Below are 55,170 nucleotides of genomic sequence, written 5' to 3' on the forward strand. Positions count from 1 at the left end.
GCCCCGAGCAAAGCCCGCCCCAGCGGCGACCCCCAGTTGATCAACCCCCGCCCGGCATCCGCCTCGTCCTCGCCCACCAGCCTTACCACTTGCTCCTGGTCCTGCGCATCGACAAACCGCACCCGGCTACCAATCTGCACCTTGCTCCGCGACGTCGCCGTCGGCACCACCTGGGCACTCTGCGCCCGCGCGCTGAAGTAGCGCAGGTCCCGTTCGGTATCCGCCAGGCGCTGCTTGTCGCCACGTTCGCCCTGTGCCTGCAGTTCGCTGCGCAGGGCGTTCAGTTCGGCCACGCGCTCCTGCAGCTGGCGCAGGCCGCTGGCGGTCACGTAGTTGGGTTGTTCGCTGACCCGTCGCTCGACTGGCTGATCAGCCTGGGCGGCGGCCTGGTCTTCGTTGACGAATGCTCGGCTCATGCGTGGCCTCCTTGTGCAGGAGACCATCATCGCAGGCCGCCGGTTTCAAGGGATGTCCGTTTGCGACTCAGTTGTGGCGATAGGCGCGTGCGGCGTCGCGGTCCTTTTCCTGCTCCCAGTCGCGCTCGCGCTGGTCCCAGAAGCGCTCGTGGTACTGGCGCTGTTCTTCGCTGTCCTGCATGGCGTGGCACTGGCGAAAGCCGTCGTCCCAGCCGCTTTCGTACTGGCGCTCGTGCAGGTAGCGCGGCACGTCCTTGCGAAAGCCGCCGACCATCAGCCCTGCCGCCTGGCGGCCGCTGCTGCAGCCGTCCTGGAAGCCATCGGCATAGGCGGGGGGATAGCCCTGGTTGACCATCTGCTCGTGGGTGGTTTCGCAACCAGACAGCATCAACGCCATGCACACGCCAAACCAGTACCGCGACATAACCACAAAACCCTCCGGTTGATACTGGAAAGTCTAGGTGGCGGTTTGTCGGGGGGCCGTCAAAACAGTGTCAAAGACTCGGTTGGTTCACACTGCTCTGCTGACCTCACTGGCCCATTCGCGGGCACGCCCGCTCCCACAGGATCACCCCAGATTCGAGGCCAGTGCAGTACTTGTGGGAGCGGGCATGCCCGCGAAAGGCCGCAAGGCGGCCTCAGTAGTGATACCACTTCAACTCCAGCATCACCTCGTTCTGCGCCGTGGCCAGGTGGCTGAACTCCCGCGATGCACTCAACCGCAGGCCCAGATTCTGGCTGATCTCCCACTGCTGGTTCAGGCTCACACTGCGCCGCACCTCGCCATTGGTGAAGTAGTCGCCCTTGGCCTCCAGCGTCATGTTGCCCAGCCCGTTGCGCCACAGCAGCCCGCCATTGAAGCCCGCCGCCGGGGCGATGAACTGGGCAAAATCATTGTGGTGCTCGACTCGCACCGTGCCCAAGGCAAAGCCCAGCAACCCGTCGGCCAGTTGCCAGGTGCCGCCGGCCCCGCCATTCACATGGCTCACCAGCACTTCGTCATCATGCTTGCCCGGCACCCGCTCCAGCCCGCCGGCCACCTGCCACGACCAAGGCTTGAGCAGCTCGTTGCGCGGCGTCAGCGAGCGGATGGTGGCCAGGTCCAGGCGCTGCACCTGCCAGTCATTGCCTTCGTACTGGCGCAGCTTCAGCTGCAGGATCTCGATCTGCGCCCCCAGCGGGAAGCCATAGGCGTTGTCATTCAGGTCGTGGTAGGCCATGCGCAGGCCGTATTCGGCGTAGGCGCGGTCTTCGCGGGTGCCCACGCCCAACTGCCAGGTGCGCGAGTCGTGGCCGTCCTCGGGCAGGCCCGGGCGCTCGATCTGCAGGGGCGGTGGCGGGTTGCTGTTGATCGCCCGCAGCAGTTCGAAACTGCGCTTGGCCTGCCCAGGGTCGCGCTCCTGGCCATTGGCGCGGTAACGCTCCAGGCGGTACGCGGCATCCTGCACCAGCGCCTGGCGCTGGCGGGGCAGGGCCTTGAACTCGGGGCTCTGCAGGTGCGAGGTATCGGCGCTTGCAGCCAGCACCTGGCGCTTTTCGTCGTGATCGAGCGGCTCGGCCCGGGCCAGCAGTTCGCGTTCGCGAGAGGGGCGGTACGTCTCGCTGGCGACCAGGCCGGACTGCTTCACGGCCTTCACCGTGTCGGTCGGGATGGCGGTCAGCGGGAACTGCGAGGTCAGGTCCAGGCTTGGTCGGGCCACCTGCAGCAGTTCCAGCAGGCGGTACGAGCAGTTTTCGTCGAAGAAGAAATAGTCGAACTGGATCTGCTTCAACTCCCACACATGCTCGACCATGCGCCCGGTTTCTTCCGGGGTCAGGTCCAACTGGTACTCCCAGAGGTCGCGGTTTTCCAGGCTGCGGTATTCGGACAGTTTTTCCTGGTAGGGCATCAGCGCGAACAGGCCAGGGTAGCCGCCCATCAGGCCCTTCCAGGCGTACAGGATACTGTTGTCGCTGCCTTCGATATAGGCGCCGAAGTTGATCGCGTAGCTCAGCAGCGTGGTGTCGTCGCTGCGGGTGTTGGACTGGTCGATGCGCAGCAAGGTGTGGCCGAACATCGATGACGGGCTGTTCAGGTAGGCCGCCGGGAAGATCAGCGCCGCACTGTGCGGGTCGATCGATTGGTACCAGGTGGTGAATTCCTTACAGTCCGGTTGCGGCAGGTTCTGAAGGTCGAGCTGTTCGCGCAGCCAGCGGGTGCGTGCCGGGAACACGCACTGGGCATGCTTGTCGCCGAGGCTGGCCGGGGCGTACAGCGCTTCGACCGTGGCTTGCAGCTCCTGGTCGGGGTGGTGCGCGCCATCCTCGGCAAGGAAGAACGCATCATCGTCCACATAGCTGCGCCAGCCACCCAGCTTGGCGGTTTCGTAATGGCCCAGGGCAATCCAGTAAGGGGTGTTGGCCAGTTGCTGGACACGGCCTTGGTCCAGCACGGGCGCGGCATGAACAGGGGCGCAGGCACACAGCGCCAGGGATACGAAGCGTTTGAGCATGTCGGGCAACTACTTCTTAACGATGCCGAAAAAAGGCGAAACCCGCCCCGGGGTCGGGGCGGGAGCAGCTGCACTCAGGCCTCGGTTGCGTATTTGGCCAGGCGTGGGTCGTTCTTCAGAACAGCCAGGGTGTTGCTGTGGACGGTTTCGGCAGTGACGTCGGCGCTGCTGAAGATCTGGTTGAAGTGCTGGTGGGTGACCGATGCGAAGTAGCCACGGTCTTCCGGAGCCACGCCCAGAACCACGGCATAGGTGGTCAGCGCTTCGCCCTGGCCCATGGCCATGTCTTCGGACAGTTCGTTCATCATGCCGTTCATGGCGAACCAGGACTTGCCGCCGTAGGTCAGCGACGCTTTGGTCGAGCAGCCGTTGGTGCCGGAGGTCATGCCGAAGGTGGCGTTACCGGAGGTGCCGTTGGTGGTAGAAGCCAGGAAGTGTGCCGGAGTGCCGCGCTGGCCTTCGAACAGCATGTTGCCCCAGCCGCAGTTCGGGCCGCCTGGCGCTTCGGCCATGGCATTGATCGAGACCACGGTGAACAGAGTACCCAGAAGAATCCGTTTCATAGCATTTGTTCTCTATTTGACTTAACCAAGGGTCAGGGTTTCTGGCAACTCGGTTGCCAGGTCGGGAAAGCTTTTCACCCACCCGCGCAGCTTGGAGTTTAGGCACGATCTAAGAGTTGCGTTGTTGATTGCGAAAAATTTGCTGTTACATGACCCGCATCGGCTGCGACATAAAGTCCCGTGGAGCCTTGCAAGGCGCGCGCGGGCAGCGCCAGAATGCTGCGTATCTGCCCCGCCGAAGTAAGGAAACCCAATGCCCGATCCTGTCGCTGCGCGCCTGCGTCTCGCGCCTGAAGCCCTGACCCGGCGTTTCTCCCCCGAGCAGTTTGCCTTTACCAATACCGACGATCTGGAGCCGTTTCGCGGAGTCCTGGGCCAGGAGCGTGCTGTCGAGGCCCTGCAGTTCGGCGTGGCCATGCCGCGCCCTGGTTACAATGTGTACGTGATGGGCGAGCCTGGTACCGGCCGCTTCTCGTTCGTCAAGCGCTACCTCAAGGCCGAGGGCAAGCGCCAGCAGACCCCGGCCGACTGGGTTTACGTCAACCACTTCGATGACACCCGTGAGCCCCGCGCGCTGGAATTGCCGTCCGGCAGCGCCGGGGCGTTCATCGCGGACATGAACGGGCTGATCGACAACCTGTTGTCGACCTTCCCGGCGGTGTTCGAGCACCCGTCGTACCAGCAGAAGAAGGGCGCCATCGACCGCGCCTTCAACCAGCGTTACGACCGCGCCCTGGATGTGATCGAGCGCGCCTCGCTGGAAAAGGACGTGGCCCTGTACCGTGACGCCAGCAACGTCGCCTTCACGCCGATGGCCGACGGCAAGGCGTTGGACGAAGCCGAATTCGCCCAGTTGCCAGAGGAGGTGCGCGAGCAGTTCCACGAGGATATCGCCCTGCTCGAGGAACGCCTGAACGAAGAGCTGGCCAGCCTGCCGCAATGGAAACGCGAGTCGAACAACCAACTGCGCCAGCTCAACGAAGAAACCATCACCCTGGCCCTGCAACCGTTGCTGGCGCCGCTGTCGGAGAAGTACGCCGAGAACGCCGCGGTTTGCGCCTACCTGCAGTCGGTGCAGTTGAACCTGCTGCGTACCGTGGTCGAGCAACTGGTCGATGACAGCAAGACCGACGCGGCCGCGCGCAAGCTGCTGGAAGAGCAGTACGCCCCAAGCCTGGTGGTCGGCCACCACGCCGACGGCGGTGCGCCGGTGGTGTTCGAGCCGCACCCGACTTACGACAACCTGTTTGGCCGTATCGAATACAGCACCGACCAGGGAGCGCTGTACACCTCTTACCGCCAGCTGCGCCCGGGTGCGTTGCACCGCGCCAACGGCGGCTTCCTGATTCTGGAAGCCGAGAAGATGCTGGGCGAGCCGTTCGTCTGGGACGCGCTCAAGCGTGCGCTGCAGTCGCGCAAGTTGAAGATGGAGTCGCCACTGGGCGAGCTGGGCCGGGTGGCCACCGTCAGCCTGACGCCGCAGATGATCCCGCTGAACATCAAGCTGGTCATCATCGGCTCGCGTCAGCTGTATTACGCGCTGCAGGACCACGACCCGGACTTCCAGGAGATGTTCCGGGTGCTGGTGGACTTCGACGAAGACATGCCCATGGTCGACGAGAACCTGGAGCAGTTTGCCCAGTTGTTGCGTACCCGCACCAATGAAGAAGGCATGGCGCCACTGACCAGTGACGCGGTGGCGCGTCTGGCTACCTACAGCGCCCGCCTGGCGGAAAACCAGTCGCGCCTGTCGGCGCGTATCGGCGACCTGTTCCAGTTGGTCAGCGAAGCCGATTTCATCCGCCAGCTGGCCAGTGACGAAATGACCGACGCCGGGCACATCGAGCGTGCGCTCAAGGCCAAGGCCACCCGCACCGGGCGTGTTTCGCAGCGGGTGCTGGACGACATGCTCGCCGGCATCATCCTGATCGACACCGAAGGCGCGGCCATCGGCAAGTGCAACGGCCTGACCGTGCTCGAAGTGGGCGATTCGGCGTTCGGCATGCCGGCGCGTATCTCCGCCACCGTGTACCCGGGTGGCAGCGGTATCGTCGACATCGAGCGTGAGGTCAACCTAGGCCAGCCGATCCACTCCAAGGGGGTGATGATCCTCACCGGCTACCTGGGCAGCCGCTATGCCCAGGAGTTCCCGCTGGCGATCTCGGCGAGCATCGCCCTGGAACAGTCCTACGGCTATGTGGACGGTGACAGCGCCTCGCTGGGTGAAGCCTGCACGCTGATTTCGGCATTGTCGCGCACGCCGCTCAAGCAGTGCTTCGCCATCACTGGCTCGATCAACCAGTTTGGTGAAGTGCAGGCAGTGGGTGGGGTCAACGAGAAGATCGAGGGCTTCTTCCGCCTGTGCGAGGCGCGTGGCCTGACCGGTGAGCAGGGGGTGATCATCCCGCGTGCCAACGTTGCCACGCTGATGCTCGACGAGCGCGTGCTTCAGGCGGTGGAGAATGGCATGTTCCACGTGTACGCGGTCAGCCAGGCCGACGAGGCGTTGAGCCTGCTGGTGGGCGAGGAGGCCGGTGTGCTGGATGACAAGGGTCAGTTCACCGAAGGCAGCGTCAACGCCCGGGTGGTGGAGCGCCTGCGCGAGATCGCCGAGATGATTGGCGAGGAAGAAATCGAGAAGGCGGAGAAAGAACGCCTGGAAGAGGTGATTGCCCAGGCCAAGCCTGCCTGAGTCAATAAACCGGCGCTGGCGGCGATGTGCTACCGTTCAGCGCCGGTTTTCCATCTTTCTTTACCGTTCTTCTATGCTGGAACTTAAGGACGGTATCAGCGTTCAGGATGGAGACAGCCTGAATTTCAGGCTGAACAAGGCTTATTGGAGGGGGCGCGGCCATGCGCAATCTCAGCCTCACTCGCCAGTGCCTGGGCCTGGTGACCCGCATCGAATGCAGCATCCGTCCGCTGGCCGGGGACAACGGCATGTGGACGCTGCTGTTTGCCGCCGGCATGGCCGGTGAACAACCGTCCGCGATCAAGGCACAAGGGCCGTTCCATGGGCCGCTGGTGGCCGAATCGGTGCTCAATGCCATTGTCGACAGCCTGACCTTGCATGGTTACCAGGTGGCCGAGGATCCGCAGATCTGGTGTTTGCATTTGCAGGCGCAGTTGCGGCGGATCAATGGTGAGCGGTGTCGGAACCTGGGGGATTACCAGTTTCATCCTGAGACCTGAGTAACTTTTACTGGCCTCATCGCCGGCAAGCCAGCTCCCACAGGTAAAGCAATGGCCACAGGTCGGTGATCAACCTGTGGGAGCTGGCTTGCCGGCGATTGGGCTGCAAAGCAGCCCCGATTCACCGGGCTTTTGCTGTAACAGGTGGCTGGCTATACTCGCCGTCGCTTTTTTAGTCACCTGATGAGTCCCGACACTCCATGGAACGTATCCTCGAAAACGCGATGTATGCCTCGCGCTGGCTGCTCGCCCCCATCTACTTCGGCCTGTCCCTCGGCCTGCTGGCCCTGGCGCTGAAATTCTTCCAGGAAGTGGTCCACGTCCTGCCCAACGTCTTCGCCCTCAGCGAAGCCGACCTGATCCTGGTGATCCTGTCGCTGATCGACATGTCGCTGGTGGGTGGCCTGCTGGTGATGGTGATGATCTCCGGCTACGAGAACTTCGTTTCGCAACTGGACATCGACGAGAGCAAGGAAAAGCTCAACTGGCTGGGCAAGATGGACTCTTCGTCGCTGAAGATGAAGGTTGCCGCGTCGATCGTGGCCATTTCATCCATCCACCTGCTGCGGGTGTTCATGGACGCACAGAACATCTCCACCGATTACCTGATGTGGTACGTGATCATCCACATGACCTTCGTGGTCTCGGCATTCTGCATGGGCTACCTGGACAAGCTGACCAAGCACTGAGCCTTTCAGGCCTCTTCGCAATCCCTGTGGAAGCGGGCAAGCCCGCGAAGAGGCCGGCACGGTCCACCTGACGAGCGGCGTCGGTCATGCCTTGTGCATTCGCCCTTTCTGTACAAAAAATGAGCTCTCATGCGTGGTTCCCATCGCGAGGTGCTCTCATGAACCTGCATCAGCTCAACACCGAGGCCAGGGCTGGCCATGTCGACGAACTGAACCTGATCGCCATCGAAGGCGGGGACTACCTGCTAGAGGCCCGGATCAAAGGCCACCCCCACCCCCTGTCCGATGCCCGTGGTGAACGCTTGCGCGTGCATTCGGTGGAGGATGCGCGCAAGTTGCTGCAAACCATCCCCATGGTCTCGATGAACCTGGTGCACTGGTCGGTACAGGACGAAATGTGCGGCATGGGCACGCACCCGGAAGAAGACTTGAAGGTGCCGATTTCCCAGCGCTCGGCCTGGTAGCTGCTCGCAGCGCCCCAGTGTGCTAGGCTGCTCGCCCTTTTCATCAAGGGCGCGGCTTCACTGCGCCCTGCAGTGGAGCACGACAATGTCCGAACTCAACCTGTCCACCGACGAAACTCGCGTCAGCTACGGCATCGGCCGTCAGCTGGGCGGCCAACTGCGCGACAACCCGCCACCAGGCGTCAGCCTGGAAGCCATCCTGGCCGGCCTGACCGACGCCTTCAATGGCGCCGACAGCCGCGTCAGCGAAGCCGACCTGTCGGCCAGCTTCAAGGTCATCCGCGACGTGATGCAAGCCGAAGCAGCTGCCAAGGCTGAAGCCGCTGCTGCCGCTGGCAAGGCATTCCTGGTCGAGAACGCCAAGCGTGACGGCATTACCACCCTGGCTTCGGGCCTGCAGTTCGAAGTACTGACCGCAGGTGAAGGCGCCAAGCCGACCCGCGAAGACAACGTGCGCACCCACTACCACGGCACCCTGATCGACGGCACTGTGTTCGACAGCTCCTACGACCGTGGTCAGCCGGCTGAATTCCCGGTAGGTGGTGTGATCGCTGGCTGGACCGAAGCCCTGCAGCTGATGAACGCTGGCAGCAAATGGCGCCTGTACGTGCCGAGCGAGCTGGCCTACGGCGCCCAAGGCGTTGGCAGCATCCCGCCGCACAGCGTGCTGGTATTCGACGTCGAGCTGCTCGACGTTCTGTAATACCGCTGGGGCCGCTTTGCGGCCCATTCGCGACACAAGGCCGCTCCTGCAGGGGAACGCATGCACCTGTAGGAGCGGCCTTGTGTCGCGACCGAGGGCGAAGCCCTCGCCAGGTCCGTCAGTTCCAGTCTGTTCCCCCGGGGCGCAACGCCCGCGCATAGCAAAATAGAAACAGATTCCGCACCAGCTCCTTGAGCACCCCAGGTTCACTCGAATTCAGCCCGCTCATGTCCAGGTCGCCCTGGTCACGCAGCTCGTCGAGCGCTTCTTCTTCAAGCACCGCGCACACTTCGCCGGTTTCCCGATGAAGGATGCGCAGGTAAGGGTGAGGGCGGTCCAGCCAGGCGTCGATCAGATAAGTCATGGCTATTCTCCTTGGAAAGCAGTTCCAATGAGAATAATTCTTATTATCTTAATAGCAAGCGCCAATTGGCGGTTTTATGGAAAATCAGACCTTGCGCACGAACTCGGACTTCAGCTTCATGGCGCCGATGCCGTCGATCTTGCAGTCGATGTCGTGATCGCCGTCGCACAGGCGGATGTTCTTGACCTTGGTGCCGACCTTGACCACCAGGGACGAGCCCTTGACCTTGAGGTCCTTGATCACGGTGACGGTGTCGCCGTCCTGCAGGATGTTGCCGACCGAGTCCTTCTTCACCACCTCGTCGCTGGCCGCTTCGGCGTCGCCGCTGGCCGACCACTCGTGGGCACATTCAGGGCAGATCAGCTGAGTGCCATCCTCATAGGTGTATTCGGAGTTGCATTTCGGGCAGGGTGGCAGAGTGCTCACTTCGGTTCCTCAAACAAACAGACGGGCGGTTAAAAACCCGAATTGTATAAGGTATTTTTTCAGAAGTGATTATGTCCGGACAAAAGCATTCGCGGGCTTGCCCGCTCCCACAGGGTCTGCGCTACCTTTGAGGCTTGCGCGGTCCCTGTGGGAGCGGGCAAGCCCGCGAAGAATACGACTCGGTCTATCAGTGAGTACGCGCGACCGCAAACTCGCTCAGCTCGACCAGCGCATCACGATATTCGCTGGCCGGCAGCACTTCCAGGCACTGGATCGCACGCTTCACATAGTCACGCGCCAGCTCCGCCGTGTACTTCAGTGCACCCGACTCTTCTACCGCCACGCGAATCTGCTCCAGGTCTTCCAGGCCGCCCTTCTGGATCGCCTGGCGCACCAGCGCAGCCTGTTCGGCGGTGCCTTCGCGCATGGTGTAGATCAGCGGCAGGGTAGGCTTGCCTTCGGCCAGGTCGTCACCGACGTTCTTGCCCAGGGTCTGCGAATCGCCCTTGTAGTCCAGCAGGTCGTCGACCAGCTGGAACGCCACGCCCAGGTGGTCACCAAAGGTACGCAGGGCCTCACGCTGTTCGTCGGTGGCTTCGGCCAGCGCGGCGGCGCTGTGGGTCGAAGCTTCGAACAGCATTGCGGTCTTGCCGCGGATGACCTCCATGTAGACTTCCTCGGTGGTGCTGGCGTCGCGTACCCGCGACAGTTGCAGAACTTCACCTTCGGCAATCACGCGGGTGGCCTTGGACAGAATCTGCATGACCGGCATCGAGCCCAGTTCGACCATCATCTCGAACGAACGCGAATAGAGGAAGTCGCCCACCAGCACGCTTGGTGCGTTGCCCCACAGGGCATTGGCGGTGGAGCGGCCACGGCGCATGCCAGACATGTCGACCACGTCGTCGTGCAGCAGAGTAGCGGTGTGCAGGAATTCGATGGTGGCAGCCAGCAGGCGCAGGTCGTCGCCTTCGCGGCCCAGGGCCTTGCCACACAGCAGCACCAGCAAGGGGCGCAGGCGCTTGCCACCGGCGGACGTGATATAGTCGCCGATCTTCGATACCAGCGGCACGCGCGAGGTCAGCTGCTTCTTGATGATCTCGTCGACGGCGCTGAAATCATCAGCCACCGCGCGGTAGAAGGATTGGGGTTGCATCGGCTGCTCCAGTGAGGTTGCGCGGCATGCTAGGTCGCGGGTCCCGGTGTGTCAAGGCGCGGTGCCAGCGCCCCGGGGGCGGTACTTGCAAGCAAAACCGCGGTTGCGTACAATCGCGCACCCTAACTTCCTGGGCAGCACCTGCCTTACGCAATTGCGCCGGGCCGTTCCAGCCCTGTGCAGCCATGCCAGCCAATACTCATCATATAAAGCGCTGGGTGAGCAGGATTATCGGAGAAATACCATGTCTTACGCAGTAATCGTTACCGGCGGCAAGCAGTACAAAGTCGCTGAAGGTGAATTCCTCAAGATCGAAAAACTGGAAGTCGCCACTGGCGAATCCGTGACCTTCGATCGCGTCCTGCTGGTCGCCAACGGTGAAGAAGTCACCATCGGTGCTCCAGTTGTTGCTGGCGCTAAAGTAGTGGCCGAAGTCGTTTCGCAAGGCCGCCACGACAAGGTTCGCATCATCAAGTTCCGTCGTCGTAAGCACCACATGAAGCGTATGGGCCACCGCCAGTGGTTCACCGAGATCAAAATCACCGGTATCCAGGCTTAATCCCCTAGATCCCCTGAATTTATTTGGAGAATTGAACCATGGCTCACAAGAAGGCTGGTGGTAGTACTCGTAACGGTCGCGACTCAGAATCGAAACGCCTTGGCGTGAAGATGTATGGCGGCCAGGCTATCAAGCCAGGCAACATCATCGTCCGTCAGCGCGGCACCGAATTCCACGCTGGCTACGGCGTTGGCATGGGCAAGGATCACACCTTGTTCGCCAAGATCGAAGGCGTGATCAAGTTCGAGAAGAAAGGCGAGTTCATGCGCCGTTACGTGAGCATCGTCGCCGCTTAATCGCGACGTCGCTCCAGAAGCCCCGTCATGCGACGGGGCTTTTTCGTTTGTGGTGAGCCTCTTGCAAAGCTGTTTGTATGGGCTGCCGGCGTGGGTTTCTACGGTCGTACGGGGCCGCCGCGCTCATTTTTGCAAGAGCCTCAGGTTTTTCAGGTATTCAACTCGCCAACAGGCGAGAGGCGGTTTTGAATGAAGTTTGTTGACGAAGTATCCATTCGGGTCAAGGCCGGTGACGGTGGCAACGGTTGCATGAGCTTCCGTCGCGAGAAGTTCATCGAAAACGGTGGCCCCAACGGTGGTGACGGTGGCGACGGTGGTTCGGTGTACATGATCGCCGACGAAAACCTCAACACCCTGGTCGACTATCGCTACACCCGTCATCACGAGGCCCAGCGTGGCGCCAACGGCGGCAGCACCGACTGCACCGGCAAGAAAGGCGACGACCTGTTCCTGCGTGTGCCGGTCGGTACCACCGTGATCGACGCCTCCACACAGGAAGTGATCGGTGACCTGGTCACCCCGGGCCAGAAGCTGATGGTCGCCCAAGGTGGCTGGCACGGCCTGGGCAACACCCGTTTCAAGTCCAGCACCAACCGTGCGCCACGCCAGACCACCCCGGGCAAGCCGGGTGAGCAGCGCGACCTGAAGATGGAAATGAAAGTGCTGGCCGACGTCGGCCTGCTGGGCCTGCCGAATGCTGGCAAGAGCACCTTCATTCGTTCGGTTTCGGCCGCCAAGCCGAAAGTGGCCGACTACCCGTTCACCACCCTGGTGCCCAACCTGGGCGTGGTCAGCGTAGACCGCTGGAAGAGCTTCGTCATCGCCGACATTCCCGGCCTGATCGAAGGTGCTTCCGAAGGCGCTGGCCTGGGTATCCGCTTCCTCAAGCACCTGGCGCGTACCCGCGTGCTGCTGCATCTGGTGGACATGGCGCCGCTGGATGAAAGCAGCCCGGCCGATGCCGCCGAGGTCATCGTCAACGAGCTGACCCGCTTCAGCCCGTCGCTGGCCGAGCGTGAACGCTGGCTGGTGCTTAACAAGGCCGACATGGTCATGGACGACGAGCGCGACGAGCGGGTCAAGGAAGTGGTCGAGCGCCTGCAGTGGGAAGGCCCGGTCTACGTGATCTCGGCCATCTCCAAGCAGGGCACCGAAAAGCTCAGCCACGATCTGATGCGCTACCTCGAAGACCGCGCCGACCGCCTGGCCAACGACCCGGCCTACGCCGAAGAGTTGGCCGACCTCGACCAGCGCATCGAAGACGAAGCCCGTGCCCAGCTGCAGGCCCTGGACGATGCCCGTACCCTGCGCCGTACCGGCGTCAAGAGCGTGCACGACATCGGCGACGATGACGGTTGGGACGATGATTTCGAGGACGACGAAGACGGCCCGGAAATCATTTACGTGCGCGACTGACCGGTTGCAGTACACTAAACGCCGCTCTTTGGAGCGGCGTTTTTGTATCCACGGTATCTACAGATTCGACATAGGTTGGAAGAAGATGCGAAGCAAGGTGACGGGCGCCAAGCGCTGGGTCGTGAAGATTGGCAGTGCTCTGCTGACCGCCGATGGCAAAGGCCTCGACCGCGGTGCCATGGCCGTTTGGGTCGAGCAGATGGTCGCGCTGCGTGAGGCAGGCGTGGAGTTGGTACTGGTCTCCTCCGGGGCCGTGGCTGCCGGCATGAGCCAGCTGGGCTGGACGTCGCGACCGAGTGCGATGAACGAGCTGCAGGCGGCTGCCTCGATCGGCCAGATGCGCCTGGTGCAGGCCTGGGAGTCGAGCTTCGGCGAGCACGGCAAGCACACCGCGCAGATCCTGCTGACCCATGACGACCTGTCCGACCGCAAGCGCTACCTGAACGCCCGCAGCACCCTGCGCACGCTGGTCGACCTGGGCGTGGTGCCGGTGATCAACGAAAACGATACCGTGGTTACCGACGAGATCCGCTTCGGCGACAACGACACCCTGGCGGCGCTGGTGGCCAACCTGGTCGAGGCCGACCTGTTGGTGATCCTCACCGACCGCGATGGCATGTTCGACGCCGACCCACGCAACAACCCCGAAGCCCAGCTGATCTACGAGGCCCGCGCCGACGACCCGGCACTGGACGCGGTGGCCGGCGGTACCGGTGGCGCTCTGGGCCGTGGCGGCATGCAGACCAAGCTGCGCGCCGCGCGCCTGGCAGCCCGTTCCGGTGCCCATACCATCATCATCGGTGGCCGCATCGAGCGCGTGCTGGATCGCCTCAAGGCTGGCGAACGCCTGGGTACCTTGCTGTCGCCCGAGCGCGGCATGCTTGCGGCACGCAAGCAGTGGCTCGCCGGTCACCTGCAGACCCGTGGCACCCTGGTGCTGGATGCCGGTGCCGTGCAGGCGCTGCGCCAGGCCAACAAGAGCCTGCTGCCGGTTGGCGTGAAAACCGTGCAGGGCAGCTTCCGTCGTGGCGAGATGGTGGTGTGCGTCGGCCCGGACGGCCTTGAAGTGGCGCGCGGCCTGGCCAACTACAGCGCCCTGGAAGCGCAGAAGATCATTGGCCAGCCGTCGGATGCCATCGAAAGCATCCTGGGCTATATCGCGGAGCCTGAACTGGTGCACCGCGACAACCTGGTCTTGGTCTGAGGGCGGGCACGTGCTGAAAAGGATGATTGCCGTGGCGGCACTGGCGTTGCCGATGCTGGCCGGGGCCGAGGAAATCGGCCAAGTGTCCACCGTGTTCAAGTTCCTCGGGCCGAATGACCGTATTGTGGTCGAGGCGTTCGACGACCCCAAGGTCGAGGGCGTGACCTGCTACCTGTCACGGGCCAAGACTGGTGGCGTGAAGGGTGGATTGGGCCTGGCGGAAGATCGGGCGGAGGCATCGATTGCCTGTCGTCAGGTCGGGCCGATCAGCTTCAAGGGTGAGCTGAAGGATGGCGAGGAAGTGTTCAAGGAACGCACCTCGCTGGTGTTCAAGACCATGCAGGTGGTGCGCTTCCTGGACAAGAAGCGCAATACGCTGGTGTACCTGGTGTACAGCGACCGCATGATCGAAGGCAGCCCGCAGAATGCGGTGACAGCGATTCCGATTCTGCCTTGGGCGCATTGATAGCCTGACAGATCGCCGGGAGGCCTTTGGCCTCCATCGCCGGCAAGCCAGCTCCCACAGGTACAGTGCAGGCCTCGGGGCTTGTGCAATACCTGTGGGAGCTGGCTTGCCGGCGAAAGGGCCGCAAAGCGGCCCACTAATCCGATATCAGGCCAATTCCTCGGCCTGATGATCCTCACGCACAACCGCCTTCACCTCATCTCGACGGCTGATGAACTTCCAGTCCGCCTCGTCGATGTAGATGCCATTCGGCCCGCTGCCGCCTTCCAGGTCGATCGCCACGCGCGCAGACACCTGCGGCTTCACGCTCGCCAGGATCGGGACGAAGCCCAGCTGCAGGCTGGTTTCCAGCAGCGCAGCCTGGTTGCGTTCGTCGATGTCCGCCGCTTCGTCCAGGTAGTACGGCAGGCGGATGCGCCCGGCCAGGTCGCGGTCCATCAGGTGCAGCAACAGGTACATGTTGGTCAGCGCCTTGATGGTCATGGTGGTGCCGTTGGATGCCGCGCCGTCAATGTCGGCGTGGATCACCGGCTGGCCGTTGACCTTGGTGATCTCGAACGCCAGCTCGAACAGGTCCTTCAGGCCCAGCTGGTTGTGGTTGGCCGCCACCAGCCGTGCCAGGTATTCCTTGGCCTCTTCGTTCTTGTTGTCCTGCTCGGCGCTCTGGGTCAGGTCGAATACCGACAGGGTTTCGCCTTCTTCGTACTGACCGGCGCTGTGGATGATCTGGTCGATGTGCTTGAGCGCTTCCTTGTTCGGCGCCAGCACCACGCGGAAGCTCTCCAGGTTGGATACCTGGCGCCTGTTGATCTCGCGGTTGAACAGGGCCAGCTGGTGCTCGAGGCTGTCGTAGTCGCTGCGGATGTTGCGCAAGGTCCGGGCGATGTCGGTGACCGCGGCGCGGCGGGCCTTGGCCAAGGTCAGGGCTTCGTCGGTGCGGTGCGCATAGGCGTTCACCAGCAGCTGCAGGCGGCGTTCCATGTCGTCTTCGCTGTCGAACTTGGCCACGCCTTTCAGGCGCACCTGGGCGTACAGCGCCTCGATCTGGTTGTCCACCCGCTGCAGGCTCTGCCAGCTGTCCTGGTAGTCGTTGAGCAGCGGCAGCAGGTTGTCCATCGAGTCGTCGATGGCTTCCATGTACGGCGTGCCATAGGGCAGGTCGGCCGGCAGCAGCTGGCGACGGCGCAGGGCGTCTTCCAAGGTGCGCTGCTTGGCCTCGAGGTCGCCGATCTGTCGGCCGACCAGTTGCAGCTTGGCCGACAGTTGCTGGACTCGTTCGGTGAAGGCGTCGCTGGAGCGCTTGAGTTCATCCTGGGCGGCTTCGAGCTGCGACAGCTGTTCCAGTTTCTCGGGCTCTTCGGCGGCCAGGGTTTCGCTGCGGCGGAAGTCTTCCAGCGCCTTCTGCGCGTCCAGTACTTCCTGGTACAGGGCTTCGGTCTGCGCCTTGGAGGCGGAGCGGTCGGCGGCTACGGCTTGCTGGGTCTTGAGCTGCTTCAGCTCTTTTTCCAGGCGCTCTTTCTGGTCACGCAGGGCGGCGCGGTCGGCCAGGGCCTGCAGTGCCGGTGGGTCGATGTGCGAAAGGTCGATGGACAGGCCCGGGGCTTCGAAGCGTTCGCCCTTGAAGCCATCGAGCACCGCTTCCAGCGATTTTACCCACAGGTCGCTGTCGTCCAGTTCGATACCGCGGTCACCCAGCGGCAGGCTGAACAGTGCGCCGTTGAACAGGCGCATCAGGCGGTCGACGTCCTGCTGCGAGAACTCTTCGCGCAGGCGGGCATAGCTGTTGTTGTCGGCGTGGTCGAGCTGTTGCTTGACCTGCTTCAGGCGCTTTTCCAGGTCGCGGACGCGTTCGTCCAGGTCTTCGGCGCTGAACTGCCGCGACTGGGCGAGGGCGCCAGCCAGTTCGTCGTGGGCGTCCTTGGCTGCCAGCAGTTGCTGCTCCAGCACCTTGACGTCATCGACCAGGGCGAAGCGGTGCTTGAGCACCGACAGCTCGCCCAGCCAGCGCTGGATGCCGGTGATTTCACGCTCCAGGCGCATCAGCTCCTGGGTGCCGCCGCGCTGGTCGTTCTGCAGGCGGTCCTGCTCGCCACGGTAGTGTTCGGCCTGGATCACCAGCTCTTCCTTGCGAGCCATGGCGTATTCCTGCCAGGTGCCCAGCAGGGTGTCGAGCACTGGCGAAATGCGGTGCAGCTTGCCGCGCAGGATGTCGCGCTGGGCCACACCACCGGCCAGGGCCTCGACCAGCGGGCCGGCGGCGACCAGGGCGTTGTAGTCCTGTTCCATGCGACGCACGTCGCGGAAGGCTTCCTCACAGGCGGCGATGTAGTCGACGCTGCCGGAGCGCAGGCTGTGCTCGAAGGCGTCGAGGAACAGCTGCTTGAGCTTGGCGGCGGTGATTTCGCGCATGTGCAGCAGGTTGATGAACAACGCGCGGAAGGTTTTCAGGCTTTGTTCGCTGGTCGAGCGCAGCGGGATCATGGTCAGGTCCAGCGGCACCGAGGTGTGGCCACCAACCAGCAGACGACGCAGTTCGTCCGGCTTCAGCTCGTAGGCCTTGATACCCAGGCGCTCGAGGTTGGTGAACAGCTCTTTCTGGCGCAGGCAGGTGTCGTTCTTCTGATAGTGGGCCAGGTCCAGTTCGCCCTTGTAGGCAAAGAACTGGTGGCCGAAGCCGCCGCCCGGGCCGCGGCCGACAACGCCGATGACGTGCGGGCCGTGGGGCAGGCTCAGTTCGCAGAGAATGTACGAGGTGTCGCTGGCGAAGTAGAAGCGGCGCGACTGCTCGAGGCTGTACTTGCCGAAGCTCATGTCCGACATGCGCGCCAGGATCGGGAACTGCAGGGCGTTGATCGACGCCGATTTACCCAGGTTGTTGGCACCGTAGACCGACAGCGGCTGTTCCAGCGGGAAAAGGCCAAGGCTGTAGCCGGCGGTGTTGAGCAGTGCGAAGCGGCGGATGCCGTAGCGTTCCTGGCTCATGCGTCAATCTCCTGTTGCTCTTCGCGGATGGCCCGGGCCAGGGCTTCCTCTTCGCTTTCCTCGCCCTCGAACGGGCTGAGGTCGAGCGGGTCGTCGGTGCGGTTGAGTTCTTCGGGGCTTTCTTCCTCGACCAGTACCGGGGTCGGCAGCGGCAGGTCGCTGTGCAGGGTGGCTGCCAGGTCGCGGTCCTGCTGCACGGCCAGGCACACGTCGAGGAAGCGATGCATAGGCGGCAGGAAGCGGTAGATGCCGCCTTCCTCGAAGGCGAAGCCGAGCTGTGTCATGCGGCGCAGGATTTTTTCTTCCAGCTCGTCCACGGTTTGCACTTCGGCCTGCAGGAACAGGTCGCGGTACTTGTCCAGCAGCGATGGCAGTTCGTCACGGCCGATGCTGCCGCCATCGAGCACGGCCATCGGGTCGCGGCCCTGGTCGGCCAGGTGTTCGACCAGGATGAAGGTGAACAGCGACAGGCGCTGCGCGGTCTTGTTGACCTGCGCGGCGGTCATGTCCGGCACGAAGTAGTAGAAGCCACGGGTGTCGCACACCAGTTCGAAGCCCAGGGCCTTGAACAGGGTGCGGTACTGGTCCTGGAAGTTCGACAGCTGGGCGTACAGCTCGGGGTCGCGGCGGCTGACGTGGAAGCCTTTGAACAGCTCGCGGAAGATCGGCGCGAGCTGGGACAGTTCGGAAAGATCAAGATGCATGGGCTGGGCTCGCGTTGGATTCGGTAGGCGCGCTGGCGGCGTCTTCGCGGCTGGAAGTCAGGGCGAACGAGCGCAGGCTGACCAGGTGTTCCTGGGTGATGTACTCGCGGCGGTCGAGGCGTTCGCGCTTGAAGCGCTTTTCCCGCGACAGGCGCGAGAACCAGTACAGCAGCTCGTCGGTGGCGCCTTCGGGCTCCTGCTCCAGCAGCCAGACCATCAGGTCGGGCAGCGGCAGGGCCTGTTCGCAGCGTTCGGCCATTTCCTTGACCGTGCGCGGTGCACGGGGCAGAGCGCCGGACTGGGTCTTGTGGGCCTTGGGGAAGCGCGCCGGCTTGGGCTCGAAGCGGGCCAGGGCGTAGACATAGGCCTCGACCTGGCTGGCGCTGCCGAGGAAAGTGCTTTGCGGGCGGGTGAACATCGGCATGGCCGCTTGCGGTACGGCGTCGATGCCCTTGCGCCGGATCACCGACAGGGCCAGTGCGGCGCCACGGGTCACGGCGTTGTGCCGGCGGGCTTCCTCACGCAGAGGCAGCAGCAGTTCGCGGGCGTGGCGCAGGGTCAGCTGGGCGCTGGTCTGCATTTCCAGGATGCGCGCGTGGGTGCGCAACAGCATGTCGTCGTCGACCAGGTGGCCCAGGCGCGCCTGTTCGCCCAGCAGCTTCAGCAGCACGGTCTCGACCTTGCGCACGCCCTGTTCGAAGGCGCCATCGGCGTTGACCAGCTGGATCATCGGCTCGACGTACTCGTCCCAGGTCGCCAGTACTTCGGCATAGCGCTGGCGCAGCGGGATCTGGCGGTTGCTGGTCTTGGCCCGCTCGGCCACGGCTACCAGTGCCTGCTCGTCGTTGTCGAGCTTCTTCAGTACATCGCGCACGCGCATGTCGAGCAGGCGCAGCTGGCGCGCCAGGTCGTCGCTGTCGCGGTTGTCGAAGGCGTCCTGGATATGCCCGGCCAGGCGCTCCAGATGGCGCAGATAGGCTTCGATCTCCAGACACAGGCCCAGCCGGTGTTCGCGGCGCAGGTAGGCGAGGAAATCGTGGATCTGCGCGTTGAGCTCGAAACGGTTCGGGCTCTTGGCCACCGGGACCAGGATATCCAGGCGGATCCACACGTCGAGCAGCTGGGTGATGTCCTGCGGGGTGCTCTCGACCTGCTGGCGTGCCACGTGCTGACGCAATTCGACCAGGCTCAGGGTGCCCTGGTCGAAACGCTCGCACAGCGGCTCGATCAGGGCCCAGTGTTCGGCTAGGGCGCGCAGGACGCGCTTGGGTTCGATCATTGGCTTCGACTCGTTGCCAAGAAAAAGGGGGCGATTGTACTGCATCCGAGGGGGAGGTTTTCACCCCTTGGTCTGTAATGGGGGATAACCTTATGGCGTAAGTGGGTATGGTTTGATTTTTGTAGTGGCATTCAGACCGAGCGCCGCCCGCGCGGCGCTCGGTCTGATAGGCGCTGCAAAAACCACGGTGTACACGTTAGAATCCCCTATTGCCTTCACCCCTCGGAAACCCGCCCCTTGCTCACCGAACCCCGTCGCCGCGCCTACCTTTCCGCCATGCAAGTGGTGCACTGGCTGCCGCGCGCCGAACTGCCGTTCGCCGCACCGTCGCGGCCCGAGCTGCTGCTGCCGGTGGCGCCGGTCGAGGACCTCGATTTCGACGTAAGGCCGGCACCGGCTGCCAACGAGGCGCCGGCCACTCCCCAGGCCCGCTCTGGCGAGCGGCCCAAAATCGAGATTCCGCGCCCGGGCAGTGCGCCCAAGCCGGCCGCCAAGCCTGCCGAGGCCGAGGAGCAGGCCGCGCCACCGCGCCCGGCCCCGGTGCCACCCCCGCGCTTCTCTTTGCAGTTGCTGCGTGCCGGCAGTTGCCTGCTGCTGGTGGAGTTGGCCACCGGCCAGCCGTTCCAGAGCCGCGACCCGTCGTACCTGCTGCTCAAGGACATGCTGCGCGCCGCCGGCCTGCCCGACGCTCCGCAGATCATCGGCGAGCCGGTGCGCTGGCCGCTGCTGGTGCGCGGCAACATGGACCAGGGCCCGGAGGCGGCGCGCGATTTCGTCCAGGGCTTTGTCCAGGCGCGCCTGGAGGACGCCCCGTGCACTTGCCTGTGGCTGGTCGGCCTGCCGGCGCTGCGCTTTGCCGCCAATGTCGACGGCGAAGCCTATTACCAACCCCTGAAGCTCGAGGGCCTGGGCGAAGCCTGGGCCTTGCCGGGCCTTGAACTGTTGATGGACGAGCCGCAGCGCAAGGCGGACGTCTGGAAAGCCATGCGCCAGCTGATGGCGCGCTGGAAGAGCGTTGAATGAGTGACTCGATCAGTTTCCGCCCTATGACCGAGGCGGATCTGGATGCCGTACTTAAGATCGAATATGCCGCGTTCAGTCATCCCTGGACGCGCGGGATTTTTCAGGATGCGCTCAAGTCGTACGAAGTCTGGCTGATGTTCGACGGCCAGCAGCAGGTGGGCCACGGCGTGATCAACGTGATCATCGACGAGGCGCACCTGCTCAACATCACCGTCAAGCCGGAAAATCAGGGCCGCGGCCTGGGCCTGCGCCTGCTCGAGCACCTGATGGCCCGGGCCTACCAGCTCAATGGCCGCGAGTGCTTCCTGGAAGTGCGCGCCAGCAACCAGTCGGCCTATCGTTTGTACGAGCGCTACGGGTTCAACGAAATCGGCCGCCGCCGCGACTATTACCCGGTTGCCGGCGGCCGTGAAGACGCGCTGGTGATGGCCTGCACCCTGCTCGAAGATTGAGCAGGGCGGGCTTCATTCACAGGTCCTGTGGCTGGGCCTCCATCGGCTTGGCCAGGTCGCGCAGGCTTCTGGTCACGCTGCCGGTATTGCATTTGGCTGCGGCCTGCTCTGGCGTGTACTTGCGCACGGTGCGGAAGAACAGTTCGCAGGTCTGTTTCTTCTGCGTCACCTGCCACTTGTTCGAGCAGGCATCCAGCGTCAGCTTGGCGTCGGCCCGCTGATTGCGCCCCATCCCCGCCTGCCAGCAGGCGGCCGTCAGGTCCTGCCCCATCATCTTCAAACCAGCAGCATCGGCTGCATCCTGGTCGCCACCATGGCTGTCCTTGTTAGAGGCATACCAGATGGCACTAGGGTGGTTGGCACCCAGCACCGGCACCTTGGCACCTGGCTGCGGGCTGATGCTGACCAGGCCCAGCACATCTACCTGTGGCCCGTACTGCTGCTGGATCCAGCTGCGTACCGGCGCGCCGAAGGCCACCATCGGCAGGGGCCTGGCGGGGTTTTGCAGAGTCATCTCGCTGACCATGCGCACCTGGTAGTCCTTGAAGTAGCTGTAGGTTTCCTTCAGCGTTTCACCCGCGCTGGCGGGGGCGGCGATGGGAGCGATATCGATGATGGTCTGGTAGGCCGGGGTCTGGCTGGCGTCGACGCCGTTGAATGTCAACAGCTCGGCCCAGCGGTCGGTGGTATTGGAGCGCAGGTAGTCCTGGGCCTGGGTCAGCGAGTAGTCCGGCGGGAAGTGCAGCAGTTCGATGCTGCGGCGATTCTGCAGGGCCATGCCCAGTGGCAGGAACAGATACCAGTCATAGGACCATTTGCCTTCCTCGTTCAGCCGAGTGGCTGCCTGATAGGCAAGATCACCGCTGTCGAGCAGCTTGCGCAGGGGTTTTGCATAGTTGGCGGGTACGCCACTGATGGTTGCGTGCAGGCGATCGTTGTCGCGGCTTACATGTACCTGGGCAGCGGCATGGCCGTCGCGGCGAACGCTTTGGGTCAGATAGTGTTCTACGGTTTGCTCCAGGGTCCAGTCGCGATAACAGATCACGTGGCAGTTGTTGGGGAAGGCGAAAAGGCGGGTGACGCGCTGGGCGTCGCCCAGGTCGATTCGCGCATCGGCGGCTGCAAGGCCGCTGAAGGCCAGGGCGGCAAGGCTCGGTATTGCCATCTTGTGCATGCTTAACTCCTTGTTGGGCGCAGCCGTATTCGGCAGCGTGGCACATACTGTGGCAAGGGGTGCAGGGATGAAAAGAGCTGGATGGCTGCCGCTGGTGCTGGCCATGTTGTGTGCGGTGGCGAAGGCTGATGAGCGTGATGTCTGGTTGTTCGCTCAATGGGCCGGCGACCATCAGACACGGCCATTTCGCGAGATGCTTGTGGATGCCCGCCTTTACGGCATGGTGCCTATCCATCAACTGCTGCGTTCGGCTTCGGACTGGAAGCTGTGCCACGCGTCCCCCTTCGCCGTGCCGCCCACCAGCAACTGGCCCGCGGTGCGCTCGACGCTCTCGCTGATCAAGACGCTCGATGACCAGGGCATCCTGCGCCAGTTCGAGGTGGTTTCGGCCTATCGAGACCCACGCCTGAACGTCTGCGCCGGCGGGGCGGCCAACAGCGCCCATACCCGGGCGTTCGCCGTCGATATCCTGCTACCCGACTGGGCGGACCCCAACCCCCTGTGCCGTTTCTGGCAGCAGTATGGCCAGGCCTGGAACATGGGCCTGGGGCGCTATCCGTCCGGGCGTATTCATTTGGATACCGCGGGTTATCGCACCTGGGGTGGCGACGGCCGTGCAGGTTCGTCGTTCTGTATCAAGCCCAGATGAACCAGGCAGCTCCTGCATTCACCCGTCACCCACGTGGCGAAGCGCTGGCGCTTGCCATCGTCTTCTAGCGGCTTGGGGCTGAGCAGGTGGTATGCCGAGCCATCACGCACAAAGCCGAACGGCGCCTGTAATTGGCCGCTGTCTAGTTCGTCGCGCACCATCAGGGCTGAGGCCATGGCCAGGCCCAGGCCGGCGCTGGCGGCCTGAATCGACAGGTAGAAGTGCTCGTAGTCGCCGCGCTCGGTATGTCGGGCCTGCTGGCCGCTCAGGCGCAGCCAGTTGGGCCAGGCGCCGGGGCGGGTGGCGCTGTGCAGCAGGCGTTGGCCTTCAAGTTGGGTGGGGGCGGCGGGATGGCAGACCGGGCCGATCCATTCGTCGCAGATCTTCTGGTTGTACAGCTGCTTGTCCCAGTGAAAATCATCGCGGCGAATTGCCAGGTCGACCCCGGTGCGGGCGAAGTCAAGTGGCCCGCCTGCGGCCACCAGGTGCAACTGCAGGTCGGGATTGGCGGCATGGAAGCGGGGCAGGCGCGGGATCAGCCAGCGCATGGCGATGGTCGGCTCGCACGACAACACCAGCACGTTGTCGCGGGCCTGTTGCTGCAAGCGCTGCACGGCGCCTTCGAGCTGCTCGAAGATCGCCTGGGTAGTGCCTTGCAAGGCACGGCCGGCAGGGGTAAGGAAAATGGCCCGGTTGCGGCGCTCGAACAACTCCACACCAAGGCTTTCTTCAAGCAGGCGCACCTGGCGGCTGACTGCACCATGGGTGACGTGCAGGTGCTCGGCGGCGCGCACGAAGCTCTCGGTTTCGGCGGCGATGTCGAAGTAGCGGAAGGCGTTGAGTGGCGGCAGTTTCATGGCATTTGTGTTGCCAGTACCGGCCTCTTCGCGGGCTTGCCCGCTCCCACAGGGTTTCACACCAACTGAGAGATGTGGGTTACCTGTGGGAGCGGGCGAGCCCACGAAGAGGCCGGCACCGGCACTACACCTCTGTGAAAAAAACTATCAGATTTGCTTCACTATAAATCGATTTTTCCTGGTCTATAAGCTCTCGATAATTGCCTGGTCTGTGCATTTCCATCGCCTATCGAGAGCCACCAGCATGACCGAACTCATCGCCGTCGCACTGTTCACCCTGCTTGCCGTCATCAGCCCCGGTGCCGACTTTGCCATGGTCACCCGAAGCAGTTATGCACAGGGCCGCAAGGCCGGGCTGGCGGCTGCCGTGGGCATTGCCCTGGGAGTGCAGGTGCATGTCCTGTACACGGTGCTGGGCATTGCGGTGATCATCAGCCAGAGCCCGACCCTGTTTATGGGCATGAAAGTGCTGGGCGCGGGTTACCTGGTCTACCTGGGCTACCAGTCGCTGACCAACACCCGGCGCCTAACCCTCGACGGGGCTGCCGCATCCGCCGCCAGCGTAACGCAGGCCCTGCGCACGGGCTTTCTGACCAACGCTCTCAACCCCAAGACCATGCTGTTCGTCATCAGTGCCTTCACTCAGGTGGTACAGCCTGGCAGCTCGCTGGCGCTGGATTTTGCCTACGGCGCTTTCATGTCCGTTGCCCACTGGCTGTGGTTCAGTCTGGTGGCGGTGTTCTTCTCCAGCGCGGCATTGCGCAAGGCGATGATCGAGCGACAGAGGCTGGTGGACAGGGTAATCGGCCTGGCGCTGATCGGGTTGGGCCTGGCTGTGGCGGTGACCGGCATGCGTTGAGGTGGCGATTGCATGTCCAGTAGGGGGCATTTTTTGCAGGCAAAGAAAAAGGGCTTACCTTGCGGTAAGCCCTTCGTCTTGTTTGGTGGCTACACAGGGACTTGAACCCCGGACCCCAGCATTATGAATGCTATGCTCTAACCAACTGAGCTATGTAGCCGATGGCGCGCATTATTCTCTTGAACGGCCCCTCTGTCAACACTCATTTCAAAAAAAATTTGCACGCTTTCAAAAACTTAGCGGCCAGGCCCGCGTTCTGCCGTGTCCAACGGCATGCCGCCGGCTTTCTACTGCCCGATGCGCCAGCCATCGGTGGCCTTGAGGTCGGCTTTCAGTACCGGGCCGATACTTGCGCCATCGAAGGTTACCCGCTCGCCCGCCGACACCATGCGCTGTTCGCCGCGCTGGATGACCATGGCTTTGCCGTTGAGCACCACCAGTTCGTCATGACCAGCATGGCGGGCGACCTGCAGGCGGGTACCAAACACCTGGACGCGCGCATCGCCCACAGTCACTTCCATGGCTCGGCCGTCGAGCATCACTTCAAGGTATACCCGGCCCTGCACCAGCTGCAGCTGGCGCGTGCGGCCGCGCAGGTCGGCGTTAATCGCGCTGGCGCTGCCCAGGTGCAGGGTGGTGCCGTCGGCCAGGCGGATGCTGCGGCGCTCACCTGCATCGGTGTGCAATTCGCTGCCCAGGCGCTGCATCAGCGGCCAGTACAGATAGGCTGCAGCGCCCAGCCCTAGCAGGAATAGCAGTGCCAGCCATCTGCCCAATGGGCTGTGGCGCGTGTTGATCTGCCGTGGGCGGGGGCGGGCAGGCTGCAACTGCTCGGCGGGCGTCGGGCTCATGGGTTCGATCTGCTCGCGTTAGGGGCCGTTTCGCCCAACGATGACGGGGGTATGGGCCAAGGATGCTAATTATATTGATAACCATTTTCAAGTGAGTCGCGACAGAGAGAGAAAAAAGGTAGCTATGTATCTATTTGTTTTCCGATAATCGGATCCCAAACTGCCGACGGAGATTCAGGCACATGGCTATCAGTAGCGCCTCCACGGCGCCCACCAGTGCGGCGGCAAGCCAAGCCACCCCGCTGGTGATGCGCATTATCGGTTTCTGCGCCCTGGCGCACCTGATCAATGACCTGATCCAGTCGGTGCTGCCGGCGATCTACCCGATGCTCAAGGCCAACTACGACCTGAGTTTCGCCCAGATCGGCATGATTACCCTGACGTTCCAGATCACCGCCTCGCTGCTGCAACCTTGGGTCGGCTTCTTCACCGATCGCCGACCGGCGCCGAACCTGCTGCCGCTGGGTACCCTGTGTACCTTGGTGGGTATCGTGATGCTGGCCTTCGTCGGCAGCTTCCCCATGATCCTGCTGGCCTCGGCACTGGTGGGGATCGGCTCGTCGACCTTCCACCCGGAAACCTCGCGTATTGCGCGCCTGGCCTCGGGCGGGCGCTTCGGCCTGGCCCAGTCGACCTTCCAGGTCGGCGGCAACACCGGCTCTGCGCTGGGCCCGCTGCTGGCAGCGGCCATTGTCATTCCGTTCGGCCAGAGCCACGTGGCCTGGTTCGGCCTGGCTGCGCTGTTCTTCCTCGGCGTCACCCTGATGCTGCGTGGCTGGTACAAGGAGCACCTCAACCAGGCCAAGGCGCGCAAGGCAGTGCAGGCGACCCACGGCATTTCCCGCGGGCGGGTGGTCGCGGCGCTGATCGTGCTGGGCCTGCTGGTGTTCTCCAAGTACTTCTACATGGCCAGCTTCACCAGCTACTTCACCTTCTACCTGATCGAGAAGTTCGAGGTGTCGGTGGCCAGCTCGCAGCTGCACCTGTTCCTGTTCCTCGGTGCGGTGGCGGCAGGTACCTTCTTTGGCGGGCCGATCGGTGACCGCATCGGGCGCAAGGCGGTGATCTGGTTCTCGATCCTCGGCGTGGCGCCGTTCACCCTGGTGCTGCCGTATGCCGACCTGTTCTGGACCACCGTGTTGAGCGTGGTGATCGGCTTTATCCTGGCTTCGGCATTTTCCGCGATCGTGGTGTATGCGCAGGAGCTGGTGCCGGGCAGCGTAGGCATGATTGCAGGGATCTTCTTCGGGCTGATGTTCGGCTTTGGTGGCATCGGTGCGGCCTTGCTGGGGTATGTGGCGGACCTGCGTGGCATCGAGTATGTGTACGAGGTGTGTTCGTTCCTGCCGTTGTTCGGGTTGTTGGCGGTGTTCTTGCCAAGTACCGGCAAGCGCTGAAAGCATGCACAGAACCTGTAGGAGCAGCCTTGTGCTGCGAAGCGGCCATTACTGGCGAAGACAATTTGTTGTCTTGCCGGCCTCTTCGCAGCACAAGGCTGCTCCTACAACGGCCCGCGCAGGTCTGGAGGCCATGCAAGGCGGTTGCTCTCCGAAATTTGACGACTTGACCACCCTTGACCTAGAGTCCGCCCTTTCTTCAACCACCTGCGTAGTAGTCAAAGCAATGTGCCGTCCCCAGTCCCTGCCAAACGCCCGCCAGCCTGCCTTCCAGGCCCTGCGTCGCGCGTGGCCGAGCGACACGGTGCTCAAGCGTCGCCGCAGCGTGCTGTTTGCCTTCACCTTCTCGCCACACCTCGCCTGAACTGATCTGCGCTTTCGCGTCGCTCGCCGCCCTGGCGTGCGCGCCTGTGTCTGCACGTCTTTTCGGTTTGCAAGGAGTGGTACATGAACATGCGTTTGCTGGCGGGCTTGTTGTTCGCCGTTTCGGTCGTGGGTTTCAGTTTGGGGGCCAGCCTGCCGCTGGTGTCGTTGCGCCTGCATGAAGCCGGTGCGAGCACTCTTGAAATCGGCATCATCTCGGCCATACCCGCTGCGGGCATGATGCTCTCGGCGTTCCTGGTCGACGCCTGCTGTCGCCACCTCACCCGGCGCACCATTTACCTGCTGTGCTTCAGCCTGTGCACGCTCAGCATTGCCTTGCTCGAGTCGGCATTCGGCTCGCTGTGGCTGCTGGCGCTGCTGCGCCTAGGCCTTGGGCTGGGCATGGGTATCGCCATCATCCTCGGCGAGTCGTGGGTCAACGAACTGTGTCCGGAGCACAACCGGGGCAAGATCATGGCCCTTTACGCTACCAGCTTCACCGGTTTCCAGGTGCTCGGCCCGGCCATGCTGGCGGTACTGGGCGCGGACAGCCCGTGGATCACCGGTGTGGTCACCGTCTGCTATGGCCTGGCGCTGCTGTGCATCGTGCTGACCGTGCCCCACGACCATGTGGAACATGAAGAGGGTGAAAAGAGCTTCGGTCTGGCCGGCTTCTTCCGCGTGGCGCCGGCGTTGTGCGTGGCGGTGCTGTTCTTCTCGTTCTTCGATGCCGTGGTGCTGTCGCTGCTGCCGGTGTATGCCACCAGCCATGGCTTCGCCGTTGGCGTGGCGGCGCTGATGGTGACGGTGGTGTTTGCCGGTGACATGTTGTTCCAGTTGCCGCTTGGCTGGTTGGCCGACCGGGTGGAGCGCACCGGGCTGCACCTGGTATGCGGGTTGCTGGCGATGGCGATCGGTATCGGCTTGCCCTGGTTGCTGAACCTGACCTGGCTGCTGTGGCCGCTGCTGGTGCTGCTGGGTGCCGTGGCAGGGGGCATCTATACTCTGGCGCTGGTACTGATCGGGCAGCGCTTCAAGGGGCAGGACCTGGTTACCGCCAACGCCAGCGTGGGCTTGCTCTGGGGTGTGGGTAGCCTGGTCGGGCCGCTGGTCAGCGGTGCGGCGATGGATGTGGCGCCGCATGGTCTGCCCATCGCGCTGGCGCTGATGGCCGGGTTGTTCGTGTGCTTTGCCCGGCAGTCGTACCGGCGCGCGGGGCGCTTGCGGGCGGTGGCGGACTGAGGTCCTCCAGGGCTGCGCAATACCTGTGGGAGCGGCCTTGTGTCGCGAAAGGGCCGCAAAGCGGCCCCAGCAATCTGTCCGGCGCAGTTGAAACCCTGGGGCCGCTTCGCGGCCCTTTCGCGACACAAGGCCGCTCCCACAAGGCGACCGTGTTGCCCCGTCAGAAACTCCCGCGCAAGGTCACCGACACATTGCGCGGCTCCCCCCAGTAGTAACCCGTCGCCGTGGTACCGATCTGCCGGTAGTACTTCTTGTCGAAGATGTTGTTGGCGTTCAGTTGCACTGAGTAGTTGTCGTTGATGCGATAACCGAGCATGCCGTTGTACACCGCATACCCTGCCTGGGTCGCCTTGGCCGTGCCGCTTTCGGAATAGATGTCGCTCTGCGCCTGCACGCCGCCACCAATGGTCCAGGCATCCAGTGTGCCTGGCAGGCGGTAGCTGGTGAACAGCCGCAGCATGTGCTCCGGGTCGGTGGTGCGGATCGCGTTGCCATTGGTGGCTGCCGTGTTCTTCAGGTACTCGGTGGTGTTGTAGGTGTAGCCACCGGTGACCTGCCAGCCCGGCAGCACTTCGCCGGAAATCTCCAGGTCGATGCCCTCGCTGCGGCTCTTGCCCGAGGCGATCTTGCAGCGGCTGGTGGTGCCGTTGCAGCCGATTTCCGTGGACATGTCATCCACCGGCGTTCCCACCTGGTTGATACGGAAAAACGCCAGGCTGGTGTTCAACCGGCCATCATAGAACTCGCCCTTGATGCCCGTTTCGTAGGCTTCGCCGATGATCGGGTCGAGCACCGAGTTGTTCTTGTCCACCACTGTCTGCGGGCTGAATATCTCGGTGTAGCTGGCGTATACGCTGAAGTTGTCATTCAGGTCGTAGATCAGCGCCGCGTACGGCACGATCTTCTCGTCGACGCTGAACTTGCCGTTGGCTCCGGTGTTGTTTTCCTGCTCGTAGTCATACCAGTTGGCTCGCGCGCCGATGATCGCGGTCAGCGGTTCGGCCAGCGAAATGCGCCAGGTGGCATGTGCGGCTTGCTGGGTGGTACGGGTGCGCACCGGGTGTGCGGTGATGTCGATTTCCGGCTCGGGCAGGCTGGTTTTCGGGTCCCAGTAGCGGATGTCGTACAGCCCGGAAATTACCCGGTTGGTGGCCGACGCGTAGGAATCGTTGCGAATCCGTTCGACGCCGACCATCAGCTCGTGGGTGCGGCCAAACAGGTCGAACGGGCCGTTGAGGGTGGCGCTCAAGTTGTTCTGCAGGCTCTCGCCGCCGTCGCCTTCGGTAACCTGGTATCGCATCAGGTACGGGTTGCCGGTGGGGTTCAGGTTGGCCGGTGCGTGCTCCATGTAGGTTTGCTTGAAACCATGATCGTCCAGCTCGAAGTGGGTACGCAGAGCCATCAGCTTCAGGGTCCAGTCGTTGTCGAAGCGGTGTTCCAGTTCGGCAAAGGTGTTCAGGTTGCTGCGGTCCCAGCGGTTCCAGTCGGCGCCCAGGTAGGTGCTGCGGCCGAAGGGCAGGGGGGCGCCGCTGGCGTCGGCGGGCAGGTTGCCCCAGGCGCCGGTGGCGTCGAGCTTGGTCCACTCGACACCGGTGGTCAGCGTGGTGCTGTCGTCCAGGTCGAAGGCCAGCGAGCCGCCGAACGCCTCTTTGCGTTCCATGCGCGAGTCCTGGAACAGGTCGCGGTCGTCATGCACGGCGATTACCCGCCCGCGTACGTTGCCGGTTTCGGTCAACGGGCCGGAGATATCGGCCACATAGCGTTGGGCATTCCAAGAACCCAGGGTCACGCTGCCCGTAGCCTGGAAGTCATGGGTCGGGCGCTTGCGTACCAGGTTCACCGTGCCCGACGGGTTGCCGGCGCCACGCAGCATGCCGGTGGCTCCGCGCAGCACTTCGGCGCGGTCGATGAACGCCGAGTCGGTCTGGATGAATGAACCACCGCCGCTGCTTTGCACCACGGTGGCGCCGTCGTACTGAATGGCGTCGATGGCAAAGCCGCGCGAGTAATACTGCACCCGTTCGCTGTCGGTGTAGTTGACCACCACGCCGGGTGTCTGCTCCAGCAGGTTGGTCAGGTTGGTAATGTTCTGGTCGTCGATGCGCTGGCGGGTTATCACGCTGACCGATTGCGGGGTATGGCGCAGGGTTTGCGGCATCTTGCCAATGGTCACTTCGCCGGTCGTGTAGGAGCCGGTGTGCTCGGTGGTTTCGCCCAGGCGGTCGCTGGAAATGCTGGTCGCGCCCAGCTCAAGGGCGTTTCCCACATCCAGTGCCGGGATCAGCAGGAAGCTGGTTGCGCTTTCCTGTTGGACCTGGACGTTGCTGCCCTGCAACAGGACTGATAGCGCCCGCGTACTGTCATGCCGGCCCTGCACACCGTGGGTGGTCTTGCCCTGCAGGCTGTTCGCGTCGAACGACAGGCTCAGGCCGCCCTGGCGTGCCAACTGGTCCAGCGCCGGGGCCAGTGGGCCGGCCGGGATGTTCCAGTCGGTCTGCTGGCTCTGGCTGGCAATTGCAGCCTGGGCCATGGCCGGGTAGGCACCGCCAGCAGCCAGGCCAAGGCCGAACACGGCCGCGCGTACGGCACGGCGCAGCCTGTCGTTGCGAGGGGAACACGGGGCAATCATGAAGCGCTCCTGAAGGTCGTGAAGACCACTTTTCGGGTTTTGTTCCTTCAGGCCGGACGAGAATGAGATTCCACCTCATTTATTTTCGGAAATTTTTCAGGCCGTACCGATGCTTACCCAATAACGCGTGCGGTAATCGACCCGCACCGGCAGGCTGCGGGTGAGCAGCTGCAGGATTTGCCCGATGTCGGCCAGCTGGTAGGTACCAGACACCTTCAGGGCTGCCACTTCCGGGGCACAGCGCAGCAGGCCCGGGCGGTAGCGCGCCAGCTCGGCGATGAACTCGCCCAGCGGCATCTGCTGCACGCTGAGCACGCCGTCGGTCCAGCCCCAGGGGTCGCTGTGCAGCGTCACCGCCTGGAAGCTGCCGCTGGCCCACACCTGCAAGGTTTCGCCTGGCAGCACCCGACGTGGCGAGGCCGAGGTGGGGAACAGTGTGACGTCGCCCCGGCGTACGGCCAGCAACAGCCCCTGGTCGTTCTCGCGCAGCAGCAGTTGGCCGTCGAGGGTGGCCAGTTGGCCAACGCGGGTGTCGATGCGAAACGGGCGGTTGTCGTTGGGGTTGCTGTCCAGGCTCACCTCGCCACGCACCAGTTGCAGCCGGCGCTGCTCGGCGCTGTAACGCAGGTCGATGGCACTGGCGGTATTGAGTTGTATGCGGCTGCCATCGCTGCCTTGCAGCTGGCGACGCTCGCCGGTGGCAGTGCTGCTGTCGGCCAGCAGCTGGGGTATGCCCAACGGTTCGCGCGCAGCCCAGCCCAGGCTGCCGCCCACGGCCAGCACGGCCAGCAGCTTGAGGTGGTCGCGGCGGTTGATGCGATGGCGCTGGCTACCATCCAGCGTGCGCCGGCTCAGGCCCTTGGGCAGCCCTGCCAGTTCGTCACTGAGGTGGCTGACCCGCTGCCAGGCCAAGGGGTTGTGCGGATGGCTGGCCAGCCAGTGCCGGAACTGCTGCTCGGTATGCGGGCTTGGGCTGTCGAAGCGCAACTTCACCAACCAGTCGATGGCCTGGTCGACGTGCGCCTGTGTGGGCGCGTTATCAGGCGTCGGCATAGCGCAACCGGTAGCAAACGCCCAGAGCCTTGGCCAGGTCCCGCTCGACGGTGGCTCGCGACACACCCAGGCGCAGGGCGACCTGCACAATGCTCAAACCGTCGAGCTGAGCCAGCAGGAATGCCTGGCGGGCACGCGGTTTCAGCTGGTGCAGGGCATGATCGAGGCGCGCCAGGGTATCAAGGATGACCAGTCGATCTTCTTCGCTGGGCACTTCGGCTTCGGGCAGGTGAGCCAGGCTTTCCTGGTAGGCCCGTTCCAGCGCGCGGCGGCGGAACTGGTCGATCATCAGGCCACGGGCAATGCTGCTGAGGTAGGCACGTGGCTCCTTCAGCGGCGATAGCTGGCGAGCCCGCAACAGCCGCACGAAGGTATCCTGGGCCAGGTCGGCGGCGTGCTCGCTGCAACCTACCCGGCTGCGCAGCCAGCCGCTAAGCCAGCTGTGGTGGGCCTGGTAGAGCAGAGCAACCTCGGTCGGCTTGAGCGTTTCGTTGATCTGCATCTTGGCGAAGGCCCGGTCCTGTGAATACATGCGATTGTGAATTGTTCTCAATTCTATGCGGGGACGATAGCGCGGAGCAATGGCATGCCAGGAATTAGCCGCGCAAGAACCGGCGTTTGCCCGATGAACGGCTGCGCTAAGCTGGACCTGCAATCGACTTGATGGAGGTGCCATGATCCTGGCCGACCTTTCGCCTGACGCGTACCGCGAGGCCACCGAATACCTGGCGGCGCTCGACCCGGACTGGTCGCGGCATATCGCAGCGACCGGGCCATGCCTGCACCAGGCCACGCCGGGGCGGGAGCCTTATGAGGTGTTGGTGCGAGCGATTGCCTACCAGCAACTGCATGCCCGTGCTGCCGAGGCAATTCTTGGGCGCTTGCTGGCGCTGTTTCCAGAAGCTGCGTTCCCAACGCCGGAGCAGTTGTTGGCAGTTACACCGGAAACCATGCGCGCCTGCGGTTTTTCCGCGAGCAAGATGGCGACGATCCAGGGTATTGCCCAAGGCCGGCTGGATGGCCTGGTGCCGAGCCGGGAGGAGGCACTGGGCCTGGCTGACGAGGCGTTGATCGAACGACTGGTGGCATTGCGTGGGGTAGGGCGGTGGACGGTGGAGATGCTGCTGATCTACAGCCTGGCGCGTTCGGACGTTCTGCCGGTCGACGATTTTGGCGTGCGCGAGGGGTATCGGCGGATGAAGGGGCTGGACAAGGCGCCGACGCCTGCGCAAATGCGTTCGCTGGGCGGAGGCTGGCGACCTTACCGCACCGTGGCGGCCTGGTACCTGTGGCGTGCCTGAGGTTTTGCACTGCCTGTGCCGGCCTCTTCGCGGGTAAACCCGCTCCCACAGGGATTTCCACAGCCTGGAAGGTCTATGCAGTACCTGTGGGAGCGGGTTCACCCGCGAAAGGGCCGGCACAGGCGACAACCAATCTGGACATTTACTAATGAACCCCTACACCACCCCCGACCAACGCTGGCAAGCCGTAGAATCCCGCGAAACCGCCGCCAGCGGCCACTTCGTCTACGCCGTGCGCACCACCGGGATCTACTGCCAGCCCGGCTGCAAATCACGCCTTGCCAAGCGAACCAACGTCGAGTTCTACGACACCCCAGCCGCCGCCGAAGCCGCCGGCTACCGCGCCTGCAAACGTTGCACCGCCACCAGCAACGCCAGCGCCACCCGCCACAGCCAGCTGGTCACCCGCGCCTGCCGCCTGATCGAAGCCAGCGATCCCGCGCCCAGCCTAGATCAACTCAGCGCGCAACTGGCCGTCAGCCCTTTCCACCTGCATCGCCTGTTCAAGGCCGAAACCGGCCTCACCCCCAAGGCCTACGCCACCGCTTTCCGTGCCCGGCGCCTGCGCGAGCACCTGGAAGATGGCCAACGCTCTGTCACCGATGCCATCTATGACGCCGGCTACAACTCCAACAGCCGTTTCTACGAAAGCGCCGACCAGCGCCTGGGCATGCGCCCGCGGCAATACCGTGCCGGCGGCGCCGGGGCAACCATCCACTTCGCCCTCGGCCAGTGCTCCTTGGGCGCGATCCTGGTCGCCCAGAGCGAGAAGGGCATTTGCGCGATCCTGCTGGGCGACGACCCCGAGGCCCTGCTGCGCGACCTGCAGGACCAGTTCCCCAAGGCTCACCTAGTCGGCGGCGATAGTGCCTACGAACGGTTGGTCGCCGAGGTGGTGGGCTTCGTCGAAGCTCCGGCGTTGGGCCTGGCCTTGCCACTGGATGTGCAAGGCACTGCGTTCCAGGAGCGGGTGTGGCAGGCCCTGCGCGAGGTGCCGGCCGGCAGCCGGGTCAGCTACACCGACATCGCCGAGCGCATTGGTGCGCCCAAGGCAGTACGTGCCGTGGCCATGGCCTGCGCGGCCAACCACATAGCCGTAGCCATACCTTGCCATCGGGTGGTTCGCCGCGACGGCGACATCAGCGGCTACCGCTGGGGCGTCGAGCGCAAACAGCAACTGCTCAAACGAGAAACGGCACTCTCTTGATCGCGTGAAGCCGCGTAGAATCCCCCGCCAAATCGAATTGTAAAGAGGAATATTCGATGAGGCGTGTCAGCCTTGCCCGTTATTGCCCAGGCCTGATGGTTTTCATGGCCCTGATGCTGGCCATTGCCAGCCCGGCCTGGTCGGCCCCGGCCACGCCCTTGTCCAATCTGGCGGTTGCCGAAGCGAACGTGCTGGATGAAAACGCCAGCATCGAGCAGTTGAGCGATCGGCTGGACCAGATCCGCCAGGGTGTCACCAGCGAGGCCAACGATGATCTGCTTTCGCAATTGCGCCTGGGCGCCATGCAGGTCCAGCGCCAGGCCGATGCGTTAAGTGCTTTGCGCACCACGGATGTGGAAAAAGTCGACGACAAACTCAAGGTCATCGGCCCGATCCAGCAGGACGAGGCCGCCACACTGACCCAGCAGCGCAAGGAGCTTGAGGCCGAGAAAAAGGCCTTGGTAGCTCAGCGGGACCAGGCGACCAAGCTGACCCAGTCGGCCCGCGACCTGTCCACGCAAATCGTCAACCTGCGCCGCAGCCAGTTCAACTCGCAGATCACCAGCCGCGCAGCCTCACCGCTGAGCCCGGCGTTCTGGCAGAGCATCATTCGCCCCACCCAGGACGATGTGGCACGCCTGCGTGACCTGCGTGGTGAGACGGCTGATGCCATCAGTAGTGCCTTCAGTGCTGAAAATCGCTGGTTGTTCATTACCAGCCTGGTGGCGGCAATCCTGGTCTGGACCTTGGTGCGCCGCGTGCTCGAGCGCCTTCTCGCCGGCGCCATGGTCAGCTGGCTGCCCGAAGGCCGCCTGCGCCGCAGTGCGCTGGCGCTGGGTGTCAGCCTGGCAACCTTGGGCACCATCGCCGGCTCGGTCTCGCTGCTGCGTTGGGGGCTGGAGAGCAGCGCCGAGTTGGGCGCCGATATCGCCAGCCTGGCCAATCATGTGCTCGCGCTGGTGGTGTTCAGCGCCTTCATCACCGGCCTGGGCCGCGCCATGCTGATGCTGCAGCGCCCGTCCTGGCGCCTGCCGCCTATTCACGATGAAGTGGCCAGCGCCCTGGGCTGGTTCCCCAAGGTGCTGGCGTTGGCGCTGATGGTCATGATGACCATGGAGCGCATCAACAGCGTGATCGGTGCCAGCCTGGCGCTTACCGTGGCGGTCAACGGCCTGACCGCGCTGGTAGTGGCGTTCACCTTCGCCGGTGCGCTGCTGCGTTACCGCCGCACCCTGCGCAAGCATGACCTGGAGCGCCCCACAGGCCTGGCCGGGCTGATCCCGTTCGTGATGGTGATCTGGCTTACGTTGATCCTGCTGGCCTTGCTCGCCGGTTACCTGACACTCGCCTACTTCCTCACCGCCAAGCTGCTGTGGGTCAGCCTGGTGATTACCTGTGCCTACCTGCTGACCACGTTCTTTGGTGACCTCTGCGAAACCCTGCTGTCGCCCCGCCAGCCCGGCGGCCTGGCGCTGGCCTCGACCCTGGGCCTGGCGCCACGTCACCAGGCCCAGGCCAGCACCATCCTGGCCGGCATTGGCCGCACCGTGGTGCTGTTCCTGGCGCTGTTGCTGGCACTGATGCCATCGGGCACCAGCCCCAGCGAACTGCTGCTGAGCCTGGGTGATTGGGACGAGACCGGCGGCAAGCTGCTGGGCAACATGAACATTGTCCCCCAGGACATTCTGTTGGCAGTGGTGATGTTCCTCGGCGGCCTGTTCGCCATCCGCGTGGTCAAGCGCTGGCTGAGCGATCGCCTGCTACCGGAAACCGACATGGACGCCGGCATGCGTGCCTCGCTGGTGACTCTGGTGGGTTACCTGGGCTTCATCTTCCTGGCCATGCTGGTGATGTCGACCCTGCGCATCAACCTCACCAGCCTGACCTGGGTGGTCAGTGCCCTGTCGGTGGGTATCGGTTTCGGCCTGCAGCAGATCGTGCAGAACTTCATCTCCGGCCTGATCCTGCTGACCGAGCGCCCGGTCAAGGTGGGCGACTGGGTCAGCCTGGCTGGCGTCGAGGGTGACATTCGCCGTATCAACGTGCGCGCCACCGAGATCCAGATGTCCGACCGCTCTACGGTCATCGTGCCCAACTCGCAATTCATCTCGCAGAACGTGCGCAACGTGACCATGGGCAATGCCTTGGGTGTGGTCGGCATCACGCTCACGCTGCCGCTGGAGACCGACGCCAACCGTGTGCGCGAATTGCTGCTGGCAGCGTACCAGGAGCACGAGGCGATTCTGGATGCACCGGCCACTTCGGTGTCGTTCAAGGACCTGACCAGCAGCGGGATGGTGATTGGTGTGAGCGGTTACGTGGCGGGGCCGCGGCAGGTGTCCGGTACGCGCAGTGACCTGTTGTTCACCATCCTTGGGCGTCTGCGTGACGAGGGCATCGCCCTGTCGTCGCCGCAGAGCATGGTGTTGCTGCAGGAGGGTGCTCGCCCGGCTGACGAGTCGGTGTGAAGCCGATCGCCGGCAAGCCAGCTCCCACAAGGACCACGTCGACTTCAAGCCGTACGCAATACCTTTGGGAGCTGGCTTGCCGGCGATTGGGCTGCAAAGCAGCCCCAGCCTCAATGCTGCTTGGCCTGCCTGATTCTCAGCAAGATCACCAGCAACACCAACAGCACAGGCGGCGCCATGGCCAACAGCCCATCCCGCGCCGTCAGCCCCAACCCCAGCACATTCAGCCCGCCATACAGCAGCTTGAACAAGTTCAGCAGGTAGTAGGTGATGGCAATGATCGACAGCCCCTCCACCGCCCGTTGAATCTTCACTTGGGCATCGGCCCGGGCATTGAGGCTGCGCAGGATCTCGGCGTTCTGTTCTTCCATCTCCACCTGTACCCGTGCTTGCAACAGGTCGCCCAGGTTGGCCACATTCTTTGCCAACTGCTCCAGGCGCTGCTCGGTGGCCGCGCAGTAGCGCACGGTCGGTTTGAACCGGCGTTCGATGAACACCCCCAGGCGCTGGCAGTCGCCCACATGGCTTTCCCGCAGCTCGCCCAGGCGCTCGAACACCAGTTGCGCATAGGCTTGCGTGGCGCCGAAGCGGTGGCGGGTTTTCACCGTGCGGCTGACCACCTGGCGTGACAGGTGGGCAATGGCCTCCAACAACCCTTTGGAATCATGGCCATCGACCCCGGCACTGCGCTCCGAGAGGCTGACCAGGGTCTTGTCGAAGGCATCCAGCTCCTGGCTCAGGTCCTTGGCGGTGGTCAGGGTCAGCGAGGCCATCATGCGGTAGGTCTCGATCTCCAGCAGACGGCGGATCATGCGGCCCTGACGGTAGGCATTGAGGCGACGGTTGATGAACAGGAAGCGGTTGGTGCCGTCCTCGGTCAGGCGAAAATCGCTCCACACCACCGCATCGCCACCGCCGACGCAGGAGCCGCACGGGTCCTTGAAACCGTAGTGGGGCAGGTCCAGTTCGTGTTCGTCACGGACCAGCACCTGCACCGCGTTGATCACCTGCGCCGCTTGCGGGGCGATAGCCTCGGCCAGCACCGGCGGCAGCGTTTGCCACTCGGTATCGGCGGCCGTGCAAGGCACCACCAGGGTCAGGGTGAAGAACTCGGTGTGCCGTTCCCACTTGAACGGATGACCATCCAGGCGGGTGATGCCTTGGGCGGCTGCGGTGTCCAGGCCATCCGGGCAGCAGCGTTGCAGCAGTGCCGCACAGGCAGCATCGCCGCCAAGCAAGGCCAGGTGGAAGACATGCGCCGGGCCGTCGAAATACAGCGACGGGCGGGCGTGCAGTTCGTTGTGCAAGGCGGTGCGTTGAGGGTGCATGGGTGGTCCGGCCTGGTGTTGTGATTGTGGGGGGTACCAGGAAGTGGGACTTTGCGCGGGGAGGGGAAAGTCACGCGGGCGCAGAGTTTTGTGTCGCCTGTACCGGCCTCTTCGCGGGCAAGCCCGCTCCCACAGGTACGGTGCTTCCCTTCAGGCCTGCGCTATCCCTGTGGGAGCGGGTTTACCCGCGAAGAGGCCGGTAAGCCCGGCTCATACGCGGTTCTTGTAGGAGCGGCCTTGTGTCGCGAAAGGGCCGCAAAGCGGCCCCGGAAATCTCAACCCAGACAGCGCGTTACATGCTTGACCGATTGGTAGGCCGACAACCCCCAAGGCCCCAGCTCACGCCCGATCCCGCTACCCTTGGTGCCACCCCACGAGGTCTCGACGAACACTGCCTGCACCGAGTTAATCCACACATGGCCAACCTCCAGCGCATCGGCTACCCGCTCGGCACGGTCCAGATCGGCAGAGCACACCGTCGCCACCAGCCCGAAGCGGCTATCGTTGGCCTCGGCAATCGCCTGTTCCTCGGTCGCAAAGCGACGCGCGCACAGCACCGGGCCAAAGATTTCCTCGGTCCACAGGCGGCTGTCTTTCGGCACATCGGCATACAGCGTCGGGCTGACGAACCAGCCATCCCGGTCCAGCGCCTTGCCACCTGCCAGGCACTGCAAGCCTTCTTCCCGCGCCGTGGCAAAGTAGCCGGCCACTTTCAGCCACTGCGCCTGGCTGGTCAGCGGCCCCATGTCGACCTCCTCGGTCAACGGATTACCGACCCGCAGGTTTTCCAGTGCCTCCTGCAAGCGCGGCAGCAGTGCCTCGGCAATGCCGTCCTGCACCAGCAGCCGCGAAGTGGCCGAGCACATCTGCCCGGCGTTCCAGGTGATGCCGGCGACGATCCATTCCACCGCCTGGCCCACATCGCAATCATCGAACACCACGATCGCCGACTTGCCACCCAGCTCCAGCGTCACCGGCCGGCACTGCGCCGAAGCGCTGCGCATTACCTGGCTGCCAACACTATTGCTGCCGGTGAACGACAGCTTGTCCAGGCCATTGTGATTGCTCAGTGCAGCGCCGGTTTCGGCCTTGCCGTTGACGATGTTCAACACCCCGGCCGGCAGCCCCAGGGCATCGGCGATCTGGCCGTAGGCCTGTTCGATCAGCGGGGTGACTTCCGACGGCTTGAGCACCACGGTGCAACCGGCGGCCAGGGCCGGGGCGAGCTTCCAGGCGCTGGTCACCAGCGGGAAGTTCCACGGCACGATCAGGCCGACCACGCCCACCGGTTCCAGGCGGGTGCGAGCGCTGAAGCCCGGTGCAGCCAACGGCACGTCACGGTTCTTCGATGGCAGTTGCTCGGCCAGTTCGGCGTAGTAGCCGAAGGTGGCGATGGCGTCGTCCAGGTCGACTTCCGCCTCGTGACGTGGCTTGCCATTGTTGCGCATCTGCAAGGTGATCAACGCTTCACGGCGCTGCCCGAGTTGTTCGGCAAAGCCGCGCAGGTAGGCGGCGCGTTCGCTGGCGCTGGTGCTTTTCCAGGCGTGCAGGGCGCCACGGGCAGCGGTCACGGCCTGGTCTACCTGGCCGACGCTGGCGGCCATCAGTTCGGCAAACGGTTGCCCAAGGGCCGGGTCATTGACGCTGATGCAGTCGCTGCCCTGGCCTTCGACCCAGCGGCCGGCAATGTAGTGGGAAGTGGTCATGGTCGGTTTCCAGTCAGGCCATTTCGGCGGTGGTTACCGGGGTGTGCGCGGTGCTTTTGCAACGCACCCAACGCGGGCCTTGGGGGCCATACACGCCGGCAGGTTCGGGGAAAAGGTTGAGCAGCAGCAGGTACAGCACGCCTGCCAGCCCCAGGGTGACCGGCAGGCTCAGGTCGATGCCGCCGGCCAGGTCGCCCAGTGGGCCGACGAACTGCCCTGGCAGGTTGACGAAGCACAGGCCCACCGCCGCGCTGGGGATCCACGCCCCCATGCCGCGCCAGTTCCAGCCATGCAGGAACCAGTAGTGCCCGCCACGCTGGCCGCGGGTGAATACCTGCAGGTCGTCGGCATGGTAGAAGCCGCGGCGAGTGATCAGGCCAAGGATCATGATCACCATCCACGGGCTGGTGCAGGTGATGATCAGCACGGCGAAGGTCGAAACGCTCTGCACCAGGTTGAAAGTGAAGCGGCCGACGAAGATGAAGCCGATCGCCAGCACGCCGATCAGCAGCGTGGCGCCGGCACGGCTGAGCAGGCGTGGGAACACGCTGGACATGTCCAGGCCGGTGCCGTACAGCGCCGTTGTGCCGGTGGACATGCCGCCGATCACCGCAATCAGGCACACCGGCAGGAAGAACCAGCTTGGCGCCACCGCCAGCAGGCCACCGACGTAGTTGTTGGCAGCGATGTAGTCCGGCGCCTGGGTGGCCACCAGGGTGGCGGTGCACAGGCCGAACAGGAACGGGATCAGTGTCGCGCCCTGGGCCGCGATCACCGCCAGCATGATCCGAGCCTTTGGGGTTTCACGCGGGATGTAGCGCGACCAGTCGCCGAGGAACGCACCGAACGACACCGGGTTGCTCATGGCCAGGATTGCCGCACCGACGAATGCCGCCCAGAAGCCCGCCTGGCCGAGGTTGACGCTACCCGCGTAACCGGCATCGAACGGCCCGGCAAAGGCAACGATGCCCAGCAGGAACAGCAGGCTCGAGGCCCAGACGGCAATCTTGTTGACCCACAGCATGAAGCGGAAGCCGAAGATGCACACCACCAGCACCAGTACCGCGAACAGGCCGTAAGCCAGGCCCAGGGTCAGGTCGGTTTCCGGCAGGCCGGCCAGGCGCTTGGCGCCGCCGACCAGGGCATCGCCCGAGCTCCAGACCGACAGCGAAAAGAATGCCACTGCGGTGAGCAGCGACAGGAACGAACCGACGATGCGACCGTGCACGCCAAAGTGCGCACCCGACGACACCGCGTTGTTGGTGCCGTTGAGCGCGCCGAACAGGCCCATGGGCGCGAGGATCAGCGCACCCACGCCGACGCCGAGCAGGATCGCCCACACGCCGGCCTGGAACGACAGCCCGAACAGCACCGGGAAGCTGCCCAGCACGGCTGTGGCGAAGGTATTGGCGCCGCCGAAGATCAGGCGGAACAGGTCCAGCGGGGAGGCGTCGCGTTGATCGTCGGGGATCTGTTCGACGCCGTTGGTCTCGATACCGGTCGAGTGGCTCATGGTGATGCTCCAGCGCGGTTGTTGTGGGCCGGCGCAGTACGCGGGCCTTATTGTGGGTGCGATGGCAGGGCGGCAGGGCCGCGTAAATGGATGATCAGGCCGGCGATACGACCGACAGGTGCTCGTGGCAGGCCAGCCACCGTTCGCCGTGGCGGCGGAAGACAATGGTTTCGCGCTCGCTCAACTGGTGTTCTTCGCCGGCGATACGGATGTGCGTGGCCACATCATGCATGAAGATCGCCACGTCACCTTGCAGGCTCACCTGGGCATTGCCTGATTCGCAGGCGAGCACGGCAAACCCGTCGGCCTGCCACTGGGCCCAGAGTTGCTCGTAGGCATGGCGCGACAGCAGCGGTTGCGGCAGGGTGTGGAAAAGGAAGGTGGCGTCTTCGCTGAAGCAGGCGAAATAGCGAGCAGTGTCGTTGCTGGCGAACGCCGCAACGAGGTCGGCGGCGGCTTGCCGTACCTGGAGTGTCTGGTCCACGGGAGTGGCCTCACGGTTCTTGTGATTGTGGTGAAGCGATTCTGGTGGCGGTTGGCGAGGGGAAAAATCGCTGCGGGCAAATAATCAGTTCAGGAATTTGTGAAGTGATGGCTGCGCTTTCTCAGGTTTCGCGCCGCACACCCTGTGGGAGCGGGCGTGCCCGTTCTCATAAGGCTGCACATAACGCATTGAATTAGCAGGGCCCCCTGTGGGAGCGGCTTCAGCCGCGAACACCGGCGCAGCCGGTGCCACGCACCACGCTGGATTCTTCGCGGCTAAAGCCGCTCCCACAGGGTCTCTACGCGACAGCGCAGCCCAAAGGGCTTTCAGCTATCCAGCTGTCATCTGACTGCAACGAATATTCAGCAACCTTTCTGCCATCTCCCGTGCCTCATTGCGAGTTCGAATGGGCCATCCCGCGCTGCATCTGCCACAGGACCACGACCTGTTCGGCCTGCTCTACGCCTTCGCCTTCCGCCCTGGCCAGCCGGGGCGCGAAATCGATTCGGCGCAGTTGTTGCGCATGCTCGGCCAGCCGCTGGAACCTGGCGAGTTTCTGTGGGTGCACCTGAACCTGGCCCACGCTGCCTGCGAACGCTGGTTGCGCACCCACCTGCAGCTGCCCGAAGCCTTCTTCGAAACCCTGCGCGAAGGTTCGCGCTCGACCCGTCTCGAACACGCCGACGCGGCGCTGCTGGCGGTGGTCAACGATGTGGTGTTCAACTTCGGCCTGGTGTCCTCGGACATCTCCACGCTGTGGGCCTGCGCCAGCAGCCAGCTGCTGGTGAGCGCCCGGTTGCAGCCGTTGCATTCGGTGGACAAGTTGCGCTCGTCGGTCAAGCGTGGCGAGCGCTTTCATTCGTCCATCGAGTTGCTGGTCCATCTGCTGCGCGACCAAGGCGATGTGCTGACCCAGATCGTGCGTGAAACCACCACCAGCGTCGACCGCATCGAAGACCAGTTGCTGTCCCAGCGTCTGAGCGACAACCGCGCCGAACTGGGCAGCATGCGCCGGGTGCTGGTGCGCCTGCAGCGCCTGCTGGCGCTGGAGCCAGGGGCGCTGCTGCGGCTGCTGAACCGGCCGCCCGACTGGCTGCAGGAACAGGACATACGCCAGCTGCGCGCGGCCACAGAAGAGTTCACCCTGGTGATCAGCGACCTCACCGCCCTCGGTGAGCGGATCAAACTGCTGCAGGAAGAAATCGCCGCCAAGCTCAACGAACAGACCAACCGCACCCTGTTCACCCTGACTGTGGTGACCGTGCTGGCCCTGCCCATCAACATCATCGCCGGCTTCTTCGGCATGAACGTCGGGGGTGTGCCGCTGGCGGAAAACCCCCATGGTTTCTGGGTACTGGTGGCCCTGGTGGCGACCTTCACCGTGCTGGTGGGGCGCTGGGCTTTTCGCAAGCGGCGCGAGTACTGACGCGACGATCGCCGGTCAGTTCGCCTCCCGCACTGCACTCAGGAACGCCCGGGTCCGCTCCTGTTGCGGGTTTTCGTAGATCTGTGCCGGCGTCCCCTGTTCGTGGATCTGCCCCTTGTAGAAGAAGCACACCCGATCCGCGAACTCCCGGGCAAAGCCCATCTGATGCGTCACCATCAGCATGGTCAGGTTGTGCTCGCTGCCCAACCGGCGGATCACGTTCAGCACCTCGCCACACAGTTCCGGGTCCAGCGCCGAGGTCACTTCGTCGAACAGCATCACCTTGGGCCGCATCGCCAGCGCCCGGGCAATCGCCACGCGCTGTTGCTGGCCACCGGACAATTGCGATGGGTAGTGCTCGAACTTGTTGCCCAGGCCAACCATCTCCAGCAACTCGGCAGCCCGTTCACGCGCCTCGGCCGGCTTCACGCCCAACACCTGGACCGGGGCCTCGATCACGTTCTGCAAGGCACTCATGTGCGGGAACAGGTTGAAACTCTGGAACACCATGCCGATCTTCGCCCGCACTTTGCGTACATGTCGCTCGTTGGCGATGAGCTGCGTGCCGTTGCGCCCAGGCATGTGGGTGAGCGATTCGCCATCGACTTCGATCATGCCCTGGTCGATGCCCTCAAGTGTCATCAGTACCCGCAGCAACGTCGACTTGCCCGAGCCACTGGGGCCGATGATCGCCACCTTTTCGCCAGGGGCGACATCGAGGTTGAGGCCGTCGAGTACGGTGAAGCTGCCGTAGCGTTTGGTCACGTCCTTGAAACTGACGATCGGTTGGGCAATGGCCGGTGTGGGCATGTGGGTGTCCAGCGGCTGGGTGGTTGTGGCGGTGGCACTGGCGAAGTGGGTCACAGGGGCGATCATCAGCGGAGCTCCAGGCGCACTTCAAGGCGCCGAACGAGGTAGGCCAGAGCGACGCTCAAGGCCAGGAAGAACAGACCGACCAGGGTGATCGGCTCGAGGTAGCGGAAGCTTTCGGAGCCGACATTCTTGGCCTGCTGCATGATTTCCACCACGGTGATGGCCGACAGCACCGGGGTGTCCTTGAGCATGGCGATCAGGTAGTTGCCCAACGGCGGCAGGATCGGCCGAATCGCCTGGGGCAGGATGACTGCCCGGTAGGCGGTCCATGGCGCGAAGTTGAGGGCGACCACCGCTTCCCACTGGCTGCGCGCCACCGAGTCGAGGCCGCCGCGGTAAACCTCGGCCAGGTAACAGGCGTAGTGCACGCCGATACCGATGATGCCGGCCTGCATGGCGGTCATGTTGACCCCGTAGTTGGGCAGCACGTAATAGAGGAAATACACCTGGATCAGCAGCGGCGTACTGCGGATGAACTCGATCAGCAATGCCACCGGCCATGACAGCCAGGCCTGGCGGCTGCGTCGGGCGATGGCCAGGAACAGGCCCAGCACCACTGCAATCAGGAAGCCAACCACGGTGATGCCCAGGGTTTTCAGCGACGCCTGCAGCAAGTCGGGCAGGATTTGCGCGACGTAGTTCCAGTCCCAGAAATTCATGACAGGCTCCCCCGCAGGCGACCGCGGCTCAGGCGCCGTTCGACCCGACGCATGAGGAAGTTGATGACCTGCGCCAGGACGAAGTAGAGCAGCAGGGTGAGGCTGAAGATTTCCAGGGTCTGGAAAGTCGCCTGGTCCAGCTGACGGGCGCGGAAGCTAAGGTCCGACAGGGTGATCAGCGACACCAGCGATGTGTTTTTCAGCAGTTCGATCAGCAGGTTGGTGCCAGGTGCGATGGCCGCCAGCAATGCCTGCGGCAGGATGATCCGCCGGAAGCGGATGGTGGCGGGCATGTTCAGCGCGGTGCAGGCTTCGTACTGCCCTTTGGCCACCGAGCTGATCGCCCCGCGCATCACTTCGGCACCGTAGGCACCGATATGCAGCCCGAGGCCGACGATCGCCACGGTGTAGGCGCTGAGTTCGAGGTTGAACGGTGGCAGCGGCAATACGAAGAACAACCAGAACAACTGCACCAGCAACGAGGTGCCGCGGAACAGCTCGATGTAGGCCACGCAAAGCCAGCTCAATGGCCGCCATGACGAACGCCGGCCAAGGGCGGCGAGGATCGCGGCGACGATGGCCAGCAGCGAGCCGAAGAAGGTGACCTGAATGGTGACCCAGGCGCCTTGCAGTAACAACGGTATCAATTCACCCATGGTTCGACCTGAATAATCGGGTTACACAGGGAATGGCACGGCAAGCGCCATGCCACCTCGATTCACTGCTGGGCACAGAGCTCGGCGGCGGTCTTGTCTGTCACGTTGCTGCGGTCGAAGCCGAACGGCGCGACGGTCTTGAGATGCTCCTCACTGCCCAGCCACTTTTTCATCTCGGCGTTGACCGCGTCGCGCAGGGCCTTGTCCTCGGGGCGGAAGGCCAGGGCACCGTAGCCGGTGTGGGCCGGGTCATCCGTGAAGTCGCTGATCGCCTCTACCTTGTCGCCACCCTTTTTCGCCAGGCCCTTCATGGTCAGCTGGGTGCCCACGGCAGCATCGGCGCGGCCGGCGCGCACGGCCTGCAACTGGGCGGTGGTGTCCGGCACCTGAAGGATCTGCGCATCCGTGATGCCGGATTCGCGGGCATAGGCGAGGTTGACCGTGCCCGCCATGATCGCCAGTTTCACGTCCGGGCTCCTGGCGATGTCGGCGTAGCTGTGCAGGTTCTTCGGATTGCCCTGTGCAACCAGCAGGGTGTCGGGCAGGGCGTACTGCGGGTCGGTGAAGATCACCTGCTTGCAGCGTGCCGGGGTGATGTACATGCCGGCGGCAATCACATCGAAGCGCCCGGCGCGCAAGCCCGGGATCAACGAACCCCACTCTGTGAGCACGCCATCGACCTGCTTGATGCCCATCTTCTCGAAGATGATCTTGGCGATTTCCGGTGACTCCCCGGTTACCCGGCCATCGGTCTCGGTGAAGGCGAACGGGGTTTCGTTGGCGTAGCCGATGCGGATGTGGCTGGTTTCCTTGATTTCGTCCAGGCTGGCAGCCTGGGCGCTGGCAAGCACACCGAAGGCGGCACAGGCCATCAGCAGGCGCTGGAAGGGGCGTGGAACGTTGAAAGGCTGGCTCATCAATGAAGCTCCTGTTTGTTATAAAAACCGTCATCGACGGCTCTGTGTTAGGAGGCAGTGGAGCAAAACAGCGATAGCAGGTCGGTCTTTTGTTCGAGGCTGGCAGGCAGCGGGAGTTCGACCTTGGGGCGAGCATACAAAAGCTGAAACGGCGATGGCATTGCACTAGGACAATTGCCCGAAGCACTTGTACGGGGGATGCTGTGACCCTGGCCCCGGCAAGTGAAGCGAACATCATGATGCACAGTTGGAAGGCAGCCCTGGACACCGCCCGCATCGGCGAGTCCAAATACAAGATTCTGGTCCAGGCGGTCACCGGCGAAATCGAGCGCGGCGTATTGGTACATGACCAGCGCCTGCCACCGCAGCGGCAGGTAGCCGATGCCCTGGGCATCAGCGTGCAGACCGTGACCAATGCCTACAAGGAACTTGAGCGCCAAGGCCTGGTACGTTGCGAGATCGGCCGTGGCAGTTTCGTCAGTCGGCGCATGAGCGACCGTGTGTCGGATGACATCATCGACCTGCCCGAGCGTACCCTGGTCGACTTCTCCATCACCCGCATCCTTCACACCCAGGTGCACGAGCGCATCTGGCGCGACACTTGCGCCGAGTTGGCCGTTGAAGAGGAGCAGCCGTGGATCCATGCCTACCGGCCCATCGCCGGTTTCGAGAGCCACCGCGAGGCTGCGGTGCGCTGGCTTGCCGGCCTGGGCATGCAGGTCGAGCGTGACGATGTGCTGGTCACCAATGGCGCCGCCCACGCTATCTTCCTGGCCCTGGCCTCGCTGGCCGGGCCGGATGATGTGGTGCTGTGCGAGGGGTTGACCGACCATGGCGTGATCGGCAATTCACAGGTGCTCGGTTTCACCCTCAAAGGCCTGGAGATGGACCGCGAGGGCATCAACCCGGAGCATTTCGAGGACATCTGCAGCAACGAGCGTGTGACCGCGCTGGTGTGCACACCCAACCTCAACAACCCTACCGTCAGCCTGATGCCCGACAGCCGGCGCCAGGAGATTGCCGAAATTGCCCGGCGCTTTGGCGTGCATATCATCGAAGATGACGTTTACGGGCCGCTGCTGGGTGGCAGCCATGCCAGGCCGCTCAGCTCCTATGCGCCGGAGCTGTCCTTCTACTGCACCAGCATGACCAAGTCGGTGCTTACCGGCCTGCGCGTGGGCTACCTGGCCATGCCCAAGCGCCTGGCGCTACGCACCGAGAGCATCTTGCGGGTCAACAGCTGGATGGCCACGCCCCTGGTGGCGGAAATTGCATCGCGCTGGATCAACGACGGGCGCGCGGCGCAGCTGGTGGCGTTGCAGCGCACTCTGCTGGGCGAGCGTCAGGCGTTGTTGCGTGACTACCTGGGGGAATATGTGCGTGGTCAGCACTCCCATGCCTTAGGGGCGTGGCTGAACATTCCCGAGCGGTGGGAAGTGGACAGCCTGGTGCGTGCCCTGCGCCGCCGGCAGATTGCGGTAACGCCGCCGGAGCCGTTCCTGGTGCGCGGTACACCGCGGCCACGGGCCGTGCGCTTGTGCGTGGGCGCCGAGTGTTCCGAGGCGAAGCTGCGGCAGGCCTTTGGCGATATGCGGGAGTTGTTCGGGCAGTATCCGCAGATCCATGAACTGTAACTCTCCTGCAGCGGCCTCTTCGCGGGCATGCCCGCTCCCACAGGAATCGCTGTGCCAAACCTGTGGGAGCGGGCGTGCCCGCGAAGAGGCCGCTGCAGGCAAAAACAAATTCCCCGGCAAATTGCCCTAGTACATTCATCACGACAATTTTCGCCTCATACACTCCGCCCAACATCAGCTCACTTGTTGGGTCCCGGTCATGTCAGCGCTCTCGCTTCACGATCTCTACCTCGCCCGCCAGCGTATCCACGGCCTGGTGCGCAGCACGCCGCTGGAACTTTCCCCCAGCCTGTCACGGCACCTGGGCACGCCGGTCTACCTGAAGCTCGAAGCCCTGCAGACCACCGGCAGCTTCAAGCTGCGTGGCGCCAGCAATGCCATCGCCGCACTGAACGCGGAACAACGCGCATGCGGCGTGGTTACGGCTTCCACCGGTAATCACGGCCGGGCGGTGGCCCACGCTGCTGCGCAACTGGGTGTGAAGGCAACCGTGTTTCTTTCGCAACTGGTGCCAGCCAACAAGGTCCAGGCCATCCGCGATCTGGGCGCCGAAGTGTGCATCGTCGGCCACTCCCAGGACGACGCCCAGCAGGCCGCGCACCAACATGCCGAGCAACAGGGCGCAACGCTGATTCCACCTTTCGATCACCCCCAGGTCATCGCTGGCCAGGGCACGCTGGGCCTGGAAATCATCGAGCAGTTGCCCGAGGTGGAGCAGGTGCTGATTCCGCTCTCCGGTGGTGGCCTGTTCGCGGGTGTGGCGTTGGCCATGAAAAGCATCAAGCCGGCGCTCACCACCCATGGCGTCAGCATGCAGCGTGGCGCGGCGATGTACGCCAGCCTGCAGGCCGGCTGCCCGGTCGAAGTCGAGGAGCTGCCAACCCTTGCCGACTCGCTTGGCGGCGGTATCGGCCTGGGCAACCAGCACACCCTGAGCATGACCCAGCGTCTGCTCGACCAACTCCACCTGCTGCCGGAAGCGTCGATCGCCAACGGCATGCGCCACGCCTATCAGCACGAACGGCTGGTACTCGAAGGTGCCGGCGCAGTCGGCATCGCCGCGCTGCTCGACGGCCTGGTGACGGCCCGCGGCCCGGTCGTGGTGGTGGTCAGCGGGCGCAACGTCGACAGCGCACAGCATCAGCGCGTCATCAACGGCGGCGACGCCTGAAATTCAAGTTTCCTTCACTGGAGGTATTCGAATGCCGGCCATCACCTTGCTCAGCGAAGCCGACCTGCGTAGCTGCATCACCCTCGATCGCAACGCGATCGATGCCATCGAGCAGGCCTTTGCCCTGCTTGCCACGGCAAAGGTGGCGATGCCGCCGATCCTGCGCCTGGATGTGCCCGAGCACAACGGCGAGGTAGACGTGAAAACCGCCTACCTGCCAGGGCTGGAGCGTTTCGCGATCAAGGTCAGCCCTGGCTTTTTCGACAACCCCAAGCTTGGCCTGCCCAGCCTCAACGGCATGATGATGCTGCTGTCGGCCCGCACTGGCCTGCTCGATGCCTTGCTCCTCGACAATGGCTACCTCACCGCCGTGCGCACCGCTGCAGCCGGTGCGGTAGCTGCACGCTGGCTGTCGCGGCAGGACAGCCGCAGCGTGGCCTTGATCGGCAGTGGCGAACAGGCACGCCTGCAGCTGCAGGCACTGCGCCTGGTGCGGCCGATCGAACAGGTCAAGGTGTGGGGGCGCGATGCGCAGAGAACCGCAGCGTTATGCGATGACCTGGGGCGCGATGGGCAACTGCAGGTACAGGCTTGCGACACTGTCGACCAGGCCATGCAGTCGGTCGATATCGCCATCACCTGCACCCCCAGCCGCGAGCCGCTGATCCAGCCGCATCACCTGCAACCGGGGCTGCACATCACTGCCATGGGCTCGGATGCCGAGCACAAGAACGAGATCGCGCACACGGCCCTGGCCCGGCTCGACCGCTATGTCGCCGACCGCCTGAGCCAGACCCGCGTGCTGGGCGAACTGCACCATGCCTTGCGCGCTGGCGCGGTCAGCGAGCAGGCCGTTCATTCCGAGCTGGGCCAGATCATCGCCGGGCTGTACCCGGGCCGGGTACAGGCCGATGAGGTCACCCTGTGCGACCTGACCGGCACCGGGGCCCAGGACACCGCAATCGCCAACCTTGCCTTCGAACGCGCAATCGCCGCCGACAAAGGCCTGGCGTTTCACAGCTGACAGCTTTCGCAACCCACTCACAAGAAGGGCATCCGCATGTCACAAACAGTGGTCAACCTGCCGTTCGGTCGGCAGGAGTACGCCCAGCGCCTGGCCAAGACCCGCGCTGCCATGCAGGCACAGGGCCTGGAGCTTTTACTGGTTACCGATCCCTCTAACATGGCCTGGCTCACCGGCTATGACGGCTGGTCGTTCTACGTGCACCAGTGCGTGCTGCTGGCGCTCGATGGCGAGCCGATCTGGTTTGGCCGCGGCCAGGACGCCAATGGCGCACGGCGCACGGTGTTCATGCAGCACGACAACATCGTCGGCTACCCGGACATCTATGTGCAGTCACGCGAGCGTCACCCGATGGACTACCTGTGCCAGGAGGTGATTCTGGCCAAGGGCTGGGGCGGCCTGAGCATCGGCGTGGAGATGGACAACTACTACTTCAGCGCGGCGGCCTACCAGGCGCTGTGCAAGCACCTGCCACAGGCGCGTTTCAGCGATGCCGCCGGGCTGGTCAACTGGCAGCGGGCCGTCAAGTCGCCGCAGGAAATCGAATACATGCGTATCGCCGCGCGCATCGTCGAACAGATGCACGGGTGCATCCTCGAACGCATCGAGCCCGGCATGCGCAAGAACGAGCTGGTGGCCGAGATCTACCGCAGCGGCATCCTCGGTGTCGACGGCCATGGCGGCGACTACCCGGCCATCGTGCCGTTATTGCCGACCGGCGCGGATGCCAGCGCGCCGCACCTGACCTGGGACGATTCACCGTTCACCCGCGGCGCCGGCACGTTCTTCGAGATTGCCGGCTGCTACAAGCGCTACCACTGCCCGCTGTCGCGCACCGTGTACCTGGGCAAGCCGCCGCAACACTTTCTCGATGGCGAAAAGGCGGTGGTCGAAGGTATCGCGGCCGGCCTTGATGCCGCGCGGCCGGGCAACACCACCGGTGACATCGCCAGGGCGTTCTTCCGCGTACTGGAGAAGTTCGGCATCCACAAGGACAGCCGTTGTGGTTACCCGATCGGTATCAGCTACCCACCAGATTGGGGCGAGCGCACCATGAGCCTGCGCCCGAGCGACACCAGCGTGCTGCAACCGGGCATGACCTTCCACTTCATGCCGGGGCTGTGGATGGACGACTGGGGCCTGGAGATCACCGAAAGCATCCTCATCACCGAGACCGGGGTAGAGACCCTGTGCAACGTGCCGCGCCAGCTGTTCGTGAAGGATTGACCCATGAATGCGATTGCACAGGCCGCCGCCACGGTGGCCAACCCCATCACCTGTACCTTGGATTTCGAGCAGGACGGCGTGCAGCACGGCTTCCTCAAGCTGCCGTACTCGCGTGACGACTCGGCCTGGGGTGCGGTGATGATTCCGCTGACGGTGGTCAGGAACGGCGATGGCCCGACAGCCTTGCTCACTGGTGGCAATCACGGTGACGAATACGAAGGCCCGGTGGCGCTGAGCAAGCTGGCCCAGCAGCTGCAGGCCGGGCAGATAAGCGGGCGGGTGATCATCGTGCCGTTCATGAACACACCGGCGTTCCAGGCGGGCACCCGCACCTCACCGATCGACCGGGGCAACCTCAACCGCAGCTTCCCTGGTCGGCCCGATGGCAGCGTGACGGAAAAGATCGCCGACTATTTCCGCCGCACCCTGCTGCCGTTGGCCGATATCGTCCTGGACATCCACTCCGGTGGTCGCACCCTCGACTTCCTGCCGTTCGCTGCATGCCATGTGCTGCCCGACAAGGCCCAGCAGGCCCGTTGTGAAGCTGGCATGCAGGCCTTCGCCGCGCCCTACAGCATGCGCATGCTCGAGCTGGATGCGCAGGCGATGTACGACACCGCGGCAGAAGAGCAGGGCAAGGTGTTCATCACCACCGAACTGGGCGGTGGTGGCACCTCCACGGCGAAAAGCGTGGCCCTGGCGGAGCGCGGCGTGCGCAATGTGCTGATTCACGCCGGCATCCTCGCCGGCGAACTGGAGCAGGGCGAGACAACCCTGCTGGACATGCCCGATGGCGATTGCTTCATCGCCAGCGAGCACGACGGATTGCTGGAGATGTGCCGCGACCTGGGCGAAACGGTCAGCCAGGGTGAGGTGATCGCCCGTATCCATGACATCCGCCGCACCGGCAGCGCCCCGGTCGAGTACTGCGCCCGACGCAATGGCTTGCTCGCAGCCCGGCACTTTCCCGGCCTGGTGCAGTGCGGCGACACCCTGGCGGTAATCGCAGACGTATTGGCCTGAACCTGGCGCCACGACAACGAGGTATGGAGAACAGTCATGTCACACCACTACCCATTCAACAGCCTGTGCCACGTCGATGGCCAATGGCTGCACAGCCACAGCGGCAACAGCATCGCCGTGCATGACCCGGCCAACCGCCAGGTCATCGGCCATGTGCCTCTGCTCGACCATGAGCAGATCGTTGCCGCGGTGGATGCCGCCCAGCGGGCTTTCCCGGCCTGGCGCCAGCAGAGCCTGGACAGCCGCGCTGCGCTGTTGCGGCGTTGGGCCGAATTGATGCTCGAGCACCAGGAGGCTCTGGCGCGCATTCTCAGCGAGGAGCAGGGCAAGCCGCTGGCCGAAGCACGCGGTGAAATCGCCTATGCGGCAAGCTTCATCCCCTGGTTTGCCGAGGAGGCCCGGCGCCTCAACGGGCAGACCATCCCCAGCCATATTCCGGGTGCCCAGCTGAGTACGCTGAAGGAGCCCGTCGGGGTCTGCGCGCTGCTCACCCCATGGAACTTCCCCAGCGCCATGATCACCCGCAAGGCGGCTGCGGCATTGGCGGCCGGCTGCACGGTGGTGGTCAAGCCGGCCCACGAAACACCGTTCTCGGCGCTGGCCCTGGCCCAGCTGGCAGAGGACGCCGGCTTCCCGCCGGGGGTATTCAACGTGGTGATCGGCGAGCCGCAAATGGCCATGGAAACCCTGGTGCGCGACAGCCGCGTGCGGGCGGTCAGCTTCACCGGCTCGACCCGGGTGGGCAAGCTGGTGCTGCAAGCCGCGGCTCAGGATGTGAAGAAAGTGGCGCTGGAGCTGGGCGGCAATGCGCCGTTCATCGTCTGCGCCGATGCCGACCTGGAGCTGGCCGTGCGGGTGGCCGTGGCAGCCAAGTTCCAGACGTCTGGCCAGGACTGCTGCGCGGCCAACCGGATCATGGTGCAGCGGCCGTTGTACGAAGCATTCCTGGCGCGTTTTGCCGAAGCGGTGCGGGCGCTGAAGGTTGGCCCGGCGATGGTCGATGGCGAGGAGACAGCCACGGAGGTCGGCCCGCTGATGCACCAGGCCGCCTTCGATGCCACCCAGGCCCGGGTCGAGGACGCCCTGCAGCGTGGCGCCCGGCGCCTGGTCGGTGGCGAGGGCCATGCGCTGGGGGGCTGGTTCTTCCAGCCGACGGTGCTCGCCGATGTGACGCCGGCGATGCGCATCTACCAGGAAGAAAACTTCGCGCCGATTGCCGGGGTCATGCCATTCGACACGCTGGAGCAGGCCATCGCCATGGCCAACGACACTGAATACGGCCTGGCTGCCTACATCGTCGGCAACCGCCTCGATGTCGTGCACCCGCTGGTGCGCCGGCTCGACCACGCGATGGTGGCGATCAACGGCGTCAAGTTCACCGGCCACCCTATCCCGTTCGGCGGCATGAAGGCCTCGGGCCTGGGCCGCGAAGGCGGCAGCGAGGGCTTCGAACCCTTCGTCGAAACCAAATACGTTTGCTTGCACCACCACGGTCAGTTCTAAGGAGTGTTTGCCATGAGCCAAGAATTCAGCCAGCTGTTCGAACAGGACCGCGCCCACTTCATGCACCCCTCGACCCACGCCCATGACCACGCCAGCGGCGCGCTCAAGGGCCGGATCATCACCGGTGCCGAGGGCATCCGCCTGCGTGACCATGAAGGCCGCGAACTGATTGATGCCTTCGCCGGCCTTTACTGCGTGAACATCGGTTACGGGCGTACCGAGGTCGCTGACGCCATCCATCGCCAGGCCAAGGAGCTGGCGTATTACCACACCTACGTCGGCCACTCGACCGAGGCGATCATCGAGCTTTCCAGCCGCATCATCGACTGGGCGCCGGCCGGGATGAAAAAGGTCTATTACGGCCTGTCGGGTTCCGATGCCAACGAGACCCAGGTCAAGCTGGTGCGCTACTACAACAACATCCTCGGCCGCCCACTCAAGAAGAAGATCATCTCTCGCGACCGCGGCTATCACGGCTCGGGCATCATGACCGGCAGCCTTACCGGCCTGCCCAGCTTCCATCAGCATTTCGACCTGCCGGTGGAAGGCGTCAAGCATACGGTCTGCCCGCACTGGTACCGCAAGGCACCGGCCGGCATGGATGAGCAGGCCTTCGTGCGCTATTGCGCCGACGAACTGGAGCAACTGATCCTGGCCGAAGGGCCCGATACCGTCGCCGCGTTCATTGGCGAGCCGCTGATGGGCACCGGTGGCATCATCGTGCCGCCCAAGGGCTACTGGAAGGCTATCCAGGCCGTGCTCGATCGCTACGACGTGCTGTTGATCGCCGACGAAGTGGTGTGCGCCTTCGGCCGCCTGGGCTCGAAGATGGGCAGCCAGCGCTACGACATTCGCCCGGACCTGATCACCACGGCCAAGGGCCTGACCAGCGCCTATGCGCCCCTGTCGGCCGTGATCGTTGGCGAGAAGGTGTGGAACGTGATCGAAGAAGGCTCGCAGAAGACCGGCCCTATGGGCCACGGCTGGACCTACTCCGGGCACCCGATCTGCGCGGCGGCGGCGCTGGCCAACCTGGATATTCTCGAGCGCGAGAACCTGACCGAGAACGCCGAAGTGGTGGGGGCTTACCTGAACCGGCGCATGCGCGAAACCTTCGAAGGCCACCCGCT

Annotated in this window: 51 protein-coding genes, 1 tRNA gene and 1 pseudogene (1 of these 53 only partly in view); 28 read left to right on the top strand and 25 right to left on the bottom strand. The window is 64.0% G+C overall.

The features are described 5' to 3' along the window. The 4 genes from CAF92_RS21445 to CAF92_RS21460 form a co-directional block, all read right to left on the bottom strand. Positions 1 to 416, bottom strand: a 416-nt coding sequence (locus CAF92_RS21445) for a GreA/GreB family elongation factor (RefSeq protein ID WP_085601881.1), incomplete at its 3' end; no start/stop codon positions are given. 67 nt (positions 417 to 483) lie between these two features. Next, positions 484 to 840: a hypothetical protein gene (locus CAF92_RS21450; protein ID WP_046616152.1), complete on the bottom strand. Its 357-nt coding sequence runs from the start codon at positions 838 to 840 to the stop codon at positions 484 to 486. A 214-nt stretch (positions 841 to 1,054) separates the two neighbouring features. After that, positions 1,055 to 2,908: a DUF4105 domain-containing protein gene (locus CAF92_RS21455; RefSeq protein ID WP_085601882.1), complete on the bottom strand. Its 1,854-nt coding sequence runs from the start codon at positions 2,906 to 2,908 to the stop codon at positions 1,055 to 1,057. Positions 2,909 to 2,982: 74 nt separating this feature from the next. Next, a complete protein-coding gene (locus tag CAF92_RS21460; protein WP_003256313.1) occupies positions 2,983 to 3,471 on the bottom strand; it encodes a DUF3015 domain-containing protein in 489 nt (162 codons plus the stop codon). A gap of 253 nt (positions 3,472 to 3,724) precedes the next feature. Here CAF92_RS21460 and CAF92_RS21465 point away from each other — a divergent pair, with 253 nt between their 5' ends. From CAF92_RS21465 to CAF92_RS21485, 5 genes are all read left to right on the top strand, one after another. Then, the gene (locus CAF92_RS21465; protein WP_046616150.1) at positions 3,725 to 6,163 is read left to right on the top strand and encodes a Lon protease family protein; all 2,439 of its coding nucleotides are present in this window, start codon (positions 3,725 to 3,727) and stop codon (positions 6,161 to 6,163) included. A 161-nt stretch (positions 6,164 to 6,324) separates the two neighbouring features. Beyond that, the gene (locus tag CAF92_RS21470; RefSeq protein ID WP_003247487.1) at positions 6,325 to 6,663 is read left to right on the top strand and encodes a hypothetical protein; all 339 of its coding nucleotides are present in this window, start codon (positions 6,325 to 6,327) and stop codon (positions 6,661 to 6,663) included. A gap of 200 nt (positions 6,664 to 6,863) precedes the next feature. Then, positions 6,864 to 7,352 carry a TIGR00645 family protein gene (locus CAF92_RS21475; RefSeq protein WP_003247486.1) on the top strand — a complete coding sequence of 163 codons (489 nt, stop codon included), beginning with the start codon at positions 6,864 to 6,866 and terminating at the stop codon, positions 7,350 to 7,352. A 158-nt stretch (positions 7,353 to 7,510) separates the two neighbouring features. Then, a complete protein-coding gene (locus tag CAF92_RS21480; protein ID WP_015268897.1) occupies positions 7,511 to 7,816 on the top strand; it encodes a DUF6482 family protein in 306 nt (101 codons plus the stop codon). 85 nt (positions 7,817 to 7,901) lie between these two features. Next, positions 7,902 to 8,519, top strand: coding sequence for an FKBP-type peptidyl-prolyl cis-trans isomerase (locus tag CAF92_RS21485; protein ID WP_025337633.1), 618 nt, complete (start codon positions 7,902 to 7,904; stop codon positions 8,517 to 8,519). Positions 8,520 to 8,637: 118 nt separating this feature from the next. Here the strand turns inward: CAF92_RS21485 and CAF92_RS21490 are convergent, their stop codons facing one another. The 3 genes from CAF92_RS21490 to CAF92_RS21500 all read right to left on the bottom strand — a co-directional run bounded on the left by CAF92_RS21490 (position 8,638) and on the right by CAF92_RS21500 (position 10,465). Then, a complete protein-coding gene (locus CAF92_RS21490; protein WP_003256316.1) occupies positions 8,638 to 8,883 on the bottom strand; it encodes a hypothetical protein in 246 nt (81 codons plus the stop codon). 84 nt (positions 8,884 to 8,967) lie between these two features. Next, entirely contained in the window at positions 8,968 to 9,309 is a 342-nt protein-coding gene (locus CAF92_RS21495; protein WP_009686103.1) for a zinc ribbon domain-containing protein YjdM, read from the bottom strand. A gap of 187 nt (positions 9,310 to 9,496) precedes the next feature. Beyond that, complete coding sequence (locus CAF92_RS21500; RefSeq protein ID WP_003256318.1) at positions 9,497 to 10,465, bottom strand: polyprenyl synthetase family protein; 969 nt, start codon at positions 10,463 to 10,465, stop codon at positions 9,497 to 9,499. 244 nt (positions 10,466 to 10,709) lie between these two features. Between CAF92_RS21500 and rplU the strand changes: the two genes are divergently transcribed. The 5 genes from rplU (at position 10,710) to CAF92_RS21525 (ending at position 14,406) form a co-directional block, all read left to right on the top strand. Then, entirely contained in the window at positions 10,710 to 11,024 is a 315-nt protein-coding gene (gene rplU / locus CAF92_RS21505) for a 50S ribosomal protein L21 (RefSeq protein ID WP_003247466.1), read from the top strand. Positions 11,025 to 11,062: 38 nt separating this feature from the next. Next, on the top strand, positions 11,063 to 11,320 hold the full coding sequence (gene rpmA / locus CAF92_RS21510) for a 50S ribosomal protein L27 (protein WP_046616804.1): 258 nt from the start codon (positions 11,063 to 11,065) through the stop codon (positions 11,318 to 11,320). A gap of 189 nt (positions 11,321 to 11,509) precedes the next feature. Then, on the top strand, positions 11,510 to 12,736 hold the full coding sequence (cgtA, locus tag CAF92_RS21515; protein ID WP_046616802.1) for an Obg family GTPase CgtA: 1,227 nt from the start codon (positions 11,510 to 11,512) through the stop codon (positions 12,734 to 12,736). 85 nt (positions 12,737 to 12,821) lie between these two features. Next, on the top strand, positions 12,822 to 13,940 hold the full coding sequence (gene proB / locus CAF92_RS21520) for a glutamate 5-kinase (RefSeq protein ID WP_085601883.1): 1,119 nt from the start codon (positions 12,822 to 12,824) through the stop codon (positions 13,938 to 13,940). A 22-nt stretch (positions 13,941 to 13,962) separates the two neighbouring features. Then, the gene (locus tag CAF92_RS21525; protein WP_038407896.1) at positions 13,963 to 14,406 is read left to right on the top strand and encodes a CreA family protein; all 444 of its coding nucleotides are present in this window, start codon (positions 13,963 to 13,965) and stop codon (positions 14,404 to 14,406) included. Positions 14,407 to 14,553: 147 nt separating this feature from the next. Here the strand turns inward: CAF92_RS21525 and mksF are convergent, their stop codons facing one another. From mksF to mksB, 3 genes are read right to left on the bottom strand one after another with little or no spacing between them, the layout of a single operon-like run. Beyond that, positions 14,554 to 17,388 carry an Mks condensin complex protein MksF gene (mksF, locus tag CAF92_RS21530; RefSeq protein ID WP_046616798.1) on the bottom strand — a complete coding sequence of 945 codons (2,835 nt, stop codon included), beginning with the start codon at positions 17,386 to 17,388 and terminating at the stop codon, positions 14,554 to 14,556. Beyond that, the gene (gene mksE, locus CAF92_RS21535) at positions 17,385 to 18,092 is read right to left on the bottom strand and encodes an Mks condensin complex protein MksE (RefSeq protein ID WP_013970824.1); all 708 of its coding nucleotides are present in this window, start codon (positions 18,090 to 18,092) and stop codon (positions 17,385 to 17,387) included. The genes mksF and mksE overlap by 4 nt, the downstream gene beginning before the upstream one ends. Continuing rightward, entirely contained in the window at positions 18,082 to 19,371 is a 1,290-nt protein-coding gene (gene mksB / locus CAF92_RS21540) for an Mks condensin complex protein MksB (RefSeq protein WP_024086237.1), read from the bottom strand. The genes mksE and mksB overlap by 11 nt, the downstream gene beginning before the upstream one ends. Before the next feature lie 237 nt (positions 19,372 to 19,608). Here mksB and CAF92_RS21545 point away from each other — a divergent pair, with 237 nt between their 5' ends. After that, entirely contained in the window at positions 19,609 to 20,394 is a 786-nt protein-coding gene (locus CAF92_RS21545; protein WP_085601884.1) for an energy transducer TonB, read from the top strand. Continuing rightward, positions 20,391 to 20,846, top strand: a complete 456-nt coding sequence (gene rimI / locus CAF92_RS21550) for a ribosomal protein S18-alanine N-acetyltransferase (protein ID WP_046616794.1) — start codon at positions 20,391 to 20,393, stop codon at positions 20,844 to 20,846. Before CAF92_RS21545 ends, rimI begins: the two co-directional genes overlap by 4 nt. Before the next feature lie 16 nt (positions 20,847 to 20,862). On the opposite strand, the gene CAF92_RS21555 is transcribed toward rimI, so the two are convergent. Then, complete coding sequence (locus CAF92_RS21555) at positions 20,863 to 22,020, bottom strand: hypothetical protein (RefSeq protein WP_046616793.1); 1,158 nt, start codon at positions 22,018 to 22,020, stop codon at positions 20,863 to 20,865. A gap of 67 nt (positions 22,021 to 22,087) precedes the next feature. Between CAF92_RS21555 and CAF92_RS21560 the strand changes: the two genes are divergently transcribed. Next, positions 22,088 to 22,669, top strand: coding sequence for a D-Ala-D-Ala carboxypeptidase family metallohydrolase (locus CAF92_RS21560; protein WP_085601885.1), 582 nt, complete (start codon positions 22,088 to 22,090; stop codon positions 22,667 to 22,669). On the opposite strand, the gene CAF92_RS21565 is transcribed toward CAF92_RS21560, so the two are convergent. After that, positions 22,609 to 23,526 (bottom strand): LysR substrate-binding domain-containing protein, encoded by a 918-nt coding sequence (locus CAF92_RS21565; RefSeq protein ID WP_085601886.1) that lies wholly within the window; start codon positions 23,524 to 23,526, stop codon positions 22,609 to 22,611. The genes CAF92_RS21560 and CAF92_RS21565 overlap by 61 nt on opposite strands. Positions 23,527 to 23,770: 244 nt before the next feature. On the opposite strand from CAF92_RS21565, the gene CAF92_RS21570 reads away from it, so the two are divergent. Then, complete coding sequence (locus CAF92_RS21570) at positions 23,771 to 24,385, top strand: LysE family translocator (protein ID WP_085601887.1); 615 nt, start codon at positions 23,771 to 23,773, stop codon at positions 24,383 to 24,385. Positions 24,386 to 24,468: 83 nt separating this feature from the next. Here CAF92_RS21570 and CAF92_RS21575 read toward each other — a convergent pair. Together CAF92_RS21575 and CAF92_RS21580 are read right to left on the bottom strand one after the other, a co-directional pair. After that, a tRNA-Met gene (locus CAF92_RS21575) sits at positions 24,469 to 24,545 on the bottom strand. A 130-nt stretch (positions 24,546 to 24,675) separates the two neighbouring features. Then, positions 24,676 to 25,218: pseudogene (locus CAF92_RS21580) on the bottom strand (FecR family protein); the annotation flags it as partial. 200 nt (positions 25,219 to 25,418) lie between these two features. Here CAF92_RS21580 and CAF92_RS21585 point away from each other — a divergent pair. The 3 genes from CAF92_RS21585 to CAF92_RS21590 all read left to right on the top strand — a co-directional run bounded on the left by CAF92_RS21585 (position 25,419) and on the right by CAF92_RS21590 (position 28,238). Then, positions 25,419 to 26,633, top strand: coding sequence for an MFS transporter (locus tag CAF92_RS21585; RefSeq protein WP_085601888.1), 1,215 nt, complete (start codon positions 25,419 to 25,421; stop codon positions 26,631 to 26,633). 226 nt (positions 26,634 to 26,859) lie between these two features. Continuing rightward, positions 26,860 to 26,997 (top strand): hypothetical protein, encoded by a 138-nt coding sequence (locus tag CAF92_RS27505; protein WP_173015086.1) that lies wholly within the window; start codon positions 26,860 to 26,862, stop codon positions 26,995 to 26,997. An 83-nt stretch (positions 26,998 to 27,080) separates the two neighbouring features. After that, positions 27,081 to 28,238: an MFS transporter gene (locus tag CAF92_RS21590; protein WP_085601889.1), complete on the top strand. Its 1,158-nt coding sequence runs from the start codon at positions 27,081 to 27,083 to the stop codon at positions 28,236 to 28,238. A gap of 160 nt (positions 28,239 to 28,398) precedes the next feature. Here the strand turns inward: CAF92_RS21590 and CAF92_RS21595 are convergent, their stop codons facing one another. From CAF92_RS21595 to CAF92_RS21605, 3 genes are all read right to left on the bottom strand, one after another. Further along, the gene (locus CAF92_RS21595) at positions 28,399 to 30,867 is read right to left on the bottom strand and encodes a TonB-dependent receptor (protein ID WP_085601890.1); all 2,469 of its coding nucleotides are present in this window, start codon (positions 30,865 to 30,867) and stop codon (positions 28,399 to 28,401) included. 96 nt (positions 30,868 to 30,963) lie between these two features. Further along, positions 30,964 to 31,920, bottom strand: coding sequence for a FecR domain-containing protein (locus tag CAF92_RS21600; protein ID WP_085601891.1), 957 nt, complete (start codon positions 31,918 to 31,920; stop codon positions 30,964 to 30,966). Beyond that, a complete protein-coding gene (locus CAF92_RS21605; RefSeq protein ID WP_085601922.1) occupies positions 31,907 to 32,422 on the bottom strand; it encodes a sigma-70 family RNA polymerase sigma factor in 516 nt (171 codons plus the stop codon). The genes CAF92_RS21600 and CAF92_RS21605 overlap by 14 nt, the downstream gene beginning before the upstream one ends. A 172-nt stretch (positions 32,423 to 32,594) precedes the next feature. Here CAF92_RS21605 and CAF92_RS21610 point away from each other — a divergent pair, with 172 nt between their 5' ends. The 3 genes from CAF92_RS21610 (at position 32,595) to CAF92_RS21620 (ending at position 36,896) form a co-directional block, all read left to right on the top strand. Continuing rightward, the gene (locus CAF92_RS21610) at positions 32,595 to 33,221 is read left to right on the top strand and encodes a DNA-3-methyladenine glycosylase (protein ID WP_085601892.1); all 627 of its coding nucleotides are present in this window, start codon (positions 32,595 to 32,597) and stop codon (positions 33,219 to 33,221) included. Positions 33,222 to 33,369: 148 nt separating this feature from the next. Continuing rightward, the gene (gene ada, locus CAF92_RS21615; RefSeq protein WP_085601893.1) at positions 33,370 to 34,428 is read left to right on the top strand and encodes a bifunctional DNA-binding transcriptional regulator/O6-methylguanine-DNA methyltransferase Ada; all 1,059 of its coding nucleotides are present in this window, start codon (positions 33,370 to 33,372) and stop codon (positions 34,426 to 34,428) included. A 56-nt stretch (positions 34,429 to 34,484) separates the two neighbouring features. Beyond that, positions 34,485 to 36,896 (top strand): DUF3772 domain-containing protein, encoded by a 2,412-nt coding sequence (locus CAF92_RS21620; protein ID WP_085601894.1) that lies wholly within the window; start codon positions 34,485 to 34,487, stop codon positions 36,894 to 36,896. Positions 36,897 to 37,006: 110 nt separating this feature from the next. On the opposite strand, the gene CAF92_RS21625 is transcribed toward CAF92_RS21620, so the two are convergent. From CAF92_RS21625 to CAF92_RS21640, 4 genes are all read right to left on the bottom strand, one after another. Beyond that, positions 37,007 to 38,224, bottom strand: coding sequence for a DUF3422 domain-containing protein (locus CAF92_RS21625; RefSeq protein ID WP_085601895.1), 1,218 nt, complete (start codon positions 38,222 to 38,224; stop codon positions 37,007 to 37,009). 275 nt (positions 38,225 to 38,499) lie between these two features. Next, a complete protein-coding gene (locus CAF92_RS21630; protein WP_085601896.1) occupies positions 38,500 to 39,930 on the bottom strand; it encodes an aldehyde dehydrogenase family protein in 1,431 nt (476 codons plus the stop codon). A gap of 13 nt (positions 39,931 to 39,943) precedes the next feature. Then, positions 39,944 to 41,443, bottom strand: a complete 1,500-nt coding sequence (locus CAF92_RS21635) for a cytosine permease (protein ID WP_046616768.1) — start codon at positions 41,441 to 41,443, stop codon at positions 39,944 to 39,946. Positions 41,444 to 41,537: 94 nt separating this feature from the next. Continuing rightward, positions 41,538 to 41,927: a nuclear transport factor 2 family protein gene (locus tag CAF92_RS21640; protein WP_015268917.1), complete on the bottom strand. Its 390-nt coding sequence runs from the start codon at positions 41,925 to 41,927 to the stop codon at positions 41,538 to 41,540. A gap of 406 nt (positions 41,928 to 42,333) precedes the next feature. Here CAF92_RS21640 and CAF92_RS21645 point away from each other — a divergent pair, with 406 nt between their 5' ends. Next, on the top strand, positions 42,334 to 43,353 hold the full coding sequence (locus CAF92_RS21645) for a transporter (RefSeq protein WP_085601897.1): 1,020 nt from the start codon (positions 42,334 to 42,336) through the stop codon (positions 43,351 to 43,353). Between the two features lie 15 nt (positions 43,354 to 43,368). Here the strand turns inward: CAF92_RS21645 and ehuA are convergent, their stop codons facing one another. The 4 genes from ehuA to ehuB form a co-directional block, all read right to left on the bottom strand. After that, positions 43,369 to 44,163: an ectoine/hydroxyectoine ABC transporter ATP-binding protein EhuA gene (ehuA, locus tag CAF92_RS21650; protein ID WP_178081818.1), complete on the bottom strand. Its 795-nt coding sequence runs from the start codon at positions 44,161 to 44,163 to the stop codon at positions 43,369 to 43,371. 65 nt (positions 44,164 to 44,228) lie between these two features. Beyond that, positions 44,229 to 44,885, bottom strand: coding sequence for an ectoine/hydroxyectoine ABC transporter permease subunit EhuD (gene ehuD / locus CAF92_RS21655; RefSeq protein ID WP_046616766.1), 657 nt, complete (start codon positions 44,883 to 44,885; stop codon positions 44,229 to 44,231). Further along, positions 44,882 to 45,541 (bottom strand): ectoine/hydroxyectoine ABC transporter permease subunit EhuC, encoded by a 660-nt coding sequence (gene ehuC, locus CAF92_RS21660; RefSeq protein ID WP_046616765.1) that lies wholly within the window; start codon positions 45,539 to 45,541, stop codon positions 44,882 to 44,884. Before ehuC ends, ehuD begins: the two co-directional genes overlap by 4 nt. Before the next feature lie 62 nt (positions 45,542 to 45,603). Further along, positions 45,604 to 46,458 (bottom strand): ectoine/hydroxyectoine ABC transporter substrate-binding protein EhuB, encoded by an 855-nt coding sequence (gene ehuB, locus CAF92_RS21665; RefSeq protein WP_046616764.1) that lies wholly within the window; start codon positions 46,456 to 46,458, stop codon positions 45,604 to 45,606. Between the two features lie 239 nt (positions 46,459 to 46,697). On the opposite strand from ehuB, the gene CAF92_RS21670 reads away from it, so the two are divergent. From CAF92_RS21670 to CAF92_RS21700, 7 genes are all read left to right on the top strand, one after another. Beyond that, on the top strand, positions 46,698 to 48,092 hold the full coding sequence (locus CAF92_RS21670) for a PLP-dependent aminotransferase family protein (RefSeq protein WP_085601924.1): 1,395 nt from the start codon (positions 46,698 to 46,700) through the stop codon (positions 48,090 to 48,092). A 199-nt stretch (positions 48,093 to 48,291) separates the two neighbouring features. After that, positions 48,292 to 49,263, top strand: coding sequence for a hydroxyectoine utilization dehydratase EutB (gene eutB / locus CAF92_RS21675; protein ID WP_046616763.1), 972 nt, complete (start codon positions 48,292 to 48,294; stop codon positions 49,261 to 49,263). A gap of 31 nt (positions 49,264 to 49,294) precedes the next feature. After that, positions 49,295 to 50,287, top strand: a complete 993-nt coding sequence (gene eutC, locus CAF92_RS21680) for an ectoine utilization protein EutC (protein ID WP_085601898.1) — start codon at positions 49,295 to 49,297, stop codon at positions 50,285 to 50,287. A 36-nt stretch (positions 50,288 to 50,323) separates the two neighbouring features. Continuing rightward, on the top strand, positions 50,324 to 51,514 hold the full coding sequence (gene doeA / locus CAF92_RS21685) for an ectoine hydrolase DoeA (RefSeq protein ID WP_085601899.1): 1,191 nt from the start codon (positions 50,324 to 50,326) through the stop codon (positions 51,512 to 51,514). 3 nt (positions 51,515 to 51,517) lie between these two features. Further along, positions 51,518 to 52,537 (top strand): N(2)-acetyl-L-2,4-diaminobutanoate deacetylase DoeB, encoded by a 1,020-nt coding sequence (gene doeB, locus CAF92_RS21690; RefSeq protein WP_085601900.1) that lies wholly within the window; start codon positions 51,518 to 51,520, stop codon positions 52,535 to 52,537. A gap of 36 nt (positions 52,538 to 52,573) precedes the next feature. Then, positions 52,574 to 54,040 carry an NAD-dependent succinate-semialdehyde dehydrogenase gene (locus CAF92_RS21695; RefSeq protein WP_085601901.1) on the top strand — a complete coding sequence of 489 codons (1,467 nt, stop codon included), beginning with the start codon at positions 52,574 to 52,576 and terminating at the stop codon, positions 54,038 to 54,040. Between the two features lie 12 nt (positions 54,041 to 54,052). Then, positions 54,053 to 55,170, top strand: the 5' portion of a protein-coding gene (locus CAF92_RS21700) for an aspartate aminotransferase family protein (RefSeq protein WP_085601902.1). The gene runs 268 nt beyond the window's last position; only the first 1,118 of its 1,386 coding nucleotides appear in the window; the start codon lies at positions 54,053 to 54,055; its stop codon lies off the right edge, out of view.

This window comes from Pseudomonas sp. B10(2017) (assembly GCF_002113295.1).
Taxonomy (GTDB): Bacteria; Pseudomonadota; Gammaproteobacteria; order Pseudomonadales; family Pseudomonadaceae; genus Aquipseudomonas; species Aquipseudomonas pudica.

What these genes read in the sequence shown, in the direction of transcription:
- rpmA (WP_046616804.1), top strand. Translation starts at nt 11,063, where the DNA reads ATGGCTCACAAGAAGGCTGGTGGTAGTACTCGTAACGGTCGCGACTCA.
- CAF92_RS21450 (WP_046616152.1), bottom strand. Translation starts at nt 840, where the DNA reads ATGTCGCGGTACTGGTTTGGCGTGTGCATGGCGTTGATGCTGTCTGGT.
- eutB (WP_046616763.1), top strand. Translation starts at nt 48,292, where the DNA reads ATGTCAGCGCTCTCGCTTCACGATCTCTACCTCGCCCGCCAGCGTATC.
- ada (WP_085601893.1), top strand. Translation starts at nt 33,370, where the DNA reads ATGAACCCCTACACCACCCCCGACCAACGCTGGCAAGCCGTAGAATCC.
- CAF92_RS21490 (WP_003256316.1), bottom strand. Translation starts at nt 8,883, where the DNA reads ATGACTTATCTGATCGACGCCTGGCTGGACCGCCCTCACCCTTACCTG.
- CAF92_RS21645 (WP_085601897.1), top strand. Translation starts at nt 42,334, where the DNA reads ATGGGCCATCCCGCGCTGCATCTGCCACAGGACCACGACCTGTTCGGC.
- CAF92_RS21590 (WP_085601889.1), top strand. Translation starts at nt 27,081, where the DNA reads ATGAACATGCGTTTGCTGGCGGGCTTGTTGTTCGCCGTTTCGGTCGTG.
- doeA (WP_085601899.1), top strand. Translation starts at nt 50,324, where the DNA reads ATGTCACAAACAGTGGTCAACCTGCCGTTCGGTCGGCAGGAGTACGCC.
- ehuB (WP_046616764.1), bottom strand. Translation starts at nt 46,458, where the DNA reads ATGAGCCAGCCTTTCAACGTTCCACGCCCCTTCCAGCGCCTGCTGATG.
- cgtA (WP_046616802.1), top strand. Translation starts at nt 11,510, where the DNA reads ATGAAGTTTGTTGACGAAGTATCCATTCGGGTCAAGGCCGGTGACGGT.
- ehuD (WP_046616766.1), bottom strand. Translation starts at nt 44,885, where the DNA reads ATGAATTTCTGGGACTGGAACTACGTCGCGCAAATCCTGCCCGACTTG.
- CAF92_RS21470 (WP_003247487.1), top strand. Translation starts at nt 6,325, where the DNA reads ATGCGCAATCTCAGCCTCACTCGCCAGTGCCTGGGCCTGGTGACCCGC.
- CAF92_RS21570 (WP_085601887.1), top strand. Translation starts at nt 23,771, where the DNA reads ATGACCGAACTCATCGCCGTCGCACTGTTCACCCTGCTTGCCGTCATC.
- rplU (WP_003247466.1), top strand. Translation starts at nt 10,710, where the DNA reads ATGTCTTACGCAGTAATCGTTACCGGCGGCAAGCAGTACAAAGTCGCT.
- CAF92_RS21465 (WP_046616150.1), top strand. Translation starts at nt 3,725, where the DNA reads ATGCCCGATCCTGTCGCTGCGCGCCTGCGTCTCGCGCCTGAAGCCCTG.
- CAF92_RS21625 (WP_085601895.1), bottom strand. Translation starts at nt 38,224, where the DNA reads ATGCACCCTCAACGCACCGCCTTGCACAACGAACTGCACGCCCGCCCG.
- CAF92_RS21585 (WP_085601888.1), top strand. Translation starts at nt 25,419, where the DNA reads ATGGCTATCAGTAGCGCCTCCACGGCGCCCACCAGTGCGGCGGCAAGC.
- CAF92_RS21560 (WP_085601885.1), top strand. Translation starts at nt 22,088, where the DNA reads ATGAAAAGAGCTGGATGGCTGCCGCTGGTGCTGGCCATGTTGTGTGCG.
- CAF92_RS21630 (WP_085601896.1), bottom strand. Translation starts at nt 39,930, where the DNA reads ATGACCACTTCCCACTACATTGCCGGCCGCTGGGTCGAAGGCCAGGGC.
- CAF92_RS21610 (WP_085601892.1), top strand. Translation starts at nt 32,595, where the DNA reads ATGATCCTGGCCGACCTTTCGCCTGACGCGTACCGCGAGGCCACCGAA.
- CAF92_RS21565 (WP_085601886.1), bottom strand. Translation starts at nt 23,526, where the DNA reads ATGAAACTGCCGCCACTCAACGCCTTCCGCTACTTCGACATCGCCGCC.
- doeB (WP_085601900.1), top strand. Translation starts at nt 51,518, where the DNA reads ATGAATGCGATTGCACAGGCCGCCGCCACGGTGGCCAACCCCATCACC.
- CAF92_RS21620 (WP_085601894.1), top strand. Translation starts at nt 34,485, where the DNA reads ATGAGGCGTGTCAGCCTTGCCCGTTATTGCCCAGGCCTGATGGTTTTC.
- proB (WP_085601883.1), top strand. Translation starts at nt 12,822, where the DNA reads ATGCGAAGCAAGGTGACGGGCGCCAAGCGCTGGGTCGTGAAGATTGGC.
- CAF92_RS21460 (WP_003256313.1), bottom strand. Translation starts at nt 3,471, where the DNA reads ATGAAACGGATTCTTCTGGGTACTCTGTTCACCGTGGTCTCGATCAAT.
- CAF92_RS21455 (WP_085601882.1), bottom strand. Translation starts at nt 2,908, where the DNA reads ATGCTCAAACGCTTCGTATCCCTGGCGCTGTGTGCCTGCGCCCCTGTT.
- eutC (WP_085601898.1), top strand. Translation starts at nt 49,295, where the DNA reads ATGCCGGCCATCACCTTGCTCAGCGAAGCCGACCTGCGTAGCTGCATC.
- CAF92_RS21635 (WP_046616768.1), bottom strand. Translation starts at nt 41,443, where the DNA reads ATGAGCCACTCGACCGGTATCGAGACCAACGGCGTCGAACAGATCCCC.
- CAF92_RS21670 (WP_085601924.1), top strand. Translation starts at nt 46,698, where the DNA reads ATGCACAGTTGGAAGGCAGCCCTGGACACCGCCCGCATCGGCGAGTCC.
- CAF92_RS21500 (WP_003256318.1), bottom strand. Translation starts at nt 10,465, where the DNA reads ATGCAACCCCAATCCTTCTACCGCGCGGTGGCTGATGATTTCAGCGCC.
- ehuC (WP_046616765.1), bottom strand. Translation starts at nt 45,541, where the DNA reads ATGGGTGAATTGATACCGTTGTTACTGCAAGGCGCCTGGGTCACCATT.
- CAF92_RS21480 (WP_015268897.1), top strand. Translation starts at nt 7,511, where the DNA reads ATGAACCTGCATCAGCTCAACACCGAGGCCAGGGCTGGCCATGTCGAC.
- mksB (WP_024086237.1), bottom strand. Translation starts at nt 19,371, where the DNA reads ATGATCGAACCCAAGCGCGTCCTGCGCGCCCTAGCCGAACACTGGGCC.
- CAF92_RS21555 (WP_046616793.1), bottom strand. Translation starts at nt 22,020, where the DNA reads ATGCACAAGATGGCAATACCGAGCCTTGCCGCCCTGGCCTTCAGCGGC.
- CAF92_RS21600 (WP_085601891.1), bottom strand. Translation starts at nt 31,920, where the DNA reads ATGCCGACGCCTGATAACGCGCCCACACAGGCGCACGTCGACCAGGCC.
- CAF92_RS21485 (WP_025337633.1), top strand. Translation starts at nt 7,902, where the DNA reads ATGTCCGAACTCAACCTGTCCACCGACGAAACTCGCGTCAGCTACGGC.
- CAF92_RS21525 (WP_038407896.1), top strand. Translation starts at nt 13,963, where the DNA reads ATGATTGCCGTGGCGGCACTGGCGTTGCCGATGCTGGCCGGGGCCGAG.
- ehuA (WP_178081818.1), bottom strand. Translation starts at nt 44,163, where the DNA reads ATGCCCACACCGGCCATTGCCCAACCGATCGTCAGTTTCAAGGACGTG.
- mksE (WP_013970824.1), bottom strand. Translation starts at nt 18,092, where the DNA reads ATGCATCTTGATCTTTCCGAACTGTCCCAGCTCGCGCCGATCTTCCGC.
- CAF92_RS21695 (WP_085601901.1), top strand. Translation starts at nt 52,574, where the DNA reads ATGTCACACCACTACCCATTCAACAGCCTGTGCCACGTCGATGGCCAA.
- CAF92_RS21605 (WP_085601922.1), bottom strand. Translation starts at nt 32,422, where the DNA reads ATGCAGATCAACGAAACGCTCAAGCCGACCGAGGTTGCTCTGCTCTAC.
- mksF (WP_046616798.1), bottom strand. Translation starts at nt 17,388, where the DNA reads ATGAGCCAGGAACGCTACGGCATCCGCCGCTTCGCACTGCTCAACACC.
- rimI (WP_046616794.1), top strand. Translation starts at nt 20,391, where the DNA reads ATGAGTGACTCGATCAGTTTCCGCCCTATGACCGAGGCGGATCTGGAT.
- CAF92_RS21475 (WP_003247486.1), top strand. Translation starts at nt 6,864, where the DNA reads ATGGAACGTATCCTCGAAAACGCGATGTATGCCTCGCGCTGGCTGCTC.
- CAF92_RS21595 (WP_085601890.1), bottom strand. Translation starts at nt 30,867, where the DNA reads ATGATTGCCCCGTGTTCCCCTCGCAACGACAGGCTGCGCCGTGCCGTA.
- CAF92_RS27505 (WP_173015086.1), top strand. Translation starts at nt 26,860, where the DNA reads ATGTGCCGTCCCCAGTCCCTGCCAAACGCCCGCCAGCCTGCCTTCCAG.